General features: G+C 71.8%; 38 protein-coding genes (1 of these 38 running past the window's edge). 19 read left to right on the top strand and 19 right to left on the bottom strand.

Annotation, left to right across the window (positions count from 1 at the left end; genetic code table 11):
* Positions 1 to 176: 176 nt before the first annotated feature.
* From ACFY1J_RS12790 to ACFY1J_RS12780, 3 genes are all read right to left on the bottom strand, one after another.
* Positions 177 to 1,151, bottom strand: a complete 975-nt coding sequence (locus ACFY1J_RS12790; RefSeq protein WP_390705793.1) for a D-cysteine desulfhydrase family protein — start codon at positions 1,149 to 1,151, stop codon at positions 177 to 179.
* A gap of 63 nt (positions 1,152 to 1,214) precedes the next feature.
* Positions 1,215 to 2,573, bottom strand: coding sequence for a VWA domain-containing protein (locus ACFY1J_RS12785; protein ID WP_390705794.1), 1,359 nt, complete (start codon positions 2,571 to 2,573; stop codon positions 1,215 to 1,217).
* A complete protein-coding gene (locus ACFY1J_RS12780) occupies positions 2,570 to 3,427 on the bottom strand; it encodes a MoxR family ATPase (RefSeq protein ID WP_363298155.1) in 858 nt (285 codons plus the stop codon). The genes ACFY1J_RS12785 and ACFY1J_RS12780 overlap by 4 nt, the downstream gene beginning before the upstream one ends.
* A 166-nt stretch (positions 3,428 to 3,593) precedes the next feature.
* On the opposite strand from ACFY1J_RS12780, the gene ACFY1J_RS12775 reads away from it, so the two are divergent.
* Positions 3,594 to 4,547, top strand: coding sequence for a hypothetical protein (locus tag ACFY1J_RS12775; RefSeq protein WP_390705795.1), 954 nt, complete (start codon positions 3,594 to 3,596; stop codon positions 4,545 to 4,547).
* 39 nt (positions 4,548 to 4,586) lie between these two features.
* On the opposite strand, the gene ACFY1J_RS12770 is transcribed toward ACFY1J_RS12775, so the two are convergent.
* From ACFY1J_RS12770 to rhaI, 6 genes are all read right to left on the bottom strand, one after another.
* The gene (locus tag ACFY1J_RS12770; RefSeq protein ID WP_390705796.1) at positions 4,587 to 5,228 is read right to left on the bottom strand and encodes a lactate utilization protein C; all 642 of its coding nucleotides are present in this window, start codon (positions 5,226 to 5,228) and stop codon (positions 4,587 to 4,589) included.
* A complete protein-coding gene (locus ACFY1J_RS12765; protein ID WP_390731202.1) occupies positions 5,225 to 6,760 on the bottom strand; it encodes a LutB/LldF family L-lactate oxidation iron-sulfur protein in 1,536 nt (511 codons plus the stop codon). The genes ACFY1J_RS12770 and ACFY1J_RS12765 overlap by 4 nt, the downstream gene beginning before the upstream one ends.
* A complete protein-coding gene (locus ACFY1J_RS12760) occupies positions 6,757 to 7,512 on the bottom strand; it encodes a (Fe-S)-binding protein (RefSeq protein WP_390705798.1) in 756 nt (251 codons plus the stop codon). Before ACFY1J_RS12760 ends, ACFY1J_RS12765 begins: the two co-directional genes overlap by 4 nt.
* Before the next feature lie 72 nt (positions 7,513 to 7,584).
* Positions 7,585 to 9,033, bottom strand: a complete 1,449-nt coding sequence (locus ACFY1J_RS12755) for a rhamnulokinase family protein (RefSeq protein ID WP_390731201.1) — start codon at positions 9,031 to 9,033, stop codon at positions 7,585 to 7,587.
* A complete protein-coding gene (locus ACFY1J_RS12750) occupies positions 9,030 to 11,069 on the bottom strand; it encodes a bifunctional aldolase/short-chain dehydrogenase (RefSeq protein WP_390705800.1) in 2,040 nt (679 codons plus the stop codon). The genes ACFY1J_RS12755 and ACFY1J_RS12750 overlap by 4 nt, the downstream gene beginning before the upstream one ends.
* Before the next feature lie 141 nt (positions 11,070 to 11,210).
* Entirely contained in the window at positions 11,211 to 12,371 is a 1,161-nt protein-coding gene (gene rhaI, locus ACFY1J_RS12745; RefSeq protein ID WP_390705801.1) for an L-rhamnose isomerase, read from the bottom strand.
* A gap of 261 nt (positions 12,372 to 12,632) precedes the next feature.
* Here rhaI and ACFY1J_RS12740 point away from each other — a divergent pair, with 261 nt between their 5' ends.
* The 9 genes from ACFY1J_RS12740 (at position 12,633) to sigJ (ending at position 22,519) form a co-directional block, all read left to right on the top strand.
* A complete protein-coding gene (locus ACFY1J_RS12740) occupies positions 12,633 to 14,150 on the top strand; it encodes a sugar ABC transporter ATP-binding protein (RefSeq protein WP_390705802.1) in 1,518 nt (505 codons plus the stop codon).
* A complete protein-coding gene (locus ACFY1J_RS12735) occupies positions 14,147 to 15,187 on the top strand; it encodes an ABC transporter permease (RefSeq protein WP_390705803.1) in 1,041 nt (346 codons plus the stop codon). Before ACFY1J_RS12740 ends, ACFY1J_RS12735 begins: the two co-directional genes overlap by 4 nt.
* Positions 15,180 to 16,169: an ABC transporter permease gene (locus ACFY1J_RS12730; protein ID WP_390705804.1), complete on the top strand. Its 990-nt coding sequence runs from the start codon at positions 15,180 to 15,182 to the stop codon at positions 16,167 to 16,169. Before ACFY1J_RS12735 ends, ACFY1J_RS12730 begins: the two co-directional genes overlap by 8 nt.
* 30 nt (positions 16,170 to 16,199) lie before the next feature.
* Positions 16,200 to 17,282, top strand: a complete 1,083-nt coding sequence (gene rhaS / locus ACFY1J_RS12725; RefSeq protein ID WP_390705805.1) for a rhamnose ABC transporter substrate-binding protein — start codon at positions 16,200 to 16,202, stop codon at positions 17,280 to 17,282.
* Between the two features lie 31 nt (positions 17,283 to 17,313).
* Entirely contained in the window at positions 17,314 to 17,634 is a 321-nt protein-coding gene (locus ACFY1J_RS12720) for an L-rhamnose mutarotase (protein WP_390705806.1), read from the top strand.
* Positions 17,635 to 17,651: 17 nt separating this feature from the next.
* The gene (locus ACFY1J_RS12715) at positions 17,652 to 18,995 is read left to right on the top strand and encodes a BNR repeat-containing protein (RefSeq protein ID WP_390705807.1); all 1,344 of its coding nucleotides are present in this window, start codon (positions 17,652 to 17,654) and stop codon (positions 18,993 to 18,995) included.
* A 78-nt stretch (positions 18,996 to 19,073) separates the two neighbouring features.
* Positions 19,074 to 20,099 carry a LacI family DNA-binding transcriptional regulator gene (locus ACFY1J_RS12710; RefSeq protein ID WP_390731200.1) on the top strand — a complete coding sequence of 342 codons (1,026 nt, stop codon included), beginning with the start codon at positions 19,074 to 19,076 and terminating at the stop codon, positions 20,097 to 20,099.
* Positions 20,100 to 20,196: 97 nt separating this feature from the next.
* On the top strand, positions 20,197 to 21,498 hold the full coding sequence (locus tag ACFY1J_RS12705) for an alpha/beta fold hydrolase (protein WP_390705809.1): 1,302 nt from the start codon (positions 20,197 to 20,199) through the stop codon (positions 21,496 to 21,498).
* Positions 21,499 to 21,625: 127 nt separating this feature from the next.
* Entirely contained in the window at positions 21,626 to 22,519 is an 894-nt protein-coding gene (gene sigJ, locus ACFY1J_RS12700; protein ID WP_390706243.1) for an RNA polymerase sigma factor SigJ, read from the top strand.
* Between the two features lie 3 nt (positions 22,520 to 22,522).
* Here the strand turns inward: sigJ and ACFY1J_RS12695 are convergent, their stop codons facing one another.
* Positions 22,523 to 22,723 carry a DUF5999 family protein gene (locus ACFY1J_RS12695; RefSeq protein WP_390705810.1) on the bottom strand — a complete coding sequence of 67 codons (201 nt, stop codon included), beginning with the start codon at positions 22,721 to 22,723 and terminating at the stop codon, positions 22,523 to 22,525.
* Between the two features lie 187 nt (positions 22,724 to 22,910).
* Here ACFY1J_RS12695 and ACFY1J_RS12690 point away from each other — a divergent pair, with 187 nt between their 5' ends.
* Positions 22,911 to 23,741 carry a pentapeptide repeat-containing protein gene (locus ACFY1J_RS12690; protein WP_390705811.1) on the top strand — a complete coding sequence of 277 codons (831 nt, stop codon included), beginning with the start codon at positions 22,911 to 22,913 and terminating at the stop codon, positions 23,739 to 23,741.
* Here ACFY1J_RS12690 and ACFY1J_RS12685 read toward each other — a convergent pair.
* Positions 23,703 to 25,238 carry a cytochrome P450 gene (locus ACFY1J_RS12685; protein ID WP_390705812.1) on the bottom strand — a complete coding sequence of 512 codons (1,536 nt, stop codon included), beginning with the start codon at positions 25,236 to 25,238 and terminating at the stop codon, positions 23,703 to 23,705. The two genes, ACFY1J_RS12690 and ACFY1J_RS12685, sit on opposite strands and share 39 nt — an antisense overlap.
* Positions 25,239 to 25,356: 118 nt before the next feature.
* Between ACFY1J_RS12685 and ACFY1J_RS12680 the strand changes: the two genes are divergently transcribed.
* Together ACFY1J_RS12680 and ACFY1J_RS12675 are read left to right on the top strand one after the other, a co-directional pair.
* Positions 25,357 to 25,962: a TetR/AcrR family transcriptional regulator gene (locus tag ACFY1J_RS12680; protein ID WP_390705813.1), complete on the top strand. Its 606-nt coding sequence runs from the start codon at positions 25,357 to 25,359 to the stop codon at positions 25,960 to 25,962.
* A gap of 84 nt (positions 25,963 to 26,046) precedes the next feature.
* Positions 26,047 to 26,772: a DUF2470 domain-containing protein gene (locus tag ACFY1J_RS12675; RefSeq protein ID WP_390731199.1), complete on the top strand. Its 726-nt coding sequence runs from the start codon at positions 26,047 to 26,049 to the stop codon at positions 26,770 to 26,772.
* Here the strand turns inward: ACFY1J_RS12675 and ACFY1J_RS12670 are convergent.
* From ACFY1J_RS12670 to ACFY1J_RS12660, 3 genes are all read right to left on the bottom strand, one after another.
* Positions 26,740 to 27,984 carry a lactonase family protein gene (locus tag ACFY1J_RS12670; protein WP_390731198.1) on the bottom strand — a complete coding sequence of 415 codons (1,245 nt, stop codon included), beginning with the start codon at positions 27,982 to 27,984 and terminating at the stop codon, positions 26,740 to 26,742. The genes ACFY1J_RS12675 and ACFY1J_RS12670 overlap by 33 nt on opposite strands.
* 132 nt (positions 27,985 to 28,116) lie before the next feature.
* Positions 28,117 to 29,181 carry a hypothetical protein gene (locus ACFY1J_RS12665; RefSeq protein WP_390705816.1) on the bottom strand — a complete coding sequence of 355 codons (1,065 nt, stop codon included), beginning with the start codon at positions 29,179 to 29,181 and terminating at the stop codon, positions 28,117 to 28,119.
* A 34-nt stretch (positions 29,182 to 29,215) separates the two neighbouring features.
* On the bottom strand, positions 29,216 to 30,469 hold the full coding sequence (locus ACFY1J_RS12660; protein WP_390705817.1) for an aromatic acid exporter family protein: 1,254 nt from the start codon (positions 30,467 to 30,469) through the stop codon (positions 29,216 to 29,218).
* 191 nt (positions 30,470 to 30,660) lie between these two features.
* On the opposite strand from ACFY1J_RS12660, the gene ACFY1J_RS12655 reads away from it, so the two are divergent.
* From ACFY1J_RS12655 to ACFY1J_RS12640, 4 genes are all read left to right on the top strand, one after another.
* The gene (locus ACFY1J_RS12655) at positions 30,661 to 31,641 is read left to right on the top strand and encodes a phosphotransferase family protein (protein ID WP_390705818.1); all 981 of its coding nucleotides are present in this window, start codon (positions 30,661 to 30,663) and stop codon (positions 31,639 to 31,641) included.
* Positions 31,642 to 31,732: 91 nt separating this feature from the next.
* Positions 31,733 to 33,022, top strand: coding sequence for an ROK family protein (locus ACFY1J_RS12650; protein ID WP_390705819.1), 1,290 nt, complete (start codon positions 31,733 to 31,735; stop codon positions 33,020 to 33,022).
* A 467-nt stretch (positions 33,023 to 33,489) separates the two neighbouring features.
* The gene (locus ACFY1J_RS12645; RefSeq protein ID WP_390705820.1) at positions 33,490 to 33,711 is read left to right on the top strand and encodes a hypothetical protein; all 222 of its coding nucleotides are present in this window, start codon (positions 33,490 to 33,492) and stop codon (positions 33,709 to 33,711) included.
* Positions 33,712 to 33,830: 119 nt separating this feature from the next.
* Positions 33,831 to 34,697, top strand: coding sequence for an alpha/beta fold hydrolase (locus ACFY1J_RS12640; protein ID WP_390731197.1), 867 nt, complete (start codon positions 33,831 to 33,833; stop codon positions 34,695 to 34,697).
* Here ACFY1J_RS12640 and ACFY1J_RS12635 read toward each other — a convergent pair.
* Positions 34,694 to 35,659: an SDR family NAD(P)-dependent oxidoreductase gene (locus ACFY1J_RS12635; RefSeq protein WP_390705822.1), complete on the bottom strand. Its 966-nt coding sequence runs from the start codon at positions 35,657 to 35,659 to the stop codon at positions 34,694 to 34,696. The two genes, ACFY1J_RS12640 and ACFY1J_RS12635, sit on opposite strands and share 4 nt — an antisense overlap.
* A gap of 301 nt (positions 35,660 to 35,960) precedes the next feature.
* Positions 35,961 to 36,992 (bottom strand): PHP domain-containing protein, encoded by a 1,032-nt coding sequence (locus ACFY1J_RS12630; RefSeq protein ID WP_390705823.1) that lies wholly within the window; start codon positions 36,990 to 36,992, stop codon positions 35,961 to 35,963.
* Between the two features lie 125 nt (positions 36,993 to 37,117).
* Here ACFY1J_RS12630 and ACFY1J_RS12625 point away from each other — a divergent pair, with 125 nt between their 5' ends.
* Positions 37,118 to 37,366: a hypothetical protein gene (locus tag ACFY1J_RS12625; RefSeq protein WP_390705824.1), complete on the top strand. Its 249-nt coding sequence runs from the start codon at positions 37,118 to 37,120 to the stop codon at positions 37,364 to 37,366.
* A gap of 17 nt (positions 37,367 to 37,383) precedes the next feature.
* Here the strand turns inward: ACFY1J_RS12625 and ACFY1J_RS12620 are convergent, their stop codons facing one another.
* From ACFY1J_RS12620 to ACFY1J_RS12610, 3 genes are all read right to left on the bottom strand, one after another.
* On the bottom strand, positions 37,384 to 38,616 hold the full coding sequence (locus tag ACFY1J_RS12620) for a ricin-type beta-trefoil lectin domain protein (protein WP_390705825.1): 1,233 nt from the start codon (positions 38,614 to 38,616) through the stop codon (positions 37,384 to 37,386).
* Between the two features lie 118 nt (positions 38,617 to 38,734).
* On the bottom strand, positions 38,735 to 39,250 hold the full coding sequence (locus ACFY1J_RS12615; RefSeq protein WP_390705826.1) for a VanZ family protein: 516 nt from the start codon (positions 39,248 to 39,250) through the stop codon (positions 38,735 to 38,737).
* A gap of 67 nt (positions 39,251 to 39,317) precedes the next feature.
* The gene (locus tag ACFY1J_RS12610) at positions 39,318 to 39,980 is read right to left on the bottom strand and encodes a DUF4230 domain-containing protein (protein ID WP_390705827.1); all 663 of its coding nucleotides are present in this window, start codon (positions 39,978 to 39,980) and stop codon (positions 39,318 to 39,320) included.
* 157 nt (positions 39,981 to 40,137) lie between these two features.
* On the opposite strand from ACFY1J_RS12610, the gene ACFY1J_RS12605 reads away from it, so the two are divergent.
* Positions 40,138 to 40,898, top strand: the 5' portion of a protein-coding gene (locus tag ACFY1J_RS12605; protein ID WP_390705828.1) for a ribose-phosphate diphosphokinase. It continues 202 nt past the right edge of the window; 761 of the gene's 963 nt are visible here — the first part of the coding sequence; its start codon is at positions 40,138 to 40,140; its stop codon lies beyond the right edge, outside the window.

Genomic DNA, 40,898 nt, shown 5'->3' with positions numbered 1-40,898 from the left:
GGACGAACACGGTCTGCTCGCCGGGCCGGATGTCGCCGTCCCGGACGGCGGCGGTCAGCCCGGCCAGGGCCCGGCTCGTGTAGATGGGGTCGAGGACGAGCCCTTCGGTGCGGGCGGCGAGCCGGAGTGCCTCGGCCGCGGGGGCGGTGAGTGTTGTGTGCCGGGGCCGGGTGCCGTCAGGCCTCGTGGGTGCTGATCCCTTCCTCCGCGTACGCGATTGCCTGCGTGTGTCCGAACAGGCCGGGCAGTCCGCCGGTGTGGACGAACACGGTCTGCTCGCCGGGCCGGATGTCGCCGTCCCGGACGGCGGCGGTCAGCCCGGCCAGGGCCCGGCTCGTGTAGATGGGGTCGAGGACGACTCCCTCGGTGCGGGCGGCGAGCCGGAGTGCCTCGGCCGCGGGGGCGGTGAGCGTTGCGTATCCGTCGCCCACCTGGTCGCGGCGTACCCGCAGCAGGTCCGGGGTGACCGCCTCGGTGGTGAGCGGCGCCGCGAACTCCGTGACGGCGGCGGCCGGGTCGGGCAGCGCGCCCACGTCGACCCCCAGCACCGTCTCCGTCCCGAGCGAGGCGACGAGGCCCGCCATGGTGCCGCCGGATCCGAGCGCGACGACCACGGTCCGCGGGTCCGGGACCTGCCGGCGCAGTTCCTCGCCGCACCGCACATAGCCGCGCGCCCCCAGCGTGCTCGACCCGCCGAACGGGACGAGCGCGGGCCGGGAGCCGTTCTTCCGCAGCCGTTCGCACACCTCCGCGGCCATCGCGTCCAGGCCCGCCCGGTCGACGTCGCCCGCCCAGACCAGCCGCGCCCCGAACAACCCGTCGAGCGCGAGGTTCCCGGAGCGCGACACACCCGGTGAGCCGCGCAGCACCAGGACGACGTCCAGGTCCAGCCGGGCGCCCGCGGCCGCCGTCAGCCGGGCATGGTTGCTCTGCGGCGCGCCGGTGGTCACCAGTGTGTCGGCCCCCTCCGCGAGCGCCGCGCCCAGCGTCCACTCCAGCTTGCGGATCTTGTTGCCGCCACCGCCGAGACCGGTCAGGTCGTCACGCTTGATCCACAGGTCGTCCGGGCCGAGCCCGAGCGCGGCGGCCAGCCGGGGCGCCGGTTCCACGGGAGTGGGGAAGGTGCCGAGTTCCACGGGCGGGTGGGTCATGTCGTACGTCCTCGTCTGCGGGCGGATGTGCCGCAAGTCGACCACACATCGGGCCCTGCCGCCTTATACCGGCAGCAGCCTCGTGACCAGGTGGCCGAGCTGCCGCGCCGTACGGCACTCGTGCATCTCCACCAGCTCCGCGTAGGCGGGCGCGGCGGAGTCGCCGGTGCCCCACTGGGAGCGCTGCTCGGGGTTCAACCAGTAGACGCGGCGGGCCCGTTCGGCGATACGGCGGACCGCGGGCAGATTCGGGTCGCTCATGTTCGTACGGGCGTCACCGAGGACGAACACCGTCGTGCGCGGGCCGACCGCGTCGCCGTAGCGCTCCGCGAACTCGCCCAGGGCCACGCCGTAGTCGCTGCTGCCGTGCCAGCCGGTGAGCGTCGCCTCCGCCCGGATGCGGGCGCTCAGGCCCTCGGGGTCGGCCCTGCCGTGGTCGAGGAGGCCGGTCACCTCGTCGATCCGGTTGACGAAGGCGAACACCCGCACCTTGCTGAACTGGTCGTGCAGCGCCTGCACCAGCAGCATCGTGAAGTCGGAGAAGCCCGACACCGAGCCCGACACATCGCACAGCAGGACCAGTTCGGGCCGGACCGGACGGCGCCTGCGCAACACCGGCCGCATCGGTACGCCGCCCGTCGACAGCGACCCGCGCAGGGTGCGGCGCAGATCGATCGTGCCGCGCGCGGCACGGCGGCGCCGGGCGGCCAGCCGGGTGGCCAGTTTCCGGGCGATCGGCTGAACGGTCCTGCGCAGTTCGGCCAGTTGGTCCCGCCCGGCGAACAGGAAGTCCACCCGGTCGGCGGTCGGGCGCACCGCCCGCCGGGCGATCATGTCCCGGTCGCGCCGCTCGGCGACCCGCCGCCGCGCCTCGGCCGCGACCATCGCGCGGAACGTCTCGATACGGCGCCGGATCTCGTCGTCGAGCAGCCGGTCGGCGAAGCCCGCGCCCCCGTCCCGCTGCCGGACGTCCGTACGCACCCGGGCCAGCAGCGTCTGCGGGCGGAGCCGGTCGAGGGTCTGGTACGACGACCAGCCGTCCGACTCCGGTGAACTCCCGTATCCGCCCAGTCCGTCGACGGCCTCCGCCGCCAGCCGCGCCATCATGTCCCGGTCGTCCGCCGCCAGTGCCGCCGCGAGCCGGTCGCGCAGCTCCTCCCGGTCCGTGGACCGCGTGCCGGGCGCGCCGACGCGCCGCGGGAAGTAGAGGTCGAAGACCGGGTCGAACACGGCCCGCTGGCCCGTCCCGTGCAGCAGCGTCGCCGCCAGGCCCTCCCGCAGCAGCTCCCGGTCGGCGAACCCGAGCGCCGCCACCGCGCGGGCCGCGTCCACGGTCTCACCGGTGCCGACCCGCACGCCGTGCGCGCGCAACGCCCCGACCAGGCCCGTCAGCCGCTCGGTGACACCGACGGGGGTGCTCACAGGTTGTCCAGGTCCAGCTTGGCGGCCGCCTTGAGGACGTCGTCCTGATGCTTGAGGATCACGCCCAGGCTGTCCCGTACGACGCTCTCGTCGAGCGTGTCGGCGCCCAGCGCCAGCAGGGTGCGCGCCCAGTCGATCGTCTCGGCGACCGACGGCACCTTCCGCAGGTCCATCGCGCGCAGCGCGCCGATCACCCGCACCACGGACTCGGCCAGCGCCTCGCCGAGGCCGGGCACCTTCAGCCGTACGATCCGCCGCTCCAGCTCCTCGTCCGGGAAGCCGATGTGCAGGAACAGACAGCGCCGGCGCAGGGCCTCGGACAGCTCACGGCTGGCGTTGGAGGTGAGCACGACGAACGGGCGGCGGGTGGCCGCGATGGTGCCCAGCTCGGGGACGGTCACCTGGAAGTCGCTGAGCACCTCCAGGAGCAGCCCCTCCACCTCGACGTCGGCCTTGTCGGTCTCGTCGATCAGCAGCACTTTGGGGTCGTCGCCGCGGATGGCGGTCAGCAGCGGCCGCGCGAGCAGGAACTCCTCGCTGAAGATGTCCGTGCGTGTCTCGTCCCAGGTCTCGTCGCGGCCGGCGGTGATCCGCAGCAACTGCTTGGCGTGGTTCCACTCGTACAGCGCGCGGGACTCGTCGACGCCCTCGTAGCACTGCAGCCGTACCAGCCGGGCGTCCGCGACCTGGGCGACGGCCTTGGCCAGCTCCGTCTTGCCGACCCCGGCGGGGCCCTCCACCAGCAGCGGCTTGCCCAGCCGGTCGGCCAGGAAGACGGTCGTGGCGACCGCGGGCGACGCCAGATAGCCGGTCTCGGCGAGGCGTGCGGAGACGTCGTCTACGGAAGTGAACAACGGGGCCTCCGGCTGGTTCGGGTTCGGTGTCCAGGTCTCTATCTAAGCGCTTGTTCAGCGCGCCTGTCACGTGGGTACCGCGGTGGTGACCGCTCCGTGACGACAGTGACCGTACTGGTGCCGTGGCCGCCTTCCCGCCGGGCGGCGGTGCGGGTACAGGTTGTCCATGACGAGCAACGGGGGCTGCCGCCGGTCGTGGTGGCGGAGATTACGCGACGCGGTGCTGGGCGCCCGCACCGACACGAAGGCCGACGGACTGGCCAACCTGGTGGAACCGGGCCGCGAGGCGGCGTACGAGCGGTTCATCGCCGCCTATCCCGGCCAGCACATGAACCTCCAGCTGATCCACGGCGAGGCACAGCGGTCGTTCGAGTACGAGACCCGGCAGTCGCTGCGGATCACGGTCGGCTGTGTCCTGGGCAATGTGCTGCACGACCCGCGACTGGCCGGCGGGGAGTGCGACAGGCATCTGAAGGAGTACCTCAACAAGGAGATCGCGGGCCTGCGGGCCCGGATCGACCAGGACTGCGCGCTCGCCGTGAGCCGCGGCATCAACGTCGGACTCAGCCTCGGCGCGCTGATCAGCGTCGTACTGCTGAGCGCGCCGCTCGTGGTGGGGGCCGTGGGGCTGCTCGACGTCCTGCGCGTGCACATCGGGTGCAGCGACCGGTGGAGCCTGATGGGCGCCTTCGTGTGCGGCGGGGTGGGCGCGTTCGGCGCGGTGCTCAGCGTGCTGGTGCGGCTGCGCAGGAACGGGGAGGCGCTCGTCCGCCGCCGCACCAACGGCGACCGGGGCACCGTGGCCCCGGGACAGCTGGCGCGCGGCATGCGCCACGAGGGCGTGTACCGGGTCTTCGTCGGCTGGATCCTGGCCCTGGCGGTGTACTTCCTGCTCAACGCGGACATCGTGCAGGTGATCGACACGCCCGCGACCACCGGCGAGATCTGCGCCGCCCACGCGGACGGGGCGGGCACCGCGTTCTGGGGCTTCTGGTGTGCGGTCGGCTTCCTGGCCGGCTTCAACGAGCGCTGGGCCTTCGGCCTGCTGGACCGCTCCCGGACCGACCGCAGTGACCAGCCCCCGCGCCAGGCGCCGACCACCGACACCGGCGGCGGCTGACCCGCGCCACAGCCGGGGCCGACGGCCAGGGCCCCGGGGTCAGTTCACCAGCACGACCTCCAGGGTCCGCGGCCCGTGCACCCCCTCCACCCGGTCCAGCTCGATGTCGCTGGTCGCCGAAGGACCGGAGATCCAGGTCGACGGGCGGGTCGGATCAAGGCGTTCGAGGGCCTGCGGCACGGCGGAGACGACCTGCCCGGGGACGCGGACCACGCAGATGTGGTGGTCGGGGACCAGGGTGATCCGGCGGCGCCCCTGGTCGGGGCCGCCGTCCAGCACGAGGGTGCCCGTCTCGGCGATCGCCACCGCACACGCCGTGACCACGCTGTCGACGCGGTCGAGTTCCTGCGGGGTGCTGTCCGGGCGGTCGGCGACCCGCGCGGCCTCCGTGGCCGCCAGCCAGCCCTCGTCGAGCCCGGCCGGCACGAGCACCGAGGCCGACTTCCGCGCGGCCAGCAACCCGGCGATCACCGACGGGAGTTCGGCGGCCGTACAGCGGTGCACGATCGCCCGGTAGTCCGCCAGGTTCTCCGCGAGCAGGTCCACCGTCTCCGCGACGGTGCGCTCGCCGTGCTCGCGCAGATAGTCCCGCGGGACGGCCTGTTCGTACGGCGTGTCGTCCCGCGGAACGTCCGCGAGCGCGCGCTCCACCCGGCCCAGGATGCGTTCCCTGCTGCTCACTTGGCGGCCCCCTTGTCGCCGTTCTCGCCGCTCGTGCGCCGCCACCAGTCGCGGAAGGGCTCGGGAGGTACGGCCGGCAGGTCGCGGGTGCCGGTCCACGCCCGGCCGGGGCCCGGGAGCGTACGGGGATGCAGGCGCCGGGTGCGGGAGGCGAGCCGCTGACCGGTGCGCAGGGCGCCCGGGTGGGTGAAGGCCCAGCGTGCCGCGCGCATGGCGGCCCGCTCGGCGGCATGCCCCTTCGCGGGTTGCAGCACCACCTTGTTGCCCTCCCGGATCACCTGCCCGCCCTGCACGACCCGCTCGCGCAGATGCACCAGCACCTCGGGGATGTCGATGGCCACCGGGCACACCTCGTAACAGGCCCCGCAGAGCGAGGAGGCATAGGGGAGGGACGCGTCGATCTCGCTTGCCGTGCCCCGGAGCTGGGGGCTGAGGATGGCGCCGATCGGGCCGGGGTAGACCGAGCCGTACGCATGGCCGCCCGCCCGCTCGTACACCGGGCACACATTGAGACACGCCGAGCAGCGGATGCAGCGCAGCGCCTGACGTCCGACCTGGTCGGCGAGCGTGTCGGTGCGGCCGTTGTCGAGCAGGACCAGATGGAAGGTGCTGGGGCCGTCCTCGTCCGTGGTGCCGGTCCACATGCTCGTGTACGGGTTCATGCGCTCGGCCGTGGAGGAGCGGGGGAGGGTCTGCAGGAACACCTCCAGGTCCCGCCAGGCCGGCACGGTCTTCTCGATGCCCACGACGGAGATCAGGGTCTCGGGCAGGGTCAGGCACATCCGGCCGTTGCCCTCCGACTCGACCACGACCAGTGTGCCGGTCTCGGCGACCATGAAGTTGGCGCCGGAGATGCCGACCTTGGCGCGCAGGAACTTCTCCCGCAGATGGAGCCGGGCGGCCTCGGCCAGTTCGGCGGGCGTGTCGGTCAGGCCCTCGGGGGCCGGGCGGCCCCACTCGCCCATCTCGGCGCGGAAGATGTCCCGGATCTCGCCCCGGTTGCGATGGATCGCCGGGACCAGGATGTGCGAGGGCCGGTCCTTGCCCAACTGCACGATCAGCTCGGCGAGATCGGTCTCGTAGGCGCGGATGCCCTCCGCCTCCAGCGCCTCGTTGAGCCCGATCTCCTGTGTCGCCATCGACTTGACCTTGACGACCTCCGACTCGCCGGTCTCCTTGACCAGTCGAGCCACGATCCGGTTCGCCTCCGCGGCGTCCACGGCCCAGTGGACGGTGCCCCCGGCCGCCGTCACCGACTCCTCCAACTGCACCAGATAGCGGTCGAGGTGACGGAGCGTATGGTCCTTGATCCGCCTGCCGGCCTCCCGCAGCGCCGCCCAGTCGGACACCTCCGCCACCGCCTTCGCCCGCTTGGCGCGGATGGTGTGGGTGGCGTGCCGCAGATTGCCGCGCAGGGTCTGATTGTGCACGGCCTCTCGCGCGGCCTCGGGAAACGCAGGGTGGGTGGGTGGGGGAAACGCAGGGTGGGTGGGTGGGGGAAACGCAGGCATCCCTATGAACGTTCCGCTCATCCGGCCGGCTCCTCCTCCGTGCTCGCCAGGATCTCCGCGATGTGCACCGGCCGCAGATCGGCCCCGAGCCGGGTCATGGTGCCGCCGATGTGCATCAGACAGGAGTTGTCGGCCGCGCACAGCACCTCCGCACCCGTCGACTCGGCGTTGCGCACCTTGTCGGTGCCCATCGCCGCCGAGACGTCGGGGTTCTTCACCGCGAAGGTCCCGCCGAATCCGCAGCACTCCTCGGCCCCGGGCAACTCGACCAACTCCAGCCCCCGCACGGCCCGCAGGAGTCGCCGCGGCCGGTCACCGAGCCCCAGGCTCCGCAGCCCGTGGCAGGTCGGGTGGTACGTCACCCGGTGCGGGTAGTACGCCCCGACGTCCGTCACCCCCAGCACGTCCACCAGGAACTCCGTGAGCTCGTACGTCTTGGGGACCACCGGCGCCAGGGTGGCCGCGAGCGTGTCCCCGCGCCCCTCCGCCCGCGCCCGTTCACCCATCCGCGGATACAGCTCCCGCACCATCGCCCCGCACGAGCCGGACGGCGTGACGATCGCCTCGTACTCGCCGAAGACATCGGAGAAATGCCGGGCGAGCGGCTCCGCCTCATGCCGGTAACCGGTGTTGTAGTGCGCCTGCCCGCAACAGGTCTGCGCCATCGGGAAGTCGATGTCGACGCCCAGTCTGGTCAGCAGTTTCACCACCGCGCGGCCGGTGTCCGGATAGAGCGTGTCGTTGACGCAGGTCAGGAACAGGGCGACACGCATCGCGGCTCCTTGGGGTCGATCATCGGATGAGTGCAGGGTAATGGGCGGGGACGGGCGCGGGGAGACCCCGGCTCACCGCGCGGCGAGTCGGGCCTCGGCCTCCCGCCAGCGCGCCGTCGTGCCCAGCGGCTCGTACCGGGTGAGCGGCTGGGTGCGGGCGACCAGCCGGCGCAGGTCGGTGTGATCGCCGGACAGACCGTGGGCGCGCGCCTGGACCAGGACGTTGCCGAAAGCCGCGGCCTCCGCCGGGCCCGCCACCACCGGCAGCCCGCAGGCGTCGGCGGTGAGTTGGCACAGCAGCGCGTTGCGGGTGCCGCCGCCGACCACGTGCACGACGTCCACCGGATGGCCGGCCAGCCGCTGGGCGTCCTGGACGGCCCGGCGATGGGCCAGGGCGAGGGAGTCGAGGATGCACCGCGTGACCTCGCCGGGGGTGAGCGGCACCGGCTGCCCGGTCGTCCGGCAGGCCTCGGCGATCCGCTCCGGCATCCGGCCGGGCGCCAGGAACGCAGGGTCCCCCGCGTCCACGACCGACCGCAGCGCCGGAACCTCGGCCGCCGCGCGCAGCAGCCCGTCGAGATCCGGGTCGTCCCAGGCCCGTACGCACTCCTGCAGCAGCCACAGCCCCATGATGTTGCGGAGATACCGGACCGTGCCGTCCAGCCCCAGCTCGTTGGTGAAGTTGGCGACGCGGCTCTCCTCGGTGAGCACCGGGGCGTCCAGCTCAAGGCCCGCCAGGGACCAGGTGCCGGTGCAGATGTAGGCGAAGCGCTCGCCGACGGCCGGGACCGCGGCCACCGCCGACGCGGTGTCGTGCGAGCCGACCGCCGTCACCGGCACGGGACCGGCGAGCCCCGTCTCCTCCAGCACCTCGGCCCGCAGCACACCCGCCGGGTCGCCCGGCTGCCGCAGCGGCGCGAAGAGGCCGAGGTCGATGCCCAGGCGGGCGGCGACGTCGTACGACCACTGGCGCGTGCGGGGGTCGATGAGCTGGGTGGTGGAGGCGTTGGTGAGTTCCGTGCCCTGCTCGCCCGTCAGCCAGTAGGCGATCAGGTCGGGGACGAGCAACAGGCGTGCGGCATGGGCGAGTTGCCGGGTCTCGCGGGCCGCCGTCAGCTGGTACAGGGTGTTGATGGGCGCGTACTGCAGTCCGGTCGCCGCGTACAGCTCGGGGGCGGGCACGGTCGCCCACACCTTCTCCGCGGCGCCCTCGGTGCGGGCGTCCCGGTAGTGCACGGGGTTGCCGAGCAGGGCTCCGTCGGCGTCGAGCAGCCCGTAGTCCACGCCCCAGCCGTCGATGCCGACGGAGTCCACCTGCCCGGCCGCCCCCAGCCCCTCCAACACCCCGGCGTACAGCGCGAGGACGTCCCAGCGCAGCCCCTCCGGCACCCGGACGGGCCGGTTGGGGAAACGATGTGCCTCGGCCAGCTCCAGGCTGTCGGGGCCGACACGGCCGACCATCACACGCCCGCTGGAGGCACCGAGGTCGACCGCCGCGTACGACTTCACGGCGGCGCTCACCGCAGGAACGCGGCCGCCACACCCGCGTCGACCGGGACGTGCAGCCCCGTGGTGTGCGTCAGGTCCCCGCCCGTGAGCGCGAACACGGCGTTCGCGACATGCTCCGGCAGCACTTCCCGCTTGAGGATGGTCCGCTGTGCGTAGAACTCGCCCAGCTTCTCCTCCTCTACCCCGTACACCGCCGCCCGCTGTGCGCCCCAGCCACCGGCGAAGATCCCGGAGCCGCGCACCACACCGTCCGGGTTGACCCCGTTGACCCGGATCCCATGATCACCCAACTCCGCGGCCAGCAAACGGACTTGATGGGCCTGGTCGGCCTTGGTGGCGGAGTAGGCGATGTTGTTCGGCCCGGCGAAGACGGCGTTCTTCGAGGCGATGTAGACGATGTCACCGCCCAGCCCCTGCGCGATCATCACCCGGGCCGCCTCCCGCGACACCAGGAACGAACCGCGGGCCATGATGTCGTGCTGGAGGTCCCAGTCCTCGGCCGAGGTCTCCAGCAGCGGCTTGGAGATGGAGATCCCCGCGTTGTTGACCACGAGGTCGACCCCGCCGAAGGCGAGCAGCGCCGCCCTGAAGCCCGCGGCGATCTGCGCCTCGTCCGTCACGTCCACGGTCACCGCCACGGCCTTGTCCGGCCCGCCCAGCTCCTCGGCGACCTTCCCGGCGTTGTCCGCGTCGAGGTCGGCGACGACGACACAGGCCCCCTCGGCGACCAGCCGATGCGCGATCGCCCTCCCGATCCCGCTGCCCGCGCCCGTCACCAGCGCCACCCGGGTCGCCAGGGCCTTCGGCCTCGGCATCCGCCGGAGCTTGGCCTCCTCCAGCGCCCAGTACTCGATGCGGAACTTCTCCGACTCCTCGATCGGCGCGTACGTCGACACCGCCTCTGCCCCGCGCATCACATGGAGCGCGTTGACGTAGAACTCGCCGGCCACGCGCGCCGTCTGCCCGTCCTTGCCGAAGCTGAACATCCCCACGCCGGGCACCAGCACGATCGCCGGGTCGGCGCCGCGCATGGCGGGGGAGTCGGGAAGGGCGTGCCGCCGGTAGTAGGCCGCGTATTCCTCGCGGTACTGGGCATGCAGCTCCGTCAGCCGGGCGACGGCTTCCGCCACCGGCACGGTCGGCGGCAGGTCCAGGACGAGGGGCCGTACCTTCGTCCGCAGGAAGTGGTCGGGGCACGACGTACCCAGCGCGGCGAGCCGCGGGTGCTCGGCCCGCGCGAGGAAGTCGAGGACGGCGTCGGAGTCGTCGAAGTGCCCGACCTGCGCCCGGTCCTGGGAGGCGACGGCACGCACATACGGCGCGAGCGCGGCCGCCCGCTCCCGCCGCTCACCCTCGGGCAGCGCCTCGTACCCGTCGATCACGGGCCCGAACGGCTCCGCCTTCCCGCGCTCGGCGAGGAAGGCCTCGGCGGTACGGATGATGTGCAGCGAGTTCCGCTCGCACTCCTCGGAGCTGTCGCCCCACGCGGTGATCCCGTGCCCGCCCAGGACACACCCGACGGCCTGCGGGTTGGCCTCCTTGATCGCGGCGATGTCCAGCCCGAGCCGGAACCCGGGCCGCCGCCACGGCACCCAAACCACGGTGTCGCCGAAGCACTCGACTGTCAGCTTCTCCCCGTCGGCGGCACACGCCAGCGCGATGCCGGAGTCGGGGTGCAGATGGTCCACGTGCGGGGCGTCGACCAGCCCGTGCATGGCGGTGTCGATGGACGGAGCCGCTCCGCCCTTCCCGTGCAGGCAGTAGTCGAACGCGGCGACCATCTCGTCCTCGCGCTCGACGCCCGGGTAGACCTCCGTAAGCGCCCGAAGCCGGTCGAGCCGCAGCACGGCGAGCCCGCCCTCGGTGAGCGTCCCGAGATCGCCCCCGGACCCCTTCACCCACATCAGCTCGACATCGTGGCCGGTCACGGGATCGGTGTCGGTGCCTTTGGCGGACGCGTTGCCGCCGGCGTAGTTGGTATTGCGCGGATCGGCGCCGAGCCGATGGGAACGGGCGAGAAGAGCGGCGGCTTCGGGGTGGGGTGCCATGATCTTCGGTTCCTTACTCAGAAAAGGGGTGAGTGCATGTCTTTCAGGGGCGCGGGGCTGTATCGATATGCGGCTCCGCCGCGTGGGCGCGACCAGCCACAACGAACCCGCAGCCCGCAACGATCGGATCCCGGCAGACGCTCACGCCCCCCAACCGGCCTGCCGACCACCAACCCGCTCAGCAACAATCCGCTCGCCCCACCCGGACAGGGCATACGCACCGACGGGGTCGCGATCCAGCCCCATCTCTTCCCGTACGTCAGCCAACAAAGGCCGCACGTCGGTGTTGTACGCGTCCATCAACACCGCGTTGGCCCCCAGCACATCACCGGAGGCCTGCGCCTCGGCCAACGCCAACCGGTCAACCAGCAGCGCCTTCGCCGTAGCCTCCTGAACATTCATCACCGAACGGATGATCGCCGGAATCTTCGCCTCGACGTTGTGACACTGATCGAGCATGAACGCGACCTCCGGCCCGAACCCACCCCCACGCACCACCTCGTACATGATCCGGAACAGCTGGAACGGATCCGCCGCCCCCACCATCAGGTCGTCGTCCGCGTAGAACCGCGAATTGAAGTCGAACCCCCCGAGCTTCCCCTCCCGCAGCAGCGTGGCGACGATGAACTCGATGTTGGTCCCCGGCGCGTGGTGCCCCGTGTCCACCACGACCTGCGCCTTGGGCCCGAGCTTCAGACAGTGGGCGTAGGCCGTACCCCAGTCCGGGACGTCCGTCGTATAGAACGCGGGCTCGAAGAGCTTGTACTCCAGCAGCAACCGCTGCCCCTCGCCGAGCCGCCCGTACACCTCGGCCAGCCCCTCGGCCAGCCGGTCCTGCCGTGCCCGTACGTCGTCCTGCCCCGGATAGTTCGTACCGTCCGCGAACCACAGCTTCAGGTCCTTCGACCCGGTCGCGTCCATGATGTCGACGCACTCCAGGAGATGATCGACGGCCTTGCGCCGCACCGCGGCATCCGGATGGCAGATGCTGCCGAGCCGGTAGTCGTCGTCCTGGAAGGTGTTGGAGTTGATCGCGCCGAGCTTCAGGCCGCGCTCCTCGGCGAACTTCGCCAGGGCGGCGTAGTCCTCCACCGTGTCCCACGGAATGTGCAGGGCGACGGTCGGCGCAACGCCGGTGAGCGCATGCACCCGCGCCGCGTCCTCCAGCTTCTCCCATGGATTGCGTGGTACGCCCTGCTGGGCGAACACCTTGAAGCGCGTCCCCGAGTTCCCGTACGCCCACGAGGGCGTCTCGATGGCCTGGGTCTTCAGCGCGGCCTTCACGGCGGCGAGGTCGGTCACTTCAGGGCTCCTGTGGTGTCGGTCGGAACGACTGAGCGTGTGAAACGATTCAGAACCGCAAGCTATGAGCCCTCCCGAGGGGTGTCAAGCCATCCGGCCGTCCGTGTTTTCCGTGGCTCGTCCGCGACCTTCGGCTATCGAAATATTTTCGACAGGACCCATTGACGCGACATGGCTGCCGTGCCTAACGTCCCGGCCATCCAGTTGAAACCTTTCACGGCGTGGTGGGGGCCGTCCCGCCCGCGTCGTCGAGGAGCTCCCATGACCCACGCGTCCGACACGGGACCGCCCCCGGTGCTGGCGCTGAAGGACGTCTCCAAGTCCTTCGGCGCCGTACGCGCCCTGCGGGACGTTTCCCTGGAGCTGTTTCCCGGCGAGGTGCACGCCCTCGCCGGTGAGAACGGTGCGGGCAAGTCGACCCTCATCAAGACCCTCGCGGGGGTGCACCGACCGGACGCCGGTCACGTGCTGCTCGACGGCCGGCCCGTCGTCCTGCACGGCCCCGGCGACGCCCGCGACGCCGGAATCGCCGTCATCTACCAGGAGCCCACGCTCTTCCCCGACCTGTCGATCGCCGAGAACATCTTCATGGGCCGTCAGCCCCGGCGCACCCTCGGCCGCATCGACCACAAGGCCACCCACGCGGCGACCGCCGCCCTGATGAAGCGGCTCGGCGTCGAACTCGACCCCGAACGGCCCGCCCGCGGTCTGTCCATCGCCGACCAGCAGATCGTCGAGATCGCCAAGGCGCTCTCCTTCGACGCCCGGGTCCTGATCATGGACGAGCCCACGGCCGCCCTGACCGGCAGCGAGGTCTCCCGGCTCTTCGGCGTCGTACGCACCCTGCGCGAACAGGGTGCCGCGGTGCTGTTCATCTCGCACCGGCTGGAGGAGATCTTCCGGATCTGCCGGCGTGTCACCACGCTCCGGGACGGCGCCCTGATCGCCGGCGAGCTCCTCGCCGGCATGACCGAGGAGGACCTGGTCCGCCGTATGGTCGGCCGCGACCTCGACGAGCTCTACCCGAAGCAGGACGTCGTGCCGGGTGAAGTCGCGCTGAGCGTACGGCGGCTGACTCGCGAGGGTGTCTTCACCGACGTCTCCTTCGAGGTGCGGCACGGCGAGATCGTAGGCCTCGCCGGGCTGGTCGGTGCGGGGCGCACCGAGGTGGCCCGGGCCGTGTTCGGCGTCGACCGGTGGGACGCGGGGGAGGTCGAGGTCCGGGGCAGGAAGCTGACCAACGGCGCCCCCTCCACCGCGATGGGCGCCGGGCTCGCCCTCGTCCCCGAGGACCGGCGCGCCCAGGGCCTGGTGATGGACATGTCCATCGAGCGGAACATCGGTCTGACCGGACTCCGTACGACCGTGAAGGCCGGGCTGATGGACCGGGGCGCCGAACGCAGTCGCTCCCTCGACTGGGCGGTCAGGCTCCGGGTGAAGTACGCCCGGATCGCCGACGCCGTCTCCACGCTCTCCGGCGGCAACCAGCAGAAGGTCGTCCTCGCCAAGTGGCTGGCCACCGGCCCGAAGGTGCTGATCGTCGACGAGCCCACCCGCGGTATCGACGTCGGCACGAAGGCAGAGGTGCACCGGCTGCTCAGCGAGCTGGCCGCCGACGGGGTGGCCGTCCTGATGATCTCCTCCGACCTGCCCGAGATCCTCGGCATGGCCGACCGCGTGCTCGTGATGCACGAGGGCCGGATCACCGCCGAGATCCCGCGCGCCGAAGCCACCGAGGAAACCGTGATGGCCGCAGCCACCGGGAGGGCCGCCGCATGACGGTGACCGCCCCGAACGAGACACCGCTCGCCGAGGTGCCCGAATCCAGCGGCACCCGGCTGGTCGACCGGGTCTTCAAGATGCGCGAACTCGCCATTGTGGTCGTCTTCCTGGTGATGATCGCCGTCACCCAGGCGGGCAACAGCGAGTTCCTGTCCGAGCAGGGCATCAAGGACCTGCTGCTCAACGCGACCATCCTGGTGCTGGTCGCCACCGGCCAGTCCCTGGTGGTGATCTCGCGGAACGTCGATCTGTCGGTCGGCTCGACCCTCGGCATCAGCGCCTTCGCCGCCGGCACTTATCTGCAAGGCGGCGGGAACGCGGTCGTCGCCGTCGCCCTGGCGGTCCTGCTCGGCATCGGCTTCGGGCTGCTCAACGGCCTGCTGGTCAGCCTCGGTCAGGTGCCCGCGCTCGTCGTCACGCTCGGCACGCTGTACATCGTCCGCGGCATCGACTCCATCTGGGTCGGCTCCCGGCAGATCACCGCGGCCGATCTCCCGGGCGGATTCGTCGACTTCGGCTCGGGCGGCATCTCGGCGGTGCCCTGGCTCGCCCTGATCGCCCTGGCGGTGCTGGTCGCCACCGCCTACTACCTCAAGCACTTCGGCAGCGGACGCGAGCTGTACGCGCTCGGCTCCAACCCCGAGGCCGCCCGGCTCGCCGGCATCCCCGTGCGCAAGCGGATCCTGACCGCGTACACCTTCTGCGGCGGCCTGGCCGGGCTCGCGGGAGCCATGTACCTCGCCCGCTTCGGCAACGTCGACTCCGGCACCGGCAACGGCTACGAACTCACCGTGGTCAGCGCGGTCGTGGTCGGCGGCATCGCCTTCACCGGCGGCTCCGGCAGCGTGTACGGCGCGGCCCTCGGCGCGCTGCTGCTCACCTCTGTCAACAGCGTGCTGCCCGCCCTCGGTGTCAGCTCCGTCTGGGTGCTCGCCATCAACGGCATCCTGCTCCTCCTCGCCATCGCGGTCGACCGCGTCGTCGCACTGCGGGTGGCCCGGGCCCTGAAGAAGAGGAACGCCCGCCATGCCTGACTCCCTGACGCGCGCGATCCGTTGGGACACCGTCGTCGGCGCGCTCCTGATCGCCCTCCTGCTGCTGTCGTTCTCCTTCGTGGACGGCTTCGGCAATGCCCTCAACCTGTCCTTCCTGATCGGCAACACGCTCCCGATCGCGCTGATCGCCCTGCCGATGACTTTGCTCGTGGTCGCGGGCGAGATCGACCTCTCCGTCGCGTCCACCGCCGGTCTGTCCGGGGCCGTGCTGGGCAAGCTCTGGAACGAGGGCATGGCCATCGAGACGATCATCCCGCTGTGCCTGCTCCTCGGCGTGGCATGCGGCCTGGTCAACGGTCTGCTCGTGACCCGCCTCGGGCTGCCGTCCCTCGCCGTCACCATCGGCACCCTCGCCGCCTACCGGGGCATCGCACAGATCGTGCTCGGCTCGGACGCGGTGACCGACTTCCCCACGCAGTACCTGGACTTCGCGGCCGGACGCATCGGGAACAGCTTCGTGCCCCAGGCCTTCCCGCTCTTCCTGGTGCTGCTCGCGATCGCCGTGGTCGTGCTGCACGCCACCCCCTTCGGCCGGTCGCTGTTCGCGGTCGGCGCGAGCGAGGAGGCGGCCCGGTTCGCGGGCATCCGCGTCAAGCGCCACAAGCTGATCCTGTTCACCGCCACCGGTTTCATGGCCTCCCTCACCGGCGTCTTCTGGGCGCTGCACTACGCCAGCGCCCGCTACGACAACGCCACCGGACTCGAACTCTCCGTCGTCGCGGCCGTGTTGCTCGGCGGCATCGACTTCGACGGCGGCAGGGGCACGCTCGGCGGCGCGATCGCGGGAGTCTTCCTGCTCGGCGCGCTGCAGAACGTGATGAGCCTGCTGAATGTCTCCGCCCAGTCGCAGATCGTCGTCACCGGCGTGCTGCTGGTCGTCTCCGTGCTCGGACCTCGGGTCGTTCGCCGGATCTCCGTGGCGAGGGCGGGCCGTAGAGCCACCTCGACTCCGATCTCGTAACCCCGCTCACCCTCGTAAAGGACCTTCCTCATGCGCAAGTCATCCCTCCGCCGTGCCTGCGCGGCCCTCGCCGCCGTCTCCTCCCTCGCCCTCGCCGCCACCGCCTGCGGCGGCACCACCAAGAACGACGTCAAGAACGAGAGCACCGGCTCGGCCGCCTCGGCCGGCAAGGCGGACCCGGGCGCCGCCCTCAAGAAGGGCCTCACCGTCGGCTTCCTGCCCAAGCAGGTCAACAACCCGTACTTCACCTCCGCCGACAAGGGCGGCGAGCAGGCCCTGACCGAACTGGGCTCGAAGTACAAGGAGGTCGGCCCGTCCAGCGCCACCGACACCGCCGGCCAGGTGAGTTACGTCAACACGCTCACCCAGCAGCAGGTGAACGCGATGGCCGTCTCCGCGCAGGACCCGGGCGCCCTGTGCACCGCGCTCAAGCAGGCCATGGAGAACGGCATCAAGGTCGTCACCTACGACTCCGACACCAACCCCGAGTGCCGCAACGCCTTCGTCTCGCAGGCCGGCGCGGAGGACCTGGGCCGTACCGAAGTACAGCTGCTCGCCGAACAGATCGGCTACAAGGGCGAGATCGCGATCCTGTCGGCCGCGCAGACCGCGACGAACCAGAACACCTGGATCGGCTATATGAAGGACGAGCTGAAGGACCCCAAGTACAAGAACGTCAAGCTGGTCAAGATCGCCTACGGCAACGACGACGCCCAGCAGTCCTTCCAGCAGACCCAGGGTCTCCTCCAGGAGCACCCGAACCTGAAGGGGATCATCTCCCCGACCACGGTCGGCATCAAGGCCGCCGCCCAGTACCTGTCCGGCTCCAAGTACAAGGGCAAGGTCAAGCTCACCGGCCTCGGCACCCCCAACGACATGCGCAAGTACATCAAGAACGGCACCGTCGACGCCTTCGAGCTGTGGGACCCGGCCAGGCTCGGCGACCTGGCCGCCCGTACCGCCGTCGCCCTGGTGTCCGGACAGATCACCGGCAAGGAGGGCGAGACCTTCGAGGCCGGCTCCACGTCGTACACCATCGGCAAGGACGGCGTGATCACCCTCGGCAAGCCGACGGTCTTCGACAGCAGGAACATCGACCAGTTCAACTTCTGACGATCGGATTCCGGCGATCCAAGGGGTGTTGATGCAGCGCGTGTGCTTCCTGCTGAAGGTCCGGGCGGAGCGTCTCGACGAGTACCGCGAGCGGCACGCCGCCGTCTGGCCGGAGGTGCTCGACGCGCTCTCCGCCACCGGCTGGCACAACTACTCGCTCTTCCTGCGCGAGGACGGCCTGCTCGTCGGCTATCTGGAGACCGAGGACTTCGCGGCCGCGCGGGCCGGCATGGCGGCCACCGAGGTCAACGCCCGCTGGCAGGCGGATATGGCGCCGTTCTTCGAGTCGCTGGACGGCGCCGGACCCGACGAAGCCATGAAGCCCCTCACCGAAGTCTTCCACCTCGCCTGAACCGGAGGGTTCCGCTCATGACAGGACGCCCCTCGGCCGTCATGCAGGGCATCAGCCAACTGGACGCCCAGGCCGTCTACTTCGTGTCCTACGACGGCCTGGTCAACAACAACTCCTTCCAGAAGAACGGCCTGCTCACCCACGGGAGTCATCAGTACGCCGCCTGGTACACCGCCACCCGCCACGCCGTGGTGGCCCGCCGGGTCCTCGGCGGCTCCGGCTGGTCGACCGTCACGCTTCCCCACACCCTCAAGAGCGACGACTCCCACAATGTGATCTCCATGGGCGTCTCGCGCTCAGACGGCCGGCTGCACCTCGTCATGGACGCGCACAGCGACGGCTTCTGCTACGTCAAGTCGGTCGTCGGACTCCTCGACGACCCCGCGTCCGCCTCCTGGAACCCGTCCGTCTTCGGTGCCGTACGGACGACACTCGACGGGCTCGCCCTCACGTCGCGGTTCACCTACCCCCAGTTCGTCACCACGCCCGAGGGCAGGTTGCAGCTCAGCTACCGCGTCGGCATCTCCGGCGACGGCCGCAACGCGCTCGCCGAGTACGACGGCTCGGCCTGGACCGCGCTGGGGGAGTGGAGCAGCTCCACCGGCACCTACACCAGCGCGCACGGCTCCAGCGGCGCCCGCAACATGTATCTGCACGGCCTCGACTACGACGCGGCCGGCCGACTGCACGCCTTCTTCACCTGGCGTGAGCAGAACACCGCCGTGACGGGCTCCGGCGGGGGGCTCACCAATCACGACACCGGCTATGTCCACTCCACCGACCGCGGCCGTACCTGGCGCACCGACGCGGGCACCCCGGTGGGCACCACGGGTACCCCGGACACCGTCGCGGTCACCGACTCCGGCCTGGTCGTCGACTCCCTCGGCCCCGACCACGCCCTGATGAACCAGGAGAGCCAGGCCGTCGACTCCACCGGCCTGCCGCACGCGATCATCAGCCATGTCCCCGGCCGCTTCGGCCCGTGCACCACGGACTACGTCGCCGACCGCACGGCGAACGGCCGGGCCTTCCACGTCCGCAAGGACTCCTCCGGCACCTGGCGGAAGACCGAGATCCCCGTCGTGCCGGACTCCAGCCAGCGCACCAAACTGGTCCTGGACCGCTACGACAACGCCTATGCGATCTTCCCCTACGGCCGGATCGCGGGTGCCTCGAAGTCCTCCGGGTACACGGACTGGGCGCCGCTGTACGACGGCAGTGACCTGAACGCGTTCGGGGAGGTCGTGATCGACGAGACACGGGTCGCGGCGGACAACGTGCTGTCGTTCATGTACCAGGAGAAGTCGGTCGGCACGACCCCCTCGGCACTTCATGTCGTGGACTTCGCACTCCCTGCCTGACCGGTCCGTTCCGGGCAGCGGTGACGGTAATGTGAAGGCCTCCCCGCCGCCCCTCGTTCACCAGGAGGTCCCTGCCCGATGGCCCAGTCGGTGGGTATCAAGGACGTCGCCCGCGCCGCCGGAGTGTCGGTGGGCACGGTCTCGAACGTCATCAACCGTCCGGACTCCGTCGCCAGCGAGACCCGGGCGCGTGTGCAGTCGGCGATCGACCGGCTCGGCTACGTCCGCAGCGAGTCCGCGCGCCAGCTGCGCGCGGGCCGCAGCCGGATCATGGGCCTGCTCGTCCTCGACATGGGCAACCCGTTCTTCGTCGACGTGGCGCGCGGCGCCGAGCGGACGGCGCGGGAGGCCGGGCTCGGCGTGATGGTCTGCAACAGCGCGCAGAACGCGGGCGAGGAGGCCGAGTATCTGTCGCTCTTCGCCGAGCAGCGGGTGCGCGGGGTGCTGCTCACGCCGGCCGACGCGACAGGGCGCAACATCGAGTCGTTCCGCCGGCACGGCATCCCGTTCGTGCTGGTCGACCGGGTCTCCGAGGGCACCACGGAGTGCTCGGTCTCCGTCGACGACGTGGCGGGCGGCGCCCTGGCCGTGGGCCACCTGGTCGACGCCGGGCACCGCTCCATCGCGTACGTCAGCGGACCGCCCGGACTGAACCAGGTCCGCGACCGCCGCACCGGCGCCCTGAACGCGCTCGCGGAGGCCGGGCTCGGTCCGCAGGCCCTGCGCGAGCTGCCCACCGAGCGCCTCGATGTCGCGGCCGGCCGGGACGCCGGCGCCCGGCTCCTCGGTCTCGCCGAGCGCCCGACCGCCGTCTTCTGCGCCAACGACCTGCTCGCCCTCGGCGTCCTGCAGGCCATGTACGCGGCCGGGGTCACCGTGCCCGACGACCTCGCCATCGTCGGCTACGACGACATCGAGTTCGCGGCCGCGGCCGCCGTCCCGCTCACCTCGGTACGGCAGCCCGCGGTCACCATGGGCGCCCTGGCCGCCGAGCTCCTGCTGGAGGAGACCGAGACGCAGAACGGGCCGGGCGCGCACGAGCACCGGCGGGTGGTGCTCCAGCCGGAGCTCGTGGTGCGCCGCTCCAGTCTCGCCGCCCGCTGATCTCCGGTTCAGTAAGAATCCATGATCCCGGGGGTCGGACGCCGGACGGACATGTGTTGAACTGGGACGCGACCATCCGTCCGTCCCGGGAGACCTGTTGAGCCTCAGCTACCGCCAGCCCGGCGTCGTCCTCACCGACCGCCGCTTCACCGTGCCCCTGGACCACGCCGACCCGCGGGGCGAGACGATCGAGCTCTACGCCCGTGAGGTCGTCGCCAGTGACAAGGTGCGGCAGGACCTGCCGTGGCTGGTCTATCTCCAGGGCGGTCCCGGCTATGGGGCGAACCGTTTCATCGGGCGGCAGGCCTGGCTCGACCGCGCCCTGGAGGAGTACCGCGTCCTGCTCCTCGACCAGCGCGGCACCGGCCACTCCACACCCGCCAACCGTCAGACCCTCCCGCTGCGCGGCGGCCCCGCCGAGCAGGCCGACTACCTCGCCCACTTCCGCGCCGATTCGATCGTCCGCGACTGCGAGCTGATCCGCGCCCGGCTCACCGGCGGCGCTCCCTGGACCGTCCTCGGCCAGAGCTTCGGCGGCTTCTGCACGGTCAGCTATCTGTCCCTGGCCCCGGAGGGCCTGGCCACCGCCGTGATCACCGGCGGCCTGCCCTCCCTCGACGCCCACGCCGACGACGTGTACCGGGCCGCCTACCCCCGCATCGAGCGCAAGGTCACCGCGCACTACGCCCGCTACCCGCAGGACGTCGAGCGCGCCCGCCGGATCGCCGACCACCTGCTGACCCACGACGTCGTGCTGCCGAACGGCTACCCGCTCACGGTCGAGGCCTTCCAGTCCCTCGGCCTCATGCTCGGCGCGAGCGACGGCAGCCACCGGCTCCACTACCTGCTGGAGAACGCCTTCGTCCGCACCCCGCACGGCACCGAGTTGTCCGACGCCTTCCAGGAAGAGGCCCAGGGCCTCCTCTCCTACGCGGACCATCCGCTCTTCGCCCTCCTCCACGAGCCGATCTACGCCCAGGACACCCGCCCCACCGCCTGGGCCGCCGAACGGATCCGCGCCGAGTTCCCGCAGTTCGACGCCCCCAAGGCCCTTGCCGGCGACGCACCGGTGCTGTTCACCGGCGAGAACATCTACCCCTGGATGTTCGACAGCGACCCGGCCCTGCGCCCCCTGCGCGACACGGCCGACGCGCTGGCCGCCCGCACCGACTGGCAGCCCCTGTACGACCCGGCCCGCCTCGCCGCCAACGAGGTCCCTCTCGCCGCGGCCGTCTACCACGACGACATGTACGTCGACACCGCCCACTCCCTGCGGACCGCCCGCGCGATCCGTGGGCTGCGCACCTGGGTGACCGACGAGTTCGAGCACGACGGCCTGCGGGCCGGCGCGCCGCGCGTCCTGGACCGGCTGCTCGCGCTGACCCGTGACGAGGCCTGAGCCCGGACTCAAAAGCGGTTGCGGGCACGGGAGATCGGCATAGTCTGCGCCCATGACCGAGCCGAAGATCAGTCGGCTTCAGCCCATGCCTGCAGCGGGCGAGCGCGGCCAACCGAACGGGGACGGAATGAACGACGAGGAACTCCTGGCCGACCGCTTCGAGGAACACCGCGGGCATCTGCGCGCGGTGGCCTACCGGATGCTGGGTTCGCTCGCGGAGGCCGAGGACGCGGTCCAGGAGGCCTGGTTCAGACTCGGCCGCACCGACCCGGACGAGATCAGGAATCTCGGCGGCTGGCTGACCACCGTGGTCGGGCGGGTCTGCCTCGACCTGCTGCGCTCGCGCGGCGCCCGCCGCGAGGAGCCGATGGACGACACGTTCGTCCCGGACCCGGTGATCCGGCCGCTGTCGCAGATCGACCCCGAGCAGGAGGTGCTCCAGGCCGACTCGGTCGGCGTGGCCCTCCTGGTCGTCCTGGAGACGCTGGAACCCGCCGAGCGCCTGGCGTTCGTCCTGCACGACATGTTCGCGGTGCCGTTCGACGACATCGCGCCCGTCGTGGAACGCACCTCGGCCGCGACCCGGCAGCTGGCCAGCCGGGCCCGTCGCCGGGTCCAGGGCGCCACCCCGCCGGCCGATCCGGACCTCGGGCGGCAGCGCGAGGTGGTCGAGGCCTTCCTCGCCGCCTCCCGCGGCGGCGACTTCGAGGCGCTCGTCGCCGTGCTCCACCCGGACGTGGTCCTGCGCGCCGACGCGGGCGCCCTGGTGCGCGGTGCGGCCGCGTCCAAGGTCGTGCACGGGGCCAGGGCGGTGGCCGAACAGGCGGCCATGTTCTCGCAGTTCGCCGGATTCGCCCGGCTCGCACTGGTCAACGGCTCCCTGGGACTCGTCACCGCGCCGGAGGGCAAGCCGATGGCGGTCGCGTCCCTCACCGTCGCCGACGGGAAGATCACCGGGATGTACATCCTGGCCGACCCCGACCGACTCGCCCGGCTCGAACTGCCCGCACTCAAGGAGTGAGGCTCAGGCGGCCACGACCAGTGGGCCGAGGGCACGGTGCGGGTCCACGGCCCGTCCGTCGGGGAGGAGTTCGCCGGTGTCGTCGAAGACGATGGTGCCGTTGCACAGCAGGCTCCAGCCCTGCTCGGGGTGGGCCGACACGATGACGGCCGCGTGGTGGTCGGGCAGGTCGGCGGTGGGGCACGGGGGCTGGTGGCTGCACATGGTCCGTCTCCTCGGTTCGGTCGGCTCCTGCCTGTGCGGGGTGCTCCTTCTGTGTTAGCCGAGCTTGTTTTCCGTTGTATGAGAAGACCCCCACAGGGCCGGAAACTCATCGGTGAGTTTCCGTTCCCCGCGGGGGAGTCGGGCCTGCGCGGGCAGGGGTGGTTCCGCAGGTCAGTAGGCTGGGCGTATGTCAGACGAGATAGCCGGCCGGCCCGAACTGCGTGGCGACTGCGCGCGTTGCTTCGGGCTGTGCTGTGTCGCCCTGCCCTTCGCCGCCTCGGCGGACTTCGCGGTCGACAAGCCCGCCGGGAAGCCCTGCCGGAACCTCCAGGACGACCACGGGTGCGGCATTCATGCCGACCTGAGAAAGAAGGGCTTCGCCGGCTGCACGGTCTACGACTGCTTCGGCGCCGGTCAGCAGGTCTCGCAGGTCGTCTTCGGCGGACAGGACTGGCGTGGCGGTTCCAAGGAGCACGCCCGCCAGATGTTCGACGTGTTCCCCGTCGTACGGCAGCTCCATGAACTCCTCTGGTATCTCACCGAGGCGCTGGGCCTGCCCGCGGCCCGCCCCGTCCACGCCGAGCTGCGCGCGGCCCTGGAGAAGACCGAGCGGCTCACCGGGCAGGGCCCCGGGGAACTGGCCGTGTTCGACGTGGCCGCCCACCGGCAGGAGGTGAACGTCCTGCTGCTGCGCACCAGCGAACTGGTGCGGGCGGGCGTCCGCGGCAAGAAGAAGGACCGTCGGGGCGCCGACCTCATGGGCGCCCGGCTCAAGGGGGCCGACCTGCGCGGCGCCGGCCTGCGCGGTGCCTACCTCATCGCGGCCGACCTCACCGGCGCCGATCTGCGCTGCGCGGACCTGATCGGCGCCGACCTGCGCGACGCCGATCTCACGGACGCCGATCTGACCGGCGCGTTCTTCCTGACCCAGCCGCAGCTCAACGCGGCCCGGGGAAGCGCCGGGACCCGACTGCCGAAGTCAGTCGCCCATCCCGTGCACTGGGCAGCGCGGCTCTGACGCCGGGGCCTCGGGGACGGTCACCGGCGCGGCCGGCGCGGGCGCCGGGCGGCGCTCCAGACGCAGTCGCAGCCCCTCCGGCATCAGCGTCAGCCGCTCGATGACCCGCAGCCGGTAGTCCGGGTCGGACACGAGGTCGTAGCGGCGCAGCAGCAGACCGAGGACCAGGGTCGCCTCGTGCAGCGCGAACTGCCGGCCGATGCAGGCCCGCGCCCCGGTGCCGAACGGTTTGAAGGTGTGCGGCGCACGCCCGCGTACGGCCTTCGCGTCGAACCGGTCCGGATCGAACTCCTCGGCATCCGCGCCCCACACCTCGGGATCGCGGTGCAGCATCGGTGTCAGCACCAGTGCCCACGCGCCCCGCCGCATCGGATGCTCCCCGGCCAGCACCGTGTCCTGCCGTGCCTCACGGGCGTAGGCGGGCGCGGTCGGCCACAGCCGCAGCGATTCGTCGAGCACCCGGCGCACATACCGCAACTTGGCGACCTGGTCGTATCCGGGCGCCGGGGTGTCGCCCCAGACCCGGTCCACCTCGGCGCGGGCCCGGGCGGCGACGTCGGGGTGCCGGGAGAGGTAGTGCAGGGCGAAGGACAGCGCGCCGGAGGTGGTCTCGTGCCCGGCCACCAGGAAGGTGATCACCTGGCGCCGGACGTTCTCCGGCGACAGCCGCTCCCCGCTCTCCGGATGCGCGGTGTCGAGCATCCGGTCGAGCAGGTCCCCGTCCCCGCTGCCGGATCGGCGCCGGGCCCGTACGAGATCGTCGACGGTGCGGTTGAGGTAGGCGATGTCGGCGGCGTTGTGCCGGCCGGCCCGCCGCAGCAGCAGCCGGACCAGCGGCGCGGGCACGGTGTTCAGCCGCTGGGCGTAGGTGAGCGTGCCCACCATCGCGGTCACGAAGGGATGCAGCCGGTCACGCTCGAACGACCCGAAGTCGTGCCCGAAGCCGGTGCGGGCGATCGTCTCGAGGGTCAGCTTGGTCATGTCGCCGGGCACGTCCACGGCGCGGCCCGCGGCCAGCTCCCGGTCCCAGTGGTCGGTCAGCCGCCCGGCCACGGCCAGCATCATGGGGTGGTAGCCCTCCATGGCCTCGCGGCTGAAGGCGGGGGCCAGGACGTCGTGCGCCAGCTGCCAGTTGGGCTCGTGGTTGTACGCCGTGAACAGCCCGTCCCCGGCGACCGGGCGGAGATTGGCGACCCCGAGGCCCACATGCTTGGCGAACCGCGACTCGTCCGAGATGTCGGCCGTGAGGCGGGCGCCCCACACGAACACGAACTCCTTGCCGAAGGCCTTGCGCCGGAAGACCGGGCCCAGCTCACGGGCGTAACGCAGCGAATCCTGCACGGGAGTGCGCCGGTCGACACCTAGCACATCGCCCAGCAGCGGGACCCGGCGCGGCGGATGCGGAATGCGGTGCAGCTCGGGCCAGCCCTGCTCGGCGCCGCGGAAGCCCCTGGGCAGTGCTTCCCCGGCCGTCGTCGACATGTCCGTCTCCGCCATGACGCGATCTCCCTTGAGCCAGCGGCAGGTTGAGCTGCGGTGCCCGTGTTGTACGTGGGTTCAATAGCGGGTTTCAGTCTGGTCCCCTTGTTGAACCTGCGTCAAGTAAAGTGCGGACATGGCCGCGAACCGGGGCGAGCGCACCCGCCGCAGACTCAGCACCGGGGAGCGCCGGGAGCAGCTCCTGTCGGTCGGGGCCAGACTGTTCTCCGAGAGCCCCTACGACGACGTGTGGATCGAGCAGGTCGCCGAGATCGCCGGGGTCTCCCGGGGGCTGCTGTACCACTACTTCCCGACGAAACGGGACTTCTTCGCGGCGGTCGTCGAGCGCGAGAGCGAGCGGATGCTGCGCATGACGGCGGCGGTGCCCGGGGTGCCGGTGCGCGAGCAGCTCACCGCCGGTCTCGACACCTATCTGCAGTACGTCGAGGCGCACGCCCACGGCTACCGGGCCTTCCATCGCGCCGACGCGGCCGGCGACCAGGCGGTACGGCGGGTCTATCAGCGGGCTCTGGCCGCCCAGGAGCAACAGATCCTGGCGGCCCTGTCCGCGGACCCGGAGTTCGGGCCGCTGTTCGAGGCGCGCCCCGAGGTGCGGCTCGCGGTCCGCGGCTGGCTGGCCTTCACCACGGCCGTGTGCCTGGAGTGGCTGCGGGGCTCGGACCTGACCCGGGACCAGGTCCGGGATCTGTGCGCACGGGCGCTGCTGGGAGTCATCGCCTGACGGTGCGGGCCCGAGCGGCCCGGTTGGCGTGCACCCCGATCTTCGGTAGGTTAGGCAAGGCTTACCTAATAAGGAGGTTTCGGGATGGGTGACAGCCAGGCCTGGACGGCCGCGCCCGGGGCGGCACAGCAGGCGCGTTCGGTGCTCGCCGCCGCGTGGTCCTGCGCGGTGACCGCGGAGGGCGGCCGTCAGGAGTTCGTCGGCGCGCACACGGTGACCGTGGACGGCCGGGTGATCCTGCACGTCCCCGAGGACAGCGCCCTGCTCGCGGCCGCGATCTGCGCACCACGCGGGGAGCCCTCGGCCGTGCTGGAGTGCGCCGACGTCGCGCCCGTCCCGGTGCGCAGCCGGATCCGCGCACGGCTCTGGCTCGCCGGCTGGTTCGCCGTCGAGGACGGCCGGCTCGCCTTCCGGCCCACCCGGGTCGTCCTGCGCAGGCCCTCCGGCTCCGTGGTCGTCGGCCTCGACGAGTTCACCGCCGCCGCGCCCGACCCGCTGGCCACCGCCGAGGCCCAGCTGCTGACCCACCTCGCCGACGCCCATCCGGACGCCGTCGAACGCCTCACCCGCCTGGTCGAGCCCGACAGTCTGCACGCGGCGGTCCGCGTCCAGCCCCTGGCCGTGGACCGGCACGGGCTGACCCTGCGCATCGAGCGCGCCCGCACCCACGGCGACGTGCGCCTGCCGTTCCACGCGCCCGCCGATGACGTGGGGCAGCTGAGCGAACGCATGCACACCCTGCTGGCGCAGGCGAGCGCGGCCTCCTGCCCCCGCTCGCTACAGCGGCAGCGCGCAGACGGCGACCGATGAGGAGAACGGCTCGCCCGCGAGCCGCAGTTCACCGCTGTCCGTGTCCACATGGAAGACGCTGACCGTGCCGGAGCGCTGGTTCGCCGCGAACAGCAGCCGTCCGTCCGGCGAGAAGGCGATCTGCCGCGGGAAGTCGCCGGACACCGGCACGGTGTCGAGCAACCGGAGCCGGGCCCCGTCCGCCTCGACGGCGTAGCGCGTGAGGCTGTTGTGACCGCGGTTGGCGAGGTAGGCGTACGAGCCCTTCGCGGTCACCAGGATCTGCGCCGGGTAGCTGGTGCCCCCGCCGGTGCCCGTGGACTGCGCCTCGCCGATCGTCAGGCGGCCGGTGCCCGGGTCATAGCCACACACCGCGACCGTGTTGTCCACCTCGTTGGCCAGATAGGCGTACCGGCCGCCCGGGTGGAAGGTGAGGTGGCGCGGGCCCGCGCCCGGCCGTGTCCCGGCCCGGGCGACCTCGGTGAGCGTGCCCTTCGCCGGATCGAGACGGTAGCTGTAGACGGTGTCGGTGCCCAGGTCGACGGCGAGGACATGACCTTCGTCGGGGCTGGTGGCGAACTGGTGCGCGTGGGGCCCCTGTTGCCCGGGACCGGGCGCCGGGCTGGAGTGCGTGACCACCTCGGTGTGCTCCCCGAGGGCGCCCGAGGAGTCGATCGGGTGCACGGCCACGCTGCCCGACCCGTAGTTGGCGCTCAGCAGCCACCGCCCGGAAGGGTGGACGGACAGATGACAGGGCGCCGCGCCGCCGGTGCTCCGGCTGCCGAGGATCCGCCGGTCGGCCAGGCGGACCGCGGTCACGCCCCCGTCCGTGCGCTCGTTCACCGCGTACAGGGTGCGGCCGTTCGGATGCACGGCGAGATACGACGGGTCGGCGACGCCGGCGAGCGTGCCGGCGCCGGTGATCGCACCCGTCGCCGGGTCGTACGTGGCCAGCCCGATGCCGGTGCCGCCGCCCTGTGCCGAGGTGTAGGTGCCCAGGTAGAGGGGGTGCGGGCGGGACGGTGTCCGGGTGGCCTCGGCGGGCGCCGATTGCCGTGCCTCCGGCGCGCCCGTCCGAGAAGCGTCGGACGCGCCGGTCCCGGGAGTCTCGGGTGCGCTCGCCCGCGGAGCCGCCGGTGCCGGGACGGCGACCACCACCGCGGTTCCCGCCAGGGCCCCGACGAACCGGCGCCGGCTCCAGCCGCCGCCCGCCGCTTGCGCACCACTGTCCATGCCCGCACCCTCAGGTCGTCGGCTGCCTCGGTCGTGACAGCCACCTTGGCGTGGACCCGCGGTCGAACGCAAGAACGGCAATCAGCGTTGCGCAGGGTGCAATGAGAGGCAGGGTGCAATGAGACCCGGTGTCTACCACTCGCCGTCCTCCACCGGCTCGCCCGGCGCGTCCTTCAGCGGCTTCACCTGGCCGGGGGTGGGCTCCTGCCAGGGCTCCAGATCGTCCCCGAGCCAGTCGCCGACCGGCTTGACCGCGCCGAGGGCATCCGTGGGGGCGAGGTCCTCGCCGTCCTGGTCGTAGTAGTCGTACCAGGGGAGTCCCGCGCGGGTGTACGCCGCCCGGTCGACCGGCGACGGCGGCGGAGCCTCGCCCGTGATGCGGCGCCACTCGGGCGGCGTCACCAGATGCACGAACACCCGCCCGGCCGGCTTCTCGGCCCACTCCTTGAGCTTCCGGTCGTCCTGGTAGACCTCCTGGCGCATCGAACCTCCGACGCCGAGCCCCATGACGGCGGCCATGGGAGAACGCGGCGCGCCCACGGGCGCCGGTACCGCGCCGGGGGCGGGCGGTGCGCCGGGCGCCGGCGCGGACATGGGCATGGCGGTGCCGTATCCGCCGACCGCCGTGGCCCTGCTCAGCCGCTCCCGGCGGATCCGCTCCTGCCTGCGCCACTCGGCGAGCGGCTCGTCCCGCAGCGGGAACGACTGCAGCTGGACACCGCCCCACACCTCCTCGCCCGTGACCTGCCCCTCCACCGTCGCACCCAGCCCGAGCGGCACGGCCACGAACTGGCGGACCGTGCCCTTCCCGGAGTTGATGCCGTCCAGCCAGGGCTGCCGGGGCAGTACGACATAGTTCTGCGGCCTGCGGGACAGCCGGTCGCTCCACCGCTTGCCGGACACGGCGCACACCTTGCCGACCCCGACCTGCAGCGCGGCCGGTTCCGTCGTGCCCGCGAAACTCAGCCACATCGCCTCGCGCAGATACACCGGCAGCATCACGCCGCCCCGGGCCCGCCACTGCGCCGGCACCGTGTCCGGGAAGTCGGCCACCCGCCGGACGGGAAACTCGCCCAGGCCCGGCGGCAGCGGATGCGTACCCGTCTCGGGCAGCCGCAGCGTGCGCACGAACCTCACCGCCACACCGCCCGGCAGCCGCAGCGTGTTCCCGTCGATCCGTACGGCCGTGTCACTCATCCGCGTGTCCCCCTTCGATGACCCAGGTGTCCCGTCAGCGAGAACGCCCGTCGGCACCCGGCCGGTTCCGGCGCAGCTTCTCGGGTACGCCCACCCGCTCCCGCAGCCAGGTCAGACGGGGCAGCTTTGCGCGCTGCTCACCGGAGACACGGTCCAGTTCCTCCAGCAGACGGCGTGAGCGGTGCTCGGTGTCGAGTTCGTCGATCATCCGGTTCACCTCGGTCAGGACGGCGCCGTGCAACTGCCAGTGCCGGCTGTCGCGCTCGACCTCGTCCCGCAGCAGCAGGGCCAGCTTGTCGCGGGTGGCCGCCGCCGCGTGCAGCTCCGCGCTCAGCCGCGCCTCCGCCGCGTCCGCGTTGCGGCTGAGGTCGGTGGTGACCAGCACCGCGAAGCTGACCACGGCGTCGCCGATCTCGGACAGCAGTTCCTCGACGGTCGCGCCCGCCTCCGACGCGAACAGCGGCTCGGGGTCGCGGGCCTTGGTCAGATCGGTGAAGGTGCGGGCCAGCACCCGCATCACGACCGTGCAGATCTCCAGCGTGTCCAGGCCGGTCCGCAGCACCACCCGGCGCAGCAGGCCCTCCTTGACGCGCGGATTGAGCCGCAGACTGTCCTCGGCCTGCCGCAGGGCCGCGTCCACCTCGACGATGTCGTGGTCGAGCCGGCGCGCCTCGTGCAGCCGGGCCGCCGCCACCTCCACCGGAGTGCGGCCGGCGGCCTCCTCGCCCATCCGCAGCATCAGCTGCCGCACCCGCCGCGCCAGGCCCTCGATCGACTCCCCGGCCTCGTCCACCCACACCGGGGGTGGCAGCAGCAGATTGCAGGCCATGCCCACTGCCGCCCCGATCAGTGTCTCCACCACCCGGGCCCACGCCGTGTTCCCGACGGTCGTGACCCCGAGCACCAGCATGGCGCTGATGGCCACCTCGGGCACGTACTCGTCGACGCGCACCAGATGGCCCACGGCCAGCGAGGCCACGATCAGCAGCGCGAGACTCCACCAGGTCAGCCCCACCAGCAGGCTGAAGGCGATGGCGACGAGAACGCCCGCCACCACCGAGTTCACCCGGCGGATGCCGTTCTTGAGCGTGGCGTACAGGGTCACCTGGACGACCAGCAGGGCGGTCAGGGGCGCGGTGAGCGGCGCGGGCTCGGGGCTCAGCCGCAGCGCGAGGACATACGCGATCGTCGCCGCGGCGGCCGAGCGCAGCGCCTGTACGACCACGGGGTCCCGGTGACGCCTCAGGAGCCGCGCCGCCCCCGCCGTCCACTTCCGTTCCTCTTGCATCCCTTGGCCTGTTCCCGTTCGCTGGAGGCGTCGAACGTACCGGACGCGGAAGAAAAAGCCCCTGCTCCGAGGGCCGTATCCTTCCGTCGGCGAGCGTCGGCGAGCGTCGGCGACGGTCGGCCGCCCGGCCCGCCGTGAGGCCTTCCGTACCCTGTACCGATACGTCGAGCGACGGGAGGGGCGGGCGCACGATGGCGGACTTCTGGGAACGGGCCGGGCGGATCCTGGACGAGGCACGCATCCCTCCCGAGCGGCTCGCCGGAGTGCGCCCGCTGGGCGGTGGCACGTACAACTCCGTGACGGAACTGCGGCTCACCGACGGCAGCCGTTACGTGCTGAAGATCGCGCCGACCGCACCCGGTCTGCGGTACGAGTCCCGGCTCCTCGTCTCCGAGGCGGAGTTCTGCCGCGCCGCCGGCGAGGCCGGCGTACCGGCACCGCGCGCGGTGTCCTTCGGCGCCGACGGCGACGCACCCCATCTGCTGATGACCGCCTGCCCAGGCGAACCCTGGGACGGCACGGTGACGGAGGCCGAACGGGTCCTACTACGAAGGGAGTTGGGCCGTCGGACGGCCCGGCTGCACCAGGTTGCCGGGCCCGGCGGCTTCGGTTGTCCGTCCGGTGCGCTGGGCCCGCTCGCCCCGGACTGGCGGACCGCGTTCACCGGGATGCTCGACGCCGTGCTCGACGACGCCCGCCGCTACGGGGCCTGGCTGCCCCGCCCGGCCGACGCGGTGGCCCGTACCACCCGGGCCGCGTACGAAGCACTCGACGAGGTCGCCGTCCCGCGCGCCGTCCACTTCGACCTGTGGGACGGCAACATCCTGGTCGACCGCACGGCGGGGGAGGCCCGCATCGGCGGACTGATCGACGGCGAGCGCATGTTCTGGGGCGATCCGCTCGCCGACTTCGTCTCCCTCGCGCTGCTCGGGGACATCAGGAAGGACGAGGCGTTCCTGGCCGGCCACCGGGAGGCCGGGGGCCGCGCCGAGTTCGACACCGCGGCCCGCCTCCGCCTCGCCCTCTACCGCGCCCACCTCTACCTGATCATGCTCGTCGAGACGATTCCGCGGGCCTTGGGGGAGGAGCACGACCGCCGGCTGCGCAAGGCGGTGGCCCCGGAGCTGGTCGCCGCGCTGGACGAGATCGGCGAGTTCACCCGGCCCGCTTAGCTCATAGCGTGAACTAAGGGTTGGACGAATGTCGCGCCGAGCCCACAAGCAGAGGTATGTTGCAGGTCGGGCAGGGTTCGAAGGGAGCCACATGGCGGGGCGGAACGGGCGCACGGTACGCGACCTCAGGCGGGGCAACCGCACGGCCGTGCTGCAACGGCTGTACTTCGACGGGCCGCTCAGCCGCTTCGAACTCGGTCCGGCGACCGGCCTGAGCTCCGGCTCGGTGAGCAACGTCGTCGCGGATCTGATCGCCGACGGACTGGTCGAGGAGGCCGGCAGCGTCGACTCCGACGGCGGCCGCCCCCGCACCCTGCTGCGGGTCGCTCCGCACAGCGGGCACATGATCGGCGTGGACGTCGGCGAGACCCGGGTCCGCGTCGAGCTGTTCGACCTCACCCTCACCGAACTCGCCCGCGTCGAACGGCCGTTGGAGCCGCAGCGGTACGACGTCGAGGTCGTCGTCGGCCATATCCGCGACGGCGTCACCGAGGTCCTCGCCGAGGCCGGAACCGATCCCGAACGGCTGCTCGGCGTCGGCGTCGGCGTCCCCGGCATCGTCGAGCACACCGCGGACCGGGGTGCCGTCGTGCATGGGCAGACGATCGGCTGGGACGCCGTACCGCTGGAGGAGCTGCTCCGCTCCGGCTCCCAACTGCCCGGCACTGTCCCGTACTTCATCGACAACGGCGCCAAGACCCTCGGCCAGGCGGAGATGTGGTTCGGCGCGGGCCGCGGCGCCCGCAACGCGGTCGTGGTGCTCTTCGGCTCCGGCGTCGGCGCCTGCCTCGTCACCCCCGAGGTGGAGCACGGGCGGGCCGTCGAGTGGGGGCATCTGACGGTACGGGTCCGGGGGCGGCGCTGCCGCTGCGGCGCGCTCGGCTGTCTGGAGGCCTACGCGGGCGCCGAGTCCCTGCTCGAACGATGGGAGGAGGAGGGCGGGCGGCCGCCGGAGGGCACCGACGAGGAGACCGCGCTCACCGCGATGCTGGCCGCCGCGTATCCGCCCGAGGGCACGGCCGAGGATCCGGTGGCGCTCGCCGTCCTCGAAGAGACCGCCGAGTATCTCGGGGCCGGCCTCTCGGACCTGATCAACCTGTTCCAGCCCGAGCGGATCCTGATCGGCGGCTGGGCCGGACTCCAGCTCGGCGCCCGCTTCCTGCCCGCCGTGCGCCGCCACGCGACCACGTACGCGCTGCGTCACCCGGCCGAGAAGGTGACCATCGACCTGGGCCGCCTCGGCCCCGACGCGGTCACCGTCGGCGCGGCGATCCTGCCCCTGGCCGACTTCTTCGCCCGCGGCGGCCACCGCGCACAGCCGGCGACCGAGGACCGCCTCCCGGCCTGGCGAGCGGCACTCCAGGAACGGGCGCCGCACTGACCCTCCGGGGGAGGAGCCGGTTCGGGCCGGCCATCGCGCCCGGTCTGCCGGCCGCCGAGGTCCCGTGGACCGGGACGGGTGCCGTACCGGGGCCGTGACCGGGCAGTCCGGCTGGGCCGCGCGTACGGATCGCCCCGCAGGCGGGCACACCGGCCGCCCCGAGCACCCCCATCAGGCCGCCGACGTGGTGGCCCGGGCCGTCGGGCTCGCCGACGCGTGCCGGGCCGTCGGCGCACGGGTCATGCCGGTGCGGACGGAGACCTCGCCCGACGTCGCCGACGAGGTTCCCGGCCGCACCGAGGCCGCGCGCCGCGCCGCGGATCGGGCCCGTCCGTACGGCCCGGGGCCCAACGCCGAGCGGCCGGACGGACGCGACGGCGTGACCCTGATCCCGGCTCCCCGCACGTTTGGCAGCCCGCCCACGCGGTACTCGCGTACCGCTCGAACCGACGCGAGGGGAGTGTGTCGTGGCCGACCGCCGCCACCGCGGGGCCGTTCCGCGTGACATGCAGGACCAGCAGACCCGCACCGGGGAGGACCCGTGGGAGGCCGCCCCGAAGGAGCCGACCGGCGACCGCGCCGGGGAGGACGTTCCCGACACCGACGAGGCGGGTACGGGGCGGCGGGGCGCACCGCGCTCGGGGGCGGTGCACCCCGAGCACCCCGTACCGGACGAGCCCACCGACTGAACTCCGCGTCGGGGCCCGCCCCTTGACCTCCGAGGTAATCGACCCCCGCCGCCCCTCCCGCGAGCATGGACGACGTACCCAGTCAACCGCTCGACCAGCGGATTCCAGGAGGACGTCCCATGCCGTACTTCGACAGCCCCGCCGACGGCACGCGCCTGCACTACGTCGACTACGGCCCGGCCGACGGCCCGGTCGCCGTGTTCGTCAACAGCGCCTACCTCGGGACCGAGATGTGGGAGCAGCAGATGCTGCCGCTGGCGCGGGAGGGCCACCGCTGCGTCGGTCTGGACCGGCGCGGGCACGGGCGGTCCGACGACGTGTGGGACGGCTACGACCTCGACACCCTCGCCGACGACCTGCACGCGCTCCTGGGCCGGCTGGATCTGCGCGCGGTGACCCTGATCGGCCACTCGCTGGGCTCCGCGGAGATCGTGCGCTGTCTGACCCGGCACGGCGCCGGGCGGGTGGCCCGCGTCGCCCTCGTCTCCGGCATCGCACCCGGCGTGGTGCGCTCGGCCGGCAACCCGGACGGCTGGGACCCGGAGGTCATGCGCGCCGGGACCGAGACCTTCCTGCGGGACCGGGCGGCCTTCTTCAACGACCCCGACGCGGTACGGGACTTCTTCGCCCTCGGCCGGCCCGGCGTCGACCTGTCGCCCGCCCACGTCCGCCATCTCAAGGACCGCTGCATGGTCGCCACGGCCCGGGCGTCGAGCGCCGTCCAGGAGACGATCGCCACCGTGGACGTCGCTCCCGAACTGGCCGAGCTCGACCTGCCGGTGCTGGTCCTGCACGGTTCGCTCGACGTCTCCGCGCCCCTGGAAACGACCGGCCGGCGCAGCGCGGCGCTCGCGCCCGGCGCCACGCTCAAGGTCTACGAGAACGCGGGCCACGGACTGTTCGCCACGCACGCCGGCCGACTCACCGCGGATCTCCGGGAGTTCATGGCCGTGGCAAAGGCGGCCCGACCGGTGAAGACGGCCTAGCCGGCGAAGGCGTTGACCCTCGTCAGCTCCGCCGACAGCGCCCACAGGCGGGCCGCCTGCTCCGGATCCGTCGCCCAGTCCTTCACACCGCTCCGCTCCCCGTCCGCGGGGGCGGGCTCGGCGATGTCGCAGTCCTCCAGGTACACCCCGCCCATGCCGTCCAGCTGGGGCGAGGTGGCCGCCCACACCTGGGTGGCCGCACCCTGCTGCGGGGTCTTGAAGCCCTCGGGGTTCAGTACGTTGCCCTGCTCGTCGATCCAGCCGCGCTCGACCATCTCCGCACGGGGCAGATGCCGCTGCAGCGGGGTGATGATGCCGCCCGGGTGCAGCGAGAAGGCCCGCACGCCGAAGTCCCGGCCCAGCTTGTCGAGGTGCACGGCGAACAGGACGTTCGCGGTCTTCGCCTGGCCGTACGCCTCCCACTTGTCGTAGCCCCGGCGCCAGTTGATGTCGTCCCAGCGGATGCCGGAGAAGTGGTGGCCGCGGGAGGAGACGGAGACGACCCGGGCGCCGCCGGGCGCGATGGCCGGCCACAGCCGGTTGACCAGGGCGAAGTGCCCGAGGTGGTTGGTCGCGAACTGCGCTTCCCAGCCGGGCCCGACCCGGGTCTCCGGACAGGCCATGATCCCGGCGTTGTCGATCATGAAGTCGACCTGGCGCCCGGAGGCCAGAAAGCGCTCGGCGAAGTCGCGCACGCTGTCCAGGTCACCGAGGTCGAGCTCGTCCAGCTCGACACCGTCGATCCCCGCGAGCGCCTCTCGCGCCGTGTCCGGGCGCCGCGCCGGTACGACGACGTGGGCGCCCGCACCGGTGAGCGCGCGGGTGGTCTCCAGACCGAGGCCCGAGTAGCCGCCGGTGACGATCGCGATGCGTCCGGACAGATCGATGCCCCGCAGGACGTCCTCGGCAGTGCTGTCGGCGCCGAAACCCGAACCGATCTTGTGCTGTGCAGTAGTGCTCATGTCCGGAACGCTACGAATTGGAGTGCGCTCCAAGTCAACTCGAAGTCGACTCAAGTCACGCGGAACGAGCGGGCGTGAGCCGCGCGGGCCGCAGACAGCGGAAAGCCCCGACCGCGACGGGGGAATCACGGTCGGGGCGGCTGAACGGCGGGCACGGACGGCGGTCGCCTCTCGGCGATGAAAGGCTCCACAGGGCTTCAGCGAGGCCCGGGAGCACTGTCCCATCCGCACCCACGGCTGGTTCAACGGGCAACCACCCTTGGGTGTTCCAGCGGGCCGGCCGGTTCGGCGGTGATCTGCGTCACTGCGCCCGCGCCGGCACCCGGCCCTCCCGGGTCCAGGCCAGCAGCTCCGGGGCGGACCACGTGGTCACCACCCGCTCGGCGGGCACCCCGCACTCCTCGGCCCGGGCACAGCCGTGGATCTGCCAGTCCAGCTGGCCGGGTGCGTGCGCGTCGGTGTCGATCGAGAACAGGACACCCGCGTCGACGGCCCGCCGCAGCAGCCGCAGCGGAGGGTCGAGCCGCTCCGGACGACTGTTGATCTCCACGGCCGTGCCCGACTCGGCGCAGGCGGCGAACACCGCGTCCGCGTCGAACTCCGACTCCGGCCGTCCCCGCCCCGTGATCAGCCGCCCCGTGCAGTGCCCCAGGATGTCCGAGAGCGGATTGCGTACGGCGGCCAGCATGCGGCGGGTCATCGAGCGGGTGTCCATCCGCAACTTGGAGTGCACGGACACCACGACCACGTCGAGCCGCTGCAGCAGGTCCGGCTCCTGGTCCAGCGAGCCGTCGTCCAGGATGTCGCACTCGATGCCGGTGAGCAGCCGGAACGGCGCCCAGGTGGCGTTCAGCCCCGCCACCACCTCCAGCTGCTCGCGCAGCCGCTCGGGCGACAGCCCACGGGCGACGGTCAGCCGCGGGGAGTGGTCGGTCAGCGCCGCCCACTCGTGTCCCAGGCGTGCCGCGGTGCGCCCCATCTCCTCGATCGGGCTGCCCCCGTCCGACCAGTCGGAGTGCAGATGGCAGTCCCCGCGCAACCGCTCCCGCAGCCGCTCCCCGCCCTGGACGAGCGGGCCCCCGGCCGCCTCCTCCAGCCCGCGCAGATACTCGGGCACCTGCCCGGCCACGGCCTCGCGCACCACCTGCGCGGTCTTCGGGCCGACGCCCTTGAGCGACTCCAGCGTCCCGGCGGCCGCGCGCTTTGCCACCTCCCCCTCGGGCAGCGCCGCGAGCACCCCGGCGGCGGTGCGGAAGGCACGTACCCGGTACGTCGGTGCCAGGGACCGCTCCAGCAGGAAGGCGATCCGGTCCAGAGCCTCGACGGGATCCATCGCCACCTCCACCTCCAGGGTTCCCCAGCGCCGACGGGGCCGCACGACGGAGGGCGGGAGCCGGTCCGCCCCTGATCAGTGACGTGCGTCACTCGCTCTCGCCGGTTGCGTTCTACGCTCTATGCATGACCGAAATAGGAGCCCCGCACATCTCCCACCCGCGCGTGATGGTGCTTGGGGTGATGACCGGCAAGCCGGGCACCCCGCCCTTCCGCATCGTGGAGATCGACGGTCAGGTCGTCGGTGAGGCGCACGCCATCACCGACGTCCTGGAAACCGCCGCGGCCTTCGGTATCACCGTCCACGACCTGGACGACCCGGAGGTGGTCCGCTGGGTGGGCGGCGACAAGTTCACCTGGGTGCCGCGCCGCTAGGCGCTGTCCCGGCAGCCTCAGCCGACCGTCCACTTCTGGTTGGCGCCGCCCGTGCAGGTCCAGATCTGCAGCCGGGTGCCGTTGGCCGGATTGTTGCCGGTGACGTCCAGGCACTTGTTCGCCTGGGGGTTCACGATGTCGTGCGCCGCGGAGACGGCCCACTTCTGGTTCGGTCCACCGGTGCAGTCCCACAGCTGGACGGTCGAGCCGTCCGCGGTCCCGTTGCCGGTGACGTCCAGGCACTTGCCGAGCGCCCGAATGGTGCCGTCCGAGCCGACCGTCCACTTCTGCGCGCCGGTTCCGTTGCAGTCGTAGAGCTGTACGGGGGTGCCGTTGGCGGAGTTCGCCCCGGCCACGTCCATGCACTTGCCGGCCAGCCCCTTGATCGCGACCGCGGCCGCGGAGTCGCCGGTCGTCACCGAGACCGAGTCCACCACCAGCTGCTGCGGGAAGACGGTGGAGCCGTCCGGATCGCCGGGCCAGTAGCCGCCCACGGCCAGGTTCAGGATCAGGAAGAACGGCTTGTTGAACACCCAGGTCCGGCCGCCCAGGTCGGCCGGTGTGCGCCGCTGGTAGACGGTCCCGTCCACCGACCAGGTGATCGAGTCGGGCGCCCAGTCGACGGCGAAGGTGTGGAAGGCGTCCGCGAAGGCCTGGCCGCCGGGCAGCGAGTAGCCGGCACCGATGCCGCCCGAGCCGGAGTAGCCGGGGCCGTGGATGGTGCCGTGGATGGTCGAGGGCTCGTAACCGACGTTCTCCATGACGTCGATCTCGCCCGAGTCGGGCCAGTTGACCGGTGTGCCGAGCATCCAGAACGCGGGCCACATGCCCTGTCCGCGCGGGATCTTCATCCGGGCCTCGACATGCCCGTACTGGGCGGTGAACTTCCCGGCGGTGTTCAGCCGGGCCGAGGTGTACTGGCAGGTGCCGTACCAGCACTGGTAGCCGGCCGGGTTCTCGCGCCGGGCGGTGATCACCAGATGGCCCTGGCCGTCCAGGGCCGCGTTCCTGTTGCCCGCCGTGTAGTACTGCCGCTCGTGGTTGTTGACGTTGTCGCCGGTCTCGGTCTGCCACTTCGAGGAGTCGGGCGCCGCGCCGGCGGGCCCGTCGAAGCTGTCCGAGAAGGTCACGGCGGCGGCGGAGGAGGCGCTGGAGGCATCCGCCCGCGCGGGGCCGATCGCGGCGGACGCGACCAGGGCGGCGGACAGGGCGGCGAACAGACATCTGCGAAGCAGGCGTGGGGAGGCCATGGCACTCCATTCCGGTGGGGGACGGACGGGTCGCCACTTGATTTAAGAAGTGAGATAAGAGGGCGTCAAGAGTCTGGTCCGGACCAATTTCCGTGATCACTGTTTCCGCATTGCGTGATCACTGTTTCCGCGCCCGCGCATGCACCGACCGCCCCAGTCGCCGTCCCAGAAGCAGGTAACCGCCCAGTGCGCCCACGGTGTTGAGGATGACGTCGTCGATGTCGAAGGCGCGACCGGTGACGAGCGCCCCCTGTGCCAGCTCCACCAGCAGCATCACGATCGCGGTGAGCAGCAGGATCTGCAGGATGCCGCGCGCCCGCGGCGCCAGCACCGGGACCAGCACCCCGAACGGGATGCCCAGCAGCAGATTCCCGCCGATCTGCTTGACGGCGTCGCGCAGTTCCGGCTGATCCAGATACGCCTTCAGGGAGCGGCCCGGATGCAGATTGCTGTGCGTGAGCGGGACCGATGCCGGGGACGGCTGCAGGGTGAGCCGGGCCAGAACGACGGCGAACACCACCATGAAGGCGAAGGCGCACACCATCGTGAGCACCCGTAACGGGGTGGGCAGCGCGTCGCGAGCGCCTTTGGTCGTCCGCTTCGCCTTGCGCGGGCTCGGGGCGCTGCGGGCCATTCGATCCTCCAGTCCTCGACTTCCCAGTGTGGTAAGGCGTGCCCTGTTCGCTGTGCCGGGCGCCTGATCAGGATCCGTACGACACATGCACCTCCTTGAAGCCCAGGGAACCCAGCAGGCCCTGGAGCATGCCGGTGGTGTTCGTCTCGGCCCGTGCGGTCAGCCCGCTGCCCGTGGCCGCCTCGCCGATGTGGCGCACGGCGAGGCGCTGCACGGCGTGCTCGCTGTCGGGGTTGTCCGAGAAGAGGTCCCCGAGCCGGTCGATCAGGCCGCGCTGCTTGGACACGGTGTAGGAGTGGTCGGCGTCGAGAGCCGGCTTGCCGAGCCGCGCGTGCGGCAGCCGCAGGGTGGCGGAGGTGCGGTCGCCATTGACCGTCACGTCCTTCTCGCCGACCTTGCCGAGGTCGACATACGCGTCCACGGTGCCCGCCCCGACGTACAGGGTGCGGGTGCCGCGGATCGCGGACGGCAGATACCTGGCGTTCTTCTCCAGGTCCACGACGACCTGGAAGTTGCCGGAGGCGGCGTCGTAACGGCTCATGTCCTGGATGGACTTGAGGAGCGCGGGGCCGGACCGGTCGTGCGTCTCGGTGCCGAAGAGGTCCTTGAGGCCGGGGAGCACGGCCAGCCTGATCCCCGCGAACAGCACCGCGAGCACCACGACGAGCGCGGTCACCAGCTTCGCCCACAGGGGCATGCGTGCCGGCAGGGCCTTGATGGACGTCGTCATGTCGACGGCCCTCCTTCCTACCGTCCGCATGCCCGCCAAAACCGTTGCCAGGCCGGTGCGTTGGCGGATTGGGCCGCCTGACGTAGGCGCGCCGGGCGCACGGGCGGCCTCAGTAGCATGAGCCCGCAGCCCGTAATGATCATGCGAGGAGCGGATCGTGCGTGACATCACCGTCTTCAGTGGCAGTGCCCATCCCGAGCTGGCACAGGAGGTCTGTGCGCACCTCGGGGTGCCGCTCAGCCCCACCCGGGTCAGCCGGTTCGCCAACGACTGTCTGGAGGTACAGCTTCAGGCCAACTGCCGCGAGCGGGACGTCTTCCTCGTCCAGCCGCTGGTCAAGCCGGTGCAGGAGCACCTGGTCGAGCTGCTGATGATGTGCGACGCGGCCCGGGGCGCCTCCGCGGGCCGCATCACCATCGTCATGCCGCACTACTCCTACGCCCGTTCCGACAAGAAGGAGGCACCCCGTATCTCCCTCGGCGGCCGTCTGGTAGCCGACCTCATGGTGGCGGCGGGCGCGAGCCGCGTCCTGGCCATGACCCTGCACTCGCCGCAGGTGAACGGATTCTTCTCGGTGCCCGTGGACCATCTGCACGCGCTGCGTGAACTCGCCGCGCACTTCAGGCAGTACGACCTCTCGCGCACCACCGTGGTCTCGCCGGACCTGGGCAACGCCAAGGAGGCCGCCGCGTTCGCCCGGCTGATCGGCGCCCAGGTCGCGGCCGGTGCCAAACAGCGGTTCGCGGACGACCGGGTGAGCATCAGCTCCGTGATCGGCGAGGTGACCGGGCGGGACGTCATCATCCTGGACGACGAGATCGCCAAGGGCAGCACGGTGATCGAGCTCCTGGGACGGCTGCGGGAGTCGGGGCCGCGCTCGATCCGGGTGGCCTGCACCCACGGGCTGTTCGCGGCGGG

Source organism: Streptomyces sp. NPDC001406, from assembly GCF_042895285.1.
GTDB lineage: Bacteria > Actinomycetota > Actinomycetes > Streptomycetales > Streptomycetaceae > Streptomyces.
Note: the sequence above shows the minus strand (reverse complement) of the source record. Positions and strands in the feature narration are given on the sequence as shown.

Coding starts and splice junctions, on each gene's coding strand:
- ACFY1J_RS12615 (WP_390705826.1), bottom strand. CDS start 39,250: ATGGCCCGCAGCGCCCCGAGCCCGCGCAAGGCGAAGCGGACGACCAAA.
- ACFY1J_RS12610 (WP_390705827.1), bottom strand. CDS start 39,980: ATGACGACGTCCATCAAGGCCCTGCCGGCACGCATGCCCCTGTGGGCG.
- ACFY1J_RS12625 (WP_390705824.1), top strand. CDS start 37,118: ATGACCGAAATAGGAGCCCCGCACATCTCCCACCCGCGCGTGATGGTG.
- ACFY1J_RS12620 (WP_390705825.1), bottom strand. CDS start 38,616: ATGGCCTCCCCACGCCTGCTTCGCAGATGTCTGTTCGCCGCCCTGTCC.
- ACFY1J_RS12665 (WP_390705816.1), bottom strand. CDS start 29,181: ATGAGTGACACGGCCGTACGGATCGACGGGAACACGCTGCGGCTGCCG.
- sigJ (WP_390706243.1), top strand. CDS start 21,626: ATGAACGACGAGGAACTCCTGGCCGACCGCTTCGAGGAACACCGCGGG.
- ACFY1J_RS12775 (WP_390705795.1), top strand. CDS start 3,594: ATGACGAGCAACGGGGGCTGCCGCCGGTCGTGGTGGCGGAGATTACGC.
- ACFY1J_RS12760 (WP_390705798.1), bottom strand. CDS start 7,512: ATGCGTGTCGCCCTGTTCCTGACCTGCGTCAACGACACGCTCTATCCG.
- rhaS (WP_390705805.1), top strand. CDS start 16,200: ATGCGCAAGTCATCCCTCCGCCGTGCCTGCGCGGCCCTCGCCGCCGTC.
- ACFY1J_RS12650 (WP_390705819.1), top strand. CDS start 31,733: ATGGCGGGGCGGAACGGGCGCACGGTACGCGACCTCAGGCGGGGCAAC.
- ACFY1J_RS12715 (WP_390705807.1), top strand. CDS start 17,652: ATGACAGGACGCCCCTCGGCCGTCATGCAGGGCATCAGCCAACTGGAC.
- ACFY1J_RS12635 (WP_390705822.1), bottom strand. CDS start 35,659: ATGAGCACTACTGCACAGCACAAGATCGGTTCGGGTTTCGGCGCCGAC.
- ACFY1J_RS12790 (WP_390705793.1), bottom strand. CDS start 1,151: ATGACCCACCCGCCCGTGGAACTCGGCACCTTCCCCACTCCCGTGGAA.
- ACFY1J_RS12660 (WP_390705817.1), bottom strand. CDS start 30,469: ATGCAAGAGGAACGGAAGTGGACGGCGGGGGCGGCGCGGCTCCTGAGG.
- ACFY1J_RS12670 (WP_390731198.1), bottom strand. CDS start 27,984: ATGGACAGTGGTGCGCAAGCGGCGGGCGGCGGCTGGAGCCGGCGCCGG.
- ACFY1J_RS12690 (WP_390705811.1), top strand. CDS start 22,911: ATGTCAGACGAGATAGCCGGCCGGCCCGAACTGCGTGGCGACTGCGCG.
- ACFY1J_RS12735 (WP_390705803.1), top strand. CDS start 14,147: ATGACGGTGACCGCCCCGAACGAGACACCGCTCGCCGAGGTGCCCGAA.
- ACFY1J_RS12675 (WP_390731199.1), top strand. CDS start 26,047: ATGGGTGACAGCCAGGCCTGGACGGCCGCGCCCGGGGCGGCACAGCAG.
- ACFY1J_RS12685 (WP_390705812.1), bottom strand. CDS start 25,238: ATGGCGGAGACGGACATGTCGACGACGGCCGGGGAAGCACTGCCCAGG.
- ACFY1J_RS12740 (WP_390705802.1), top strand. CDS start 12,633: ATGACCCACGCGTCCGACACGGGACCGCCCCCGGTGCTGGCGCTGAAG.
- ACFY1J_RS12720 (WP_390705806.1), top strand. CDS start 17,314: ATGCAGCGCGTGTGCTTCCTGCTGAAGGTCCGGGCGGAGCGTCTCGAC.
- ACFY1J_RS12640 (WP_390731197.1), top strand. CDS start 33,831: ATGCCGTACTTCGACAGCCCCGCCGACGGCACGCGCCTGCACTACGTC.
- ACFY1J_RS12730 (WP_390705804.1), top strand. CDS start 15,180: ATGCCTGACTCCCTGACGCGCGCGATCCGTTGGGACACCGTCGTCGGC.
- ACFY1J_RS12750 (WP_390705800.1), bottom strand. CDS start 11,069: ATGGCACCCCACCCCGAAGCCGCCGCTCTTCTCGCCCGTTCCCATCGG.
- ACFY1J_RS12655 (WP_390705818.1), top strand. CDS start 30,661: ATGGCGGACTTCTGGGAACGGGCCGGGCGGATCCTGGACGAGGCACGC.
- ACFY1J_RS12630 (WP_390705823.1), bottom strand. CDS start 36,992: ATGGATCCCGTCGAGGCTCTGGACCGGATCGCCTTCCTGCTGGAGCGG.
- ACFY1J_RS12710 (WP_390731200.1), top strand. CDS start 19,074: ATGGCCCAGTCGGTGGGTATCAAGGACGTCGCCCGCGCCGCCGGAGTG.
- ACFY1J_RS12695 (WP_390705810.1), bottom strand. CDS start 22,723: ATGTGCAGCCACCAGCCCCCGTGCCCCACCGCCGACCTGCCCGACCAC.
- ACFY1J_RS12765 (WP_390731202.1), bottom strand. CDS start 6,760: ATGAGCGGAACGTTCATAGGGATGCCTGCGTTTCCCCCACCCACCCAC.
- ACFY1J_RS12680 (WP_390705813.1), top strand. CDS start 25,357: ATGGCCGCGAACCGGGGCGAGCGCACCCGCCGCAGACTCAGCACCGGG.